At 43.1% G+C, this 52,961-nt stretch carries 42 protein-coding genes and 2 pseudogenes; 15 read left to right on the top strand and 29 right to left on the bottom strand.

Annotated elements, in window-relative coordinates; all coding sequences use genetic code 11:
• Positions 1 to 83 precede the first annotated feature (83 nt).
• From JMX91_RS10730 to urtA, 10 genes and pseudogenes are all read right to left on the bottom strand, one after another.
• The gene (locus JMX91_RS10730; RefSeq protein ID WP_201549065.1) at positions 84 to 1,640 is read right to left on the bottom strand and encodes a site-specific integrase; all 1,557 of its coding nucleotides are present in this window, start codon (positions 1,638 to 1,640) and stop codon (positions 84 to 86) included.
• A complete protein-coding gene (locus tag JMX91_RS10725) occupies positions 1,640 to 4,495 on the bottom strand; it encodes a tyrosine-type recombinase/integrase (RefSeq protein ID WP_201549064.1) in 2,856 nt (951 codons plus the stop codon). The genes JMX91_RS10730 and JMX91_RS10725 overlap by 1 nt, the downstream gene beginning before the upstream one ends.
• The gene (locus JMX91_RS10720; RefSeq protein ID WP_201549063.1) at positions 4,492 to 5,727 is read right to left on the bottom strand and encodes a tyrosine-type recombinase/integrase; all 1,236 of its coding nucleotides are present in this window, start codon (positions 5,725 to 5,727) and stop codon (positions 4,492 to 4,494) included. The genes JMX91_RS10725 and JMX91_RS10720 overlap by 4 nt, the downstream gene beginning before the upstream one ends.
• A gap of 100 nt (positions 5,728 to 5,827) precedes the next feature.
• A pseudogene (thyA, locus tag JMX91_RS10715) lies at positions 5,828 to 6,457 on the bottom strand (thymidylate synthase); the annotation flags it as partial.
• 148 nt (positions 6,458 to 6,605) lie between these two features.
• On the bottom strand, positions 6,606 to 7,490 hold the full coding sequence (gene lgt, locus JMX91_RS10710; RefSeq protein ID WP_201549062.1) for a prolipoprotein diacylglyceryl transferase: 885 nt from the start codon (positions 7,488 to 7,490) through the stop codon (positions 6,606 to 6,608).
• A gap of 305 nt (positions 7,491 to 7,795) precedes the next feature.
• Positions 7,796 to 8,494, bottom strand: a complete 699-nt coding sequence (gene urtE / locus JMX91_RS10705; protein ID WP_201549061.1) for an urea ABC transporter ATP-binding subunit UrtE — start codon at positions 8,492 to 8,494, stop codon at positions 7,796 to 7,798.
• A 78-nt stretch (positions 8,495 to 8,572) separates the two neighbouring features.
• Positions 8,573 to 9,328, bottom strand: a pseudogene (gene urtD, locus JMX91_RS10700) (urea ABC transporter ATP-binding protein UrtD); the annotation flags it as partial.
• Between the two features lie 98 nt (positions 9,329 to 9,426).
• Complete coding sequence (urtC, locus tag JMX91_RS10695; RefSeq protein ID WP_201549058.1) at positions 9,427 to 10,497, bottom strand: urea ABC transporter permease subunit UrtC; 1,071 nt, start codon at positions 10,495 to 10,497, stop codon at positions 9,427 to 9,429.
• Positions 10,498 to 10,507: 10 nt separating this feature from the next.
• Positions 10,508 to 12,337, bottom strand: a complete 1,830-nt coding sequence (urtB, locus tag JMX91_RS10690; RefSeq protein ID WP_413786794.1) for an urea ABC transporter permease subunit UrtB — start codon at positions 12,335 to 12,337, stop codon at positions 10,508 to 10,510.
• 228 nt (positions 12,338 to 12,565) lie between these two features.
• Complete coding sequence (gene urtA / locus JMX91_RS10685; RefSeq protein ID WP_201549056.1) at positions 12,566 to 13,918, bottom strand: urea ABC transporter substrate-binding protein; 1,353 nt, start codon at positions 13,916 to 13,918, stop codon at positions 12,566 to 12,568.
• A 411-nt stretch (positions 13,919 to 14,329) separates the two neighbouring features.
• On the opposite strand from urtA, the gene JMX91_RS10680 reads away from it, so the two are divergent.
• Together JMX91_RS10680 and JMX91_RS10675 are read left to right on the top strand one after the other, a co-directional pair.
• Positions 14,330 to 15,982, top strand: a complete 1,653-nt coding sequence (locus JMX91_RS10680) for a DUF4139 domain-containing protein (protein ID WP_201549054.1) — start codon at positions 14,330 to 14,332, stop codon at positions 15,980 to 15,982.
• Positions 15,983 to 16,090: 108 nt separating this feature from the next.
• Positions 16,091 to 16,912 (top strand): NRDE family protein, encoded by an 822-nt coding sequence (locus tag JMX91_RS10675; RefSeq protein WP_201549052.1) that lies wholly within the window; start codon positions 16,091 to 16,093, stop codon positions 16,910 to 16,912.
• Between the two features lie 110 nt (positions 16,913 to 17,022).
• Here the strand turns inward: JMX91_RS10675 and JMX91_RS10670 are convergent, their stop codons facing one another.
• Positions 17,023 to 17,541: an RNA pyrophosphohydrolase gene (locus JMX91_RS10670; protein ID WP_057761956.1), complete on the bottom strand. Its 519-nt coding sequence runs from the start codon at positions 17,539 to 17,541 to the stop codon at positions 17,023 to 17,025.
• A 475-nt stretch (positions 17,542 to 18,016) separates the two neighbouring features.
• On the opposite strand from JMX91_RS10670, the gene JMX91_RS10665 reads away from it, so the two are divergent.
• Entirely contained in the window at positions 18,017 to 18,430 is a 414-nt protein-coding gene (locus tag JMX91_RS10665; RefSeq protein ID WP_201549050.1) for an OsmC family protein, read from the top strand.
• 11 nt (positions 18,431 to 18,441) lie between these two features.
• Complete coding sequence (locus JMX91_RS10660) at positions 18,442 to 18,870, top strand: MAPEG family protein (protein ID WP_406947838.1); 429 nt, start codon at positions 18,442 to 18,444, stop codon at positions 18,868 to 18,870.
• Positions 18,871 to 18,915: 45 nt separating this feature from the next.
• Here the strand turns inward: JMX91_RS10660 and JMX91_RS10655 are convergent, their stop codons facing one another.
• From JMX91_RS10655 to JMX91_RS10625, 7 genes are all read right to left on the bottom strand, one after another.
• Positions 18,916 to 19,950, bottom strand: a complete 1,035-nt coding sequence (locus tag JMX91_RS10655) for a tRNA dihydrouridine synthase (protein WP_201549048.1) — start codon at positions 19,948 to 19,950, stop codon at positions 18,916 to 18,918.
• 75 nt (positions 19,951 to 20,025) lie between these two features.
• Complete coding sequence (locus tag JMX91_RS10650) at positions 20,026 to 21,525, bottom strand: UvrD-helicase domain-containing protein (RefSeq protein ID WP_057761950.1); 1,500 nt, start codon at positions 21,523 to 21,525, stop codon at positions 20,026 to 20,028.
• A gap of 217 nt (positions 21,526 to 21,742) precedes the next feature.
• Complete coding sequence (tatC, locus tag JMX91_RS10645; RefSeq protein WP_201549046.1) at positions 21,743 to 22,630, bottom strand: twin-arginine translocase subunit TatC; 888 nt, start codon at positions 22,628 to 22,630, stop codon at positions 21,743 to 21,745.
• The gene (tatB, locus tag JMX91_RS10640) at positions 22,630 to 23,340 is read right to left on the bottom strand and encodes a Sec-independent protein translocase protein TatB (RefSeq protein ID WP_201549044.1); all 711 of its coding nucleotides are present in this window, start codon (positions 23,338 to 23,340) and stop codon (positions 22,630 to 22,632) included. The genes tatC and tatB overlap by 1 nt, the downstream gene beginning before the upstream one ends.
• A 26-nt stretch (positions 23,341 to 23,366) precedes the next feature.
• Entirely contained in the window at positions 23,367 to 23,606 is a 240-nt protein-coding gene (gene tatA / locus JMX91_RS10635; RefSeq protein ID WP_057761945.1) for a Sec-independent protein translocase subunit TatA, read from the bottom strand.
• 205 nt (positions 23,607 to 23,811) lie between these two features.
• Positions 23,812 to 24,669, bottom strand: coding sequence for a bifunctional phosphoribosyl-AMP cyclohydrolase/phosphoribosyl-ATP diphosphatase HisIE (gene hisIE, locus JMX91_RS10630; RefSeq protein WP_201549043.1), 858 nt, complete (start codon positions 24,667 to 24,669; stop codon positions 23,812 to 23,814).
• Between the two features lie 170 nt (positions 24,670 to 24,839).
• Positions 24,840 to 25,283: an acyl-CoA thioesterase gene (locus JMX91_RS10625; RefSeq protein WP_201549042.1), complete on the bottom strand. Its 444-nt coding sequence runs from the start codon at positions 25,281 to 25,283 to the stop codon at positions 24,840 to 24,842.
• Between the two features lie 441 nt (positions 25,284 to 25,724).
• On the opposite strand from JMX91_RS10625, the gene rpmI reads away from it, so the two are divergent.
• From rpmI to JMX91_RS10600, 5 genes are all read left to right on the top strand, one after another.
• Positions 25,725 to 25,922 carry a 50S ribosomal protein L35 gene (gene rpmI, locus JMX91_RS10620; protein ID WP_057761939.1) on the top strand — a complete coding sequence of 66 codons (198 nt, stop codon included), beginning with the start codon at positions 25,725 to 25,727 and terminating at the stop codon, positions 25,920 to 25,922.
• Positions 25,923 to 26,041: 119 nt separating this feature from the next.
• On the top strand, positions 26,042 to 26,398 hold the full coding sequence (gene rplT / locus JMX91_RS10615) for a 50S ribosomal protein L20 (RefSeq protein WP_011281252.1): 357 nt from the start codon (positions 26,042 to 26,044) through the stop codon (positions 26,396 to 26,398).
• Positions 26,399 to 26,725: 327 nt separating this feature from the next.
• The gene (gene pheS / locus JMX91_RS10610) at positions 26,726 to 27,781 is read left to right on the top strand and encodes a phenylalanine--tRNA ligase subunit alpha (RefSeq protein WP_201549041.1); all 1,056 of its coding nucleotides are present in this window, start codon (positions 26,726 to 26,728) and stop codon (positions 27,779 to 27,781) included.
• A gap of 188 nt (positions 27,782 to 27,969) precedes the next feature.
• Entirely contained in the window at positions 27,970 to 30,369 is a 2,400-nt protein-coding gene (pheT, locus tag JMX91_RS10605) for a phenylalanine--tRNA ligase subunit beta (RefSeq protein WP_201549040.1), read from the top strand.
• Positions 30,370 to 30,584: 215 nt separating this feature from the next.
• Entirely contained in the window at positions 30,585 to 30,884 is a 300-nt protein-coding gene (locus JMX91_RS10600; protein WP_057761935.1) for an integration host factor subunit alpha, read from the top strand.
• 246 nt (positions 30,885 to 31,130) lie between these two features.
• On the opposite strand, the gene JMX91_RS10595 is transcribed toward JMX91_RS10600, so the two are convergent.
• Positions 31,131 to 31,487 carry a hypothetical protein gene (locus JMX91_RS10595; protein ID WP_201549039.1) on the bottom strand — a complete coding sequence of 119 codons (357 nt, stop codon included), beginning with the start codon at positions 31,485 to 31,487 and terminating at the stop codon, positions 31,131 to 31,133.
• 544 nt (positions 31,488 to 32,031) lie between these two features.
• Here JMX91_RS10595 and JMX91_RS10590 point away from each other — a divergent pair.
• A complete protein-coding gene (locus tag JMX91_RS10590) occupies positions 32,032 to 32,919 on the top strand; it encodes a neutral zinc metallopeptidase (RefSeq protein ID WP_101204903.1) in 888 nt (295 codons plus the stop codon).
• Between the two features lie 195 nt (positions 32,920 to 33,114).
• Here JMX91_RS10590 and JMX91_RS10585 read toward each other — a convergent pair whose 3' ends face one another.
• The 3 genes from JMX91_RS10585 to trxA form a co-directional block, all read right to left on the bottom strand.
• A complete protein-coding gene (locus tag JMX91_RS10585) occupies positions 33,115 to 33,342 on the bottom strand; it encodes a hypothetical protein (protein WP_101204904.1) in 228 nt (75 codons plus the stop codon).
• Positions 33,343 to 33,661: 319 nt separating this feature from the next.
• Positions 33,662 to 34,930 carry a transcription termination factor Rho gene (gene rho / locus JMX91_RS10580; RefSeq protein WP_055125334.1) on the bottom strand — a complete coding sequence of 423 codons (1,269 nt, stop codon included), beginning with the start codon at positions 34,928 to 34,930 and terminating at the stop codon, positions 33,662 to 33,664.
• 525 nt (positions 34,931 to 35,455) lie between these two features.
• Entirely contained in the window at positions 35,456 to 35,782 is a 327-nt protein-coding gene (trxA, locus tag JMX91_RS10575) for a thioredoxin (protein ID WP_057761928.1), read from the bottom strand.
• A 480-nt stretch (positions 35,783 to 36,262) separates the two neighbouring features.
• On the opposite strand from trxA, the gene JMX91_RS10570 reads away from it, so the two are divergent.
• A complete protein-coding gene (locus JMX91_RS10570; protein ID WP_201549038.1) occupies positions 36,263 to 36,976 on the top strand; it encodes an RluA family pseudouridine synthase in 714 nt (237 codons plus the stop codon).
• Between the two features lie 94 nt (positions 36,977 to 37,070).
• Positions 37,071 to 38,696 carry a flavin-containing monooxygenase gene (locus JMX91_RS10565; protein WP_201549037.1) on the top strand — a complete coding sequence of 542 codons (1,626 nt, stop codon included), beginning with the start codon at positions 37,071 to 37,073 and terminating at the stop codon, positions 38,694 to 38,696.
• Positions 38,697 to 38,707: 11 nt separating this feature from the next.
• On the opposite strand, the gene JMX91_RS10560 is transcribed toward JMX91_RS10565, so the two are convergent.
• The gene (locus JMX91_RS10560; RefSeq protein ID WP_201549036.1) at positions 38,708 to 39,655 is read right to left on the bottom strand and encodes an NAD(P)-dependent oxidoreductase; all 948 of its coding nucleotides are present in this window, start codon (positions 39,653 to 39,655) and stop codon (positions 38,708 to 38,710) included.
• A 435-nt stretch (positions 39,656 to 40,090) separates the two neighbouring features.
• Here JMX91_RS10560 and rapA point away from each other — a divergent pair, with 435 nt between their 5' ends.
• Entirely contained in the window at positions 40,091 to 42,979 is a 2,889-nt protein-coding gene (gene rapA / locus JMX91_RS10555; protein WP_201549034.1) for an RNA polymerase-associated protein RapA, read from the top strand.
• 360 nt (positions 42,980 to 43,339) lie between these two features.
• On the top strand, positions 43,340 to 44,242 hold the full coding sequence (locus JMX91_RS10550; RefSeq protein WP_057761915.1) for an acyl-CoA thioesterase: 903 nt from the start codon (positions 43,340 to 43,342) through the stop codon (positions 44,240 to 44,242).
• A gap of 86 nt (positions 44,243 to 44,328) precedes the next feature.
• Here JMX91_RS10550 and mutY read toward each other — a convergent pair whose 3' ends face one another.
• The 5 genes from mutY to JMX91_RS10525 all read right to left on the bottom strand — a co-directional run bounded on the left by mutY (position 44,329) and on the right by JMX91_RS10525 (position 51,805).
• Positions 44,329 to 45,600 (bottom strand): A/G-specific adenine glycosylase, encoded by a 1,272-nt coding sequence (mutY, locus tag JMX91_RS10545; RefSeq protein ID WP_201549032.1) that lies wholly within the window; start codon positions 45,598 to 45,600, stop codon positions 44,329 to 44,331.
• A gap of 130 nt (positions 45,601 to 45,730) precedes the next feature.
• Positions 45,731 to 46,489: a polymorphic toxin-type HINT domain-containing protein gene (locus JMX91_RS10540; protein ID WP_201549031.1), complete on the bottom strand. Its 759-nt coding sequence runs from the start codon at positions 46,487 to 46,489 to the stop codon at positions 45,731 to 45,733.
• A gap of 84 nt (positions 46,490 to 46,573) precedes the next feature.
• A complete protein-coding gene (ylqF, locus tag JMX91_RS10535; RefSeq protein ID WP_201549028.1) occupies positions 46,574 to 47,530 on the bottom strand; it encodes a ribosome biogenesis GTPase YlqF in 957 nt (318 codons plus the stop codon).
• Between the two features lie 125 nt (positions 47,531 to 47,655).
• Positions 47,656 to 50,895 (bottom strand): DUF2339 domain-containing protein, encoded by a 3,240-nt coding sequence (locus tag JMX91_RS10530; RefSeq protein WP_201549027.1) that lies wholly within the window; start codon positions 50,893 to 50,895, stop codon positions 47,656 to 47,658.
• 172 nt (positions 50,896 to 51,067) lie between these two features.
• Positions 51,068 to 51,805 carry a dienelactone hydrolase family protein gene (locus JMX91_RS10525; RefSeq protein ID WP_201549025.1) on the bottom strand — a complete coding sequence of 246 codons (738 nt, stop codon included), beginning with the start codon at positions 51,803 to 51,805 and terminating at the stop codon, positions 51,068 to 51,070.
• Between the two features lie 145 nt (positions 51,806 to 51,950).
• On the opposite strand from JMX91_RS10525, the gene JMX91_RS10520 reads away from it, so the two are divergent.
• Complete coding sequence (locus tag JMX91_RS10520) at positions 51,951 to 52,544, top strand: YcgN family cysteine cluster protein (RefSeq protein ID WP_201549024.1); 594 nt, start codon at positions 51,951 to 51,953, stop codon at positions 52,542 to 52,544.
• Between the two features lie 23 nt (positions 52,545 to 52,567).
• On the opposite strand, the gene JMX91_RS10515 is transcribed toward JMX91_RS10520, so the two are convergent.
• Positions 52,568 to 52,795: a hypothetical protein gene (locus tag JMX91_RS10515; RefSeq protein ID WP_227679383.1), complete on the bottom strand. Its 228-nt coding sequence runs from the start codon at positions 52,793 to 52,795 to the stop codon at positions 52,568 to 52,570.
• Between the last annotated feature and the right edge of the window lie 166 nt (positions 52,796 to 52,961).

Genomic DNA, 52,961 nt, shown 5'->3' with positions numbered 1-52,961 from the left:
GCTATCTTTTTAACAGCTTCAGCTTTGAATGCTGCACTATAGGTTCTGATTTTCTTAGTCATGATAAACTCCTCATTGAGTCGTTAGTTTACCAAGTTTGGTTCTACAGTTTTTTCAGCATAGCTCAGTAGACCTACTTCAGCCTTAAATAGTTGATATGTTAAGGTGTGTCTTAACATATATGGATTGAACTTTAGTTCTTTAGCAGTTTTTTCGCCTAATAGTTGGCTGATAAAAATATTCATTTGATGTGTAAGGCTGGTACTATACATAGACTTAGGGAAACTACTAGGTTTAACAGTATCTACATTAGAAAGTAGGTATGGTGAGGCCTTGATTTTTGAAATATACGAAGCTGCTAATATTGCGTCTTGAACAATAGGTATAGCTACCCATCTGTCGTCAAACAAACCCGTACTAATCTCATCCTTATGTTTTTTGACAGTACTTTCAATCAGCCAAACGCCATCACTTTGAACTAAGCATGAACAATCCTGAACTCTTACTTCTGATAATTCAGATGGTCTCATACCTGTATACTGACCTACTAAATACGTGCAGGCATACGCTACGAGGTTAACATATTTCCTAAGATTATCTGCTTTATAACCGCGTTCTCTCAATTTTTCACGTAAAGTTGCCCCAGCCATAACGTTAGAATCTTTATTTAGCATCCAGTCGTAGGGCTCGATTACATTCATAACAAAATTTGAAGAATAATTTTTGGTTCTTAATCGCATAGCAATATACCCATGTAGAGCTTCATGCGTAACACGTTCTTGACTAGCCCATGATAAATATTCGCTCGTATTGAAACGTTTTAAAGAGTTGACATCTGATATTTTTTCTCCGTCTCCTATAGCGTCTAAAAAATCTACTACAATAAAGGATGCAGTCTTTGATAAAGATTCAAAGACCAAGTCTGGTAACACTTGATCTTTCTTTTCTTTATCAACATTCGCCACTCTCTTCCATTTCAAGCTATCTAACTCTACATGAGCAATAGGCTTCTCGAATACATACTTAACAGAAGCTGGGCTACGTAAGTATTTAAAAAATCTATCTAAATCTGTACCTTTTACACGATCATAATTTTTAGCCGCTATGGGATACAGTTCGGGTGTTATATCGCATAATGTTCTAATCTTTTTCTGAACAAACTCATAACCTAGTTCATGAGATGCTTGTTTGAATAGTTCATTGATAAATGTTAAACCACTTTCAAAAGTTGCAATCAAGGAGTTGGCTTTTAATGTTTTTTTTGATCGGCTTTTACCCTCGTTTTTCTGCAGCTTGAAGATGGAACTATTGAGCAAAGCCAACTCGAATATAATTTTCATTTCTATCAAAACAAATACCGGAATCGCTGTATATTTCGAAAAATTGATTCGTAGCTTTGCACCTTGAACATTTCTTGCAGCATTAGGATAATCTTTATTAAAGTTCCAAACGCTATCAGAAAACTTTGATAGTGTTGATATGGGTTTGTCCATAAGAGACGTCATATACTCTATATCAAATGTGTGCTTATGCTGAAGGCACTCATTTCTCTGATCCGTAATAGGATTTAAGGCTTCTAAAACATAGAAACGATGTTTTGCAAAAGCTGTCAACACGTCTAATTTTTTTTCATAGTCCATCAAATTACTCCATCAACTAGTGTAGTGGTTTCAATGTACTCTGCTAAACGCTGTCCATTCTTTAGATCCTCTAAGGAAAAGTCAGACAATGCTGGATCTGTAATGCCTTTTATTAGTTCCATATTCTCCGAAATGACATGTCCGTAGGGGGTGTCCATAACCCGAGTGTGCTCTGTCAAAAGCGTATAGTCACGCTTCATTGCAAAGATTTCAGGGAGGTTTTTAGCCGTAATAATTACATTGTCACAACCTAAACACTTATTATATTGTGAGCATGGAGTACCAGGAATATAGGATGAAAGGTTTTTTACAAAATCTGGAGGATCAAAAATATTCCTGCATTCTGCTAAAGGGGTATGGAAGGTTATTGCTAATTCGTTGGTATCTCTAGTTTGTACTTTTTGAGTTTGTCTATTCAAAGTAGATTGATGTATTTCTTTTAGTTTATCGTTTATCTTTACTCTACTTATCGTATTGAAGTCATAAGAGTCTATATAACCAATAGTCGTTTGAATTGAGGAGTGCCCTAACATGAGCTGAATTTCGCGTAAAGCTACTCCATTGTCTAACATTTCACTAACAAAAGTTGGTCTAAACCTGCTTATTGTAAGAGTTAACGGCTCTCCTGCGTCGTCCTTCAAATTATACTTCTCAACAAATCTGGATAAGCTATTGCCTAAGGTACTTGCGTTTCCTTCTTTACTTCCTGATATAGGAGAAACTTTTCCATATTTTTTTGGACTATTCGATTGCCAAATGAATAATCTGTCTTTGAATGTATCATCTTCAATATGTGGTCGAAAGCTACAGGTTAATTGATTTAATTCTTCGAAAATCATTTTTATAGACTTCGCTTGACTCGATGTAAGCCAAGTTAATTGTGCATTGAAAAGATCCAGAGGGTATTCCTTGTAGCCATCAGAGCGCTCTTTCCAATATCTAAGACAAGGTCGTGATGTTGCTGGATGAGATTCTAGATAATCGTCTACGTTGAGAGAAAGTAAAGAATCTGCATTTAATCCTGTAATTTGGGCTAGCCTTAAAAGGTAGGGTATGAGTATATCTATATGTAACATCGGGGTAACACCCCATTCATCATATATCCCGCTCAAACCTTTGTCTGAACGGGCAATAATTCTCAAGAAAGATTTTTCGATAGGGGACTCTGCTGTATGATAATGGATTGGCTTACACCCCAAGGGGTTTTCAAACAGCCATCGCGCATTATCTAGTGTAGAAAGGCCTTTTACTACAAAACCTTTTTCATTCAAAGGATTTTTACCTATACCCGTTTTTTCGTATGGTATAAGAGCTGCTTTAGACTGACACAATCCTTTTTCGATAGCATCTAATACCTGAATCCGCTCGTTCGTTGTAAATGGCTTTTTCGCGTCTGTTTCTCTACTTACAGCAAAGCCATTTATATCGAAAAAGCTATACTCCAGATCCCGTACTTGGGTCAGCCTACACAGTGTTCTGCGTACTGAACTCAAAAGTGTATTTGCATGATAACTTGATATTTCTTTACTTATTATCTTTTTCTCTAAATATTTTCGATATCTAGATAGGAGATGCTCATCAAAAACTGTGACAATTTTTAAAGGTGAATTACCATATAGTTCAGATAAGAAATCTATAAAGGAATTACTCGCAATTCTATAGTTACTCTTGCCTGATTCTGAAGAGACAATTTTACTAGTACAGGCAAACAGTTGCTCAACCTGAATAAACGGTTCTAGTTTTGAAGGAAAGAAGAAATTATCAGCAGCATGTAACTCTCTTGTGGCCAGTCTATGAAAACGTTCTATCTGACTTTCACTATGATTTTTTCTATTTATGTTCGCTTCGCTTGTTCTTTTAGCAACGCTTTTATAATTTGGATCAATAATTCCAAGTTTTTCAAGATCTTTGTGAATGAAGTCCCAAGCATCTTTAACAGCATTAAAGTATAAGGAAGATATTTTTATAGGAAATTGTCCCAATGGCATTTTCCCAACTGAAATCTTATTACCAAAAATAGGTAATGTATGCTTTTCTTTTTCAGATAACTGTCTGTACCAATTCAGTAGCTTCCTTCTGCTTTCGATGCCAGCAGCTTCATAGCTCCCATCTGGTATTACTAGAATCCCTTCTTTGATCATCTTTTCGATCAAAGGGTTCGTAAGCTCTCTGTATTTATGTGCCATAGGGTATGAAATTCCTACTGCATTTTGTATATATTTTACGGAGACACTAAAACCTAAAAGGTTTTTAGCCTTGCTAATGGGTATTTCCCACAGTGTTTCTACATCTGTGACTGTTCTTGATACCCACTCTAAGATAGCAGATGCTTCGTCTCTAATAGGACGCTTTCTTGACTCGACTTTATTAAAACCGGCACTTATAATTCCCAGTCTACAGAGATCTTCATGAATCTCATCGATTGTTTTTGCTACCAATTCATATTGAGTTGCTAAAACATTCCAGTAGTCCTGCTCGTGTCCTATTGATTTGAAGCAAACGTTGTTTATAGATTTAGTCAAACGAGGAAGGTTTTTCTTATCACTAAAACTTAAATTGCTATACCAATATAATATTCTCTGTCGAGTTATATTTTCTCTACTAGAAGCTCCTTTTACGACAACCTTCATCTCAGCCATTTTCTCTATCAATGGAACGGTGAGGTGCTTTCGTCTATCAGCTTCATTGACCGTGATAGATGTCTCTTTCGCTAAAAATTTAGATGTGATATTGACGCCCCAAGGATTCTTGAAATGGCTGCTAAGTGGTAAGGATAAGAGTTGGTTTGGACTCTTTAATAAGCCCTCTACCCATGTACTTACCAATTGATCAGTGGCTATTCCGTCCTTTTTCATTTGATGTCCTTAATGCCAATTTTCAATTGTGTCTGTTCAGATAAGCGCCTCATCTTCTCAGCTCTAGTTAGTAAGTCCCCATTCTCATCACAAATAGTATTATAAATTTCCTGAGGAATGCTGGTATACATTTGGGTAGTACTGAGGTGGTTATGACCTAAGTTTTTTTGTACGATAACGAGCCGATCTAGGTAGTCGGATCCTAGGTCATTTGATTGCAATATTGCATAGGCATTACCATGCCGTAGCTTGTGAGGAGAGATTATTCTATCGAGGCGACCTTTCTTTATTGCACGTTTGCTGATACGTTCAAGTAACTCGTTTATCGCTTTACGTGTATAAGGAGTGCCTTTAGCATTAAAAAATGCTGGGGTTTCATCTGGATTTACATATTTGCGAGCATGTTTTTTGTAGAGCGGAGACGCATGATATTTCTGTATACGTTTAATGGTTGCCGAACTAACTAACGTCCATCGTGGTTTGATTTGATTTCCACGCCCCTTGCTACCTTTGATGGCTAAAGGTACGTAGTCTGCATGAATAGGTTGATCGGACTCTACTGAAATGAACTTTTCAGAGTTAAAGTTGACAGTGTCTCTAAAATCTTTAAGAGTAACCCTGATCAGCTCCGAACGCCTCACGCCAGAGTCATATAAAAACTGAAGTATTACTCGTTCTCGTTCTAATCGAGTAGATTGAATCAATATGAAAAGATCATCAAGAGTGCATGAAGTAATTGGTGTACGCTTTGGTAATTTTGAAAAGTATCCATTACTATATGGATTATCCTCTCTAAGCGGCTGACGGTCTTCTGTGCGACTGCAGAGGAAATGAAGGAAAGCGTATATTGCTCCATCACGATTTCTAATAGTAGCTGAACTTCTATGTTCTTCAACACTTAAGAAAGTACAGTATTCCTGAATTACATACCCTGGAACTGTGATGAAGACCTCATCAGTTTCATTATCGCTATAGTCTGGACGACTACGGATATACTTTAAGAAGTAAGTTAGGTTTTTGCCATATGTATTTGCTGTTTCATGAGCAATCTTTTCGTGCTTGAATTGATATGATAGATACTCAGAGATAAGAGGGAGGATTTTACCACTATCATCAAATACACCAACCCCGTTCACTTTGACTTTCTGATCCAGTAATAGGTCTGGTATTTCACTAATTAAATAAGATTTTGATAAGTCTAATTCTCTATTGGAACAAATCTTAATATCCATAATATAGGCCAAAGTAATACATAGATTAAATTGTATATCATATTATGCATTGACCTGATGTTCACTATAAGTATAGAGGAATGAGATGTTCCTAGGCTGCTAATAATTCATACTGTGAATTATCATTATAGGGGAATAATAGGAATAAGTCAGCCGAACGTTGATATAGCTGGCATGACAGCTTATTGTCTGCGACAAAGAACTGAAATAACGTATGACATGGTGGTAGGGCTACTTGCTCTGCCTCACCTGGATTCCAGCCTGACACAATCAAACGGCGCGAATTCGGATTGGTCTTTATCTGTTCAACGACCTGTGCGATTTGATCGACGCCATCAGCGTTATAACTGGCATCTTCATTTTTGGTCGCGCCATAGTTGCGCCATTGATGGCCATAGATAGGACCCAAATCACCAGCAGGTCTGTTGAAGCGTGCTGTCTGTTCTGCTGTCGCCCACTCATTCCAGATACGAACATTATTCTGTTGTAGATAATCGACATGAGTGCTGCCACTTAAAAACCATAATAGTTCATAAGCGATGGATTTAAAGTGAACCTTTTTGGTCGTTAGCAGTGGAAAGCCATCTGCTAAGTCAAAGCGTAGCTGCGCGCCAAAATGGCTAAGCGTACCAGTACCAGTACGATCGCCTTTTTCGCTGCCATTGTCGAGAACGTGGCGTAGTAAATCTAAATAGCCTTGCTCGTTATTACTTTGGGTGCCATTGATCATAAAATGCTCTTTAGTTACTGCTGACAGTACATACAGGCTAGATGGATAGTCGATATATACACTGTCATTATTGAAAGTATTGCTAGGATAAGCGTTTTGACAGCTTACCCTATTTTAAGTCATCAACCTTTATCACAAAAGGGTAGGCTTAATAAGCAGCTTGCTTACCCCAGTCGTAGATGCCGCGTTTGTAGGCGTAACCGATCAAGAACAGACCGATAATTATCATTGGGGCGCTTAGTATCTGACCTTTGGTCATCCAACCTAGCAAGATGAATCCTTGGTCGATGTCTGGCTGGCGGAAAAACTCAATGATAAAGCGGCTAAAGCCATAACCAAGCATAAAGACACCGGTTACTGCCATCCGAGGACGGGGCTTCGATGAGTACCACCACAAGAATAGAAACAACAGTAGACCTTCTGCAAGGGCTTCATACAATTGCGACGGGTGACGCGGCAACAGGTACTGGCCATTGACTTCAGTCATAAGGTCTTGCAGCGCAGGATTGGCTTGTAGCTGCTGCATATCAACAATAGCGGCCTGCGGAAAGTAGGTCAACCAGTTATAGCCACCGTCAGAGACGCGGCCCCATAGCTCGGCATTGATGTAGTTACCAATACGTCCGAACAATAAACCAGTTGGTACGCAGGGAACGACAAAATCGAGCACTTGGAAAGGTGTCTTTTTATATTTGCGAGCAAAATACAGCATACCCAACATGACACCAATCAGACCGCCATGGAATGACATACCGCCTTCCCAGACCTTGAACAGATAGGCAGGGTTTTGGAGTAGCTCGCTGAACTGATAAAACAATACATAGCCGACACGGCCACCTAATATCACACCAAGTGCGCCAAAAAACACTAGGTCAGAGACCATATCTGTCGTCCAGCCTTCACGCTTGGTACTGCGATACCATGCCAGTCCGTAGGCGGCGGCGAATGCCAACAAATACATCAGCCCATACCAATGGACTTCGACAGGTCCAACTGCTAATGCTACAGGATCGTACTGAGGATGAATCATCATAAGGGCATCATAATATTGATAATAAAATGCTGACTATAATAGCAAATTTCGTTCGCTGGGCATACATAATTGCTCTGGTGCCAATCAGAGTGTATGAGTAATTTGAGTTTTTGAGATGGTACAGAATGTATAGGCTAAGAGTTAAAAGAGATAAGAAGTGAGGTGAAAAAAATGACTTTAATTAAGGAGTGTTTTCGTGATGATATGTAATCTTGGTAGCTATTAGCTTGAGATAAAAATGCCATTTTTAGCATTATCGAGCGTTCACTACCAATTTGTATTATGACATTTATTATTAAAAGAGATCAGATGGCGACCAAATCTTGTACGTTATTTTCGACCATCGTGTCGCCTGCACCTTGTGAGACTACCTTGCCGCGTGATAGTACCGTGTAATTGTCAGCCAATTCTTCGGCGAACTCGTAAAACTGCTCAACCAGTACAATCGCTATGTCACCTTTGTCAGCCAAGTCACGTAGGACTCGGCCAATATCTTTGATGATAGAAGGCTGAATACCTTCAGTTGGCTCGTCTAAAATCAATACAGTCGGCTCGGAGGCTAAGGCGCGTGCAATGGCAAGCTGCTGCTGCTGACCACCAGACAAATCACCACCGCGTCGATGTTTCATCTCATCGAGTACGGGGAAAATATCATATAAATGTTTGGGTACATGCTTTGCCTTGCTGCGTGAAAATTTGGCCATACCAATTAATATGTTCTCTTCTACCGTCAGTGTCGAAAAAATATCGCGTCCTTGTGGTACATAAGCCAAACCTGCTCGGACACGTTGCTCTGGAGACATTTTACTAATGTCTTTATCATTAAGCAAAATCTCTCCTGATTTAATCGGTAGTATCCCCATCAAACATTTGAGTAGCGTGGTTTTGCCCACGCCATTGCGTCCAAGTACCACGCTGCACGCGCCTACAGGCGCTGTAAACGAGACGTCTCGTAAAATATGACTGCCGCCGTAATATTGGTTGATATCGTTCACTTGTAACATGGCTGTCTCCTAAACTCTAAAACTTTTCTAATATTTTAAAGGGAATATTCGTTTGGCTCGTCTAGATGATTCGTTCGGCTATCGACCTAAGTAGGACTCAATCACTGCCTCATTGGCTTGCACTTCAGCTAACGTACCTTCGGCCAAAATCGCCCCTTGTGCCAATACCGTGACTTTTTCACTGATAGCATCGATAAAGGTCATGTCATGCTCAACTACGACCAAGGTATGATTCTTTTTAAGGCGTAGACACAGCTCGGCGGTATGCTCAGTTTCTGCATCGGTCATACCTGCTACGGGCTCATCAAGCAAAATCAGCTTGGGGCTTTGCATCAGTAGCATGCCAATCTCTAACCATTGTTTTTGCCCGTGAGAGAGCAAACCAGCAGGTTTGTTGATTTTATCAGTCAGGCGAATTTGCTGTAGAGTCGCGTCGAGGGTATCGCGAGTATCGGCATCGAGTTTGTTAAACAAGCTTTTAACCACACGTTTGTCCTTTGGCGCAGCAAGTAACAGATTATCCATCACCGTAAAATTTTCAAAGACAGTAGGTTTTTGAAACTTACGGCCGATACCCGCTTCAGCGATTTGTTCGGTAGATAAGCTGGCAAGATTATGAGTCTGACCAAAAAACACGCTCCCTTCGGTAGGGCGGGTTTTACCCGTAATGACATCCATTAGCGTGGTTTTACCAGCGCCATTGGGACCAATAATACAGCGTAGCTCGCCTTCTTCGATATAGAGCGATAAATTATTAAGTGCGCGAAATGAATCAAACCAAACGCTCACGTTTTCTAAGTACAGAGCAATACCATGGCTAAAGTCGACGCCTGATTTTTTGGGGTGACTGAGACCGTCACGTCCATCAGTATGATCATATTCAGATAGCGCTTTGGTCGATTGTTCAGTCGTTGACGGTTTATCATTTAGCATTATTGTTTCTCCTTTTTGAATCGATCGAACAAGCCCATAATGCCATTGGGTAAAAACAACGTCACGACGACGAATAGTCCGCCTAAAATCAATAGCCAAAACTCAGGGTAGGCGACCGTAAAGTAGGTTTTTACAGCGTTTACCACACCAGTTCCTAAAATCGCGCCAATTAAGCTTCCTCGACCACCAGTCGCTACCCAGACGGCTATCTCAATTGAGTTCACTGGGTTCATCTCACTCGGGTTAATAATTCCGACTTGTGGTACGTATAGCGCACCAGCGACACCAGCGATGACGGCGGACAGCACCCAAGCGGATAGCTTGTACCACAACGTACGGTAACCTAAATACTGCAAGCGGTTTTCGCTGTCACGAATCGCACCAAGTACTCGCCCATAAGGCTGATTCATTAAATGACGCAAACCCATATAAGAGACTAACAATGCTAAGGCCGTGACAAAGCAAAGCATTGAACGAGTAGAGGCAGCGGTAATGTCATAGCCGAGTAAGGTGGTAAAACCAGTAAAGCCATTGTTACCGCCGAAGCCTGTCTCATTACGGAAGAACAGCAAGGCTGCTGCATAGACCATGGCTTGAGTGATGATGGAAAAATAAACGCCTTTGATTTTTGAGCGAAAGGCAAAAAAACCAAAGATAAAAGCAACCAAGCCAGGCACTAATACGACCAGTGCGACTGCCCACCAAAAATGCTGCGTGCCAGCCCAGTACCATGGCATCTCAGTCCAGCTCAAAAAGCGCATAAAGTCCGGTAAGCCATCACCTGCTGTCTCACGTGTTAGGTACATGCCAAATGCATAACCACCCAAGGCAAAGTACAGGCCATGTCCTAAGCTCAAAATACCGGCATAGCCCCAGACGAGATCTAGCGCCAGAGCGACCATCGCTAGTGCCATGATTTTGCCAATCAAGGTAATCCAGTAGGCTGAAAGGTGAAAGGCTGATGTCTCCGGCATAAGATGTAGCCAAGGCAGTATCAGTAGTACGGCAAAACATAAGCCAATTAAAACAGCACTACGCGGTGTATCAGACAGTAATTTGGTCAGTATCATAGGAATCTCCTTATTCGACAAAGCGGCCTTTAAGTGCAAATAAACCTTGTGGCCGTTTCTGAATAAACAGAATCACAAGAACCAACAACACAATCTTTGCCAATACTGCACCAATACCAATCTCAAGCACCGTACCACTCACACCAAGTCCCAAGGCGGCCAATACTGCGCCCCATACTTGTCCGACCCCGCCAACAACGACGACCAAAAACGTATCAATGATATAGGTTTGTCCCAAATCAGGACCAACGTTGCCGACTTGAGCAAGGGCACAGCCAGCCATACCAGCCAGCCCAGAGCCCAAACCAAACGCCATCATATCGATACGTGCAGAAGGAATACCAACAGCACGTGCCATTTGACGGTTTTGGGTAACGGCTCGTATAAACAAGCCAAAGCGCGTTTTGTTGAGTAAGTACACCAGTAGCGCCACGACGATGACGGTAAAAACAATAATGGCGATACGGTTATAAGGCAGTACCAAACTTGATGACACCTGATAGGCACCGCTGAGCCATGCCACGTTACTGACTTCAACATTCTGAGCACCAAAAATCATACGTACCAACTGCATCAATATTAAGCTCACGCCGAATGTCGCCAGCAAGGTCTCTAGCTCACGACCATATAATGGGCGAATCACGATACGTTCAATAATCATGCCGATGATGGCACTGACTAAGAAAGCAGCTGGAATAGCAGCAAGCAAATACCAACCAGCCATATCTGGCATGTAAGCTTGAAAGAAGTTTTGCACCATATAAGTGGTATAAGCCCCGATCATAATCAGCTCACCGTGCGCCATATTAATCACGCCGAGCAAACCAAAGGTAATGGCGAGACCAAGTGCGGCGAGCAGTAAAATACTGGCGGTACTCATACCAGTGAAAATATGACCTGTCCATGTGCTTATTTCAATACGCCGTGACACGCTAGATTCAGCATCGATAAGTGCAGCTTTAAGCGAGGCATCTAAGCCATCAGACGCGAGGGCAGACTCGATATCGACCAATACTTGTGGGCTATCACTATCTGCAAGTAGATTGACCGCTGCAATCTGAGTGGGCAGGTCACCGTTTTTGAAATCAATACGAGCTTGTAGTGCAGTTAGTGCCTTTTTGACTTTAGCGCTGTCCTCATTTGCTGTTGCGATGGTGATAATGGCTGGATCTACTTGGTCAATATTATCGGCCAAAATCTCTACAGCTTGCAGGCGTTGTGCGGGCTTGTCAGATGCTAGTTTTACCTTGGCTTGACCAAAGATGAGCGCTGAGCGAAGGGCATTAGTGAGGGTGATTTGTGATAAATCACTTGGCCAATCCGCCGTTTCTTTTTTATCAGGATAAGTAAACAGCTGGTCATCTTTATTCAGTAGATAAGTTTGCCCACCGTTGCCTTGATATAGCTCATCATTGGCAATGAATTCAACCAAACTATCTAAACTCTCAACGGATCCTGGCCAATCACTTAGCATGGCTTGGCGCTTACTAAAATCGCCCGCCACGAATTGTTGAATGGCATCACCTGAACTTGTAGAAGTTGCTGTTGAAATATTTGAGGTGCTGACTTGAGTAGAAGTGGCTACGTTGACAGGTGTGAGCAAAGATTGCTCACTATTAGCGGTATCCGTATCGTGGTCATGTACCTGACCATCATGATCCGCATATGCTGTGGTGATGAAGGTTGTTATGCATAATGCCATCAATGCAAGTAATCGCAGAGGCGCATAAATTGAAAAACGAGCCGCATGCTGCATGACTTCACTGACTGATGCTTGTGGGTTATTACCATTTTTGGACGATGTTGGCCCTACAAAAGGGCGTAAAGTATGGTGCTGCATGTGCGGCTCCCTGTTTTTCACAGACAACAAACCCTTAGCCACTACTGCTTAACGGATTAAGCGATAGAAGAGTTGATAAGGTTTGGTGTTATTTAAAGGTTAAGAATAAGTGTTGAAAATAAATGTGAAAAGTAGGCGTTAGGACTGTTATCAGTGTCGTTTATCCATCCGCCTACTATTCAGTTACTATCCATGTGACTTTCAGTATCATTTTATTTTTAGGGCAGGTTATTTAGGAATGTACTCGCTCCATGGCTGGGCTTGGATGACTTCTGGCGTTTTGAAAATCGTATCAAACTGTCCATCGGCACGAATTTGACCAATCATGACGGGCTTCCATAGATGATGGTTTTCTTCATCCATTTTTAGCGTGTAGCCAGAAGGTGCATCGAACGTTTGTCCCGCCATGCTAATACGTACTTTATCGACATCAGTCGTACCTGCTTTTTCGACAGCTTGCTTCCACATATTGATACCGACATAAGTAGCTTCCATTGGGTCATTGGTCACGACTTTTTCAGCATTCGGTAGTTTTTGGTCCAATGCATACTGCTTATAGCGTTTGGTGAAGGCACTGTTGGTTGGGTTTTTGATCGACATAAAGTAGTTCCACGCCGCCAAATGTCCTTGTAGCAGACTGGTATCGATACCGCGTAGCTCTTCTTCACCGACTGAGAATGCCATGACTGGAATATCTGACGCTTTGATACCTTGGTTGGCAAGCTCACGATAGAACGGGACGTTTGAATCGCCATTGATGGTCGAGATAACCGCGGTCTTTTTGCCCGTTGAGAATTTTTTGACATTAGATACGATGGTTTGATAATTGCTGAAACCAAATGGTGTGTACTCTTCCATGATGTCTGCATCAGCCACGCCTTTCGATTTTAGAAATGCCTTTAAAATCTGGTTGGTGGTGCGTGGATAGACGTAATCAGTACCTAACAACACAAAGCGCTCTGCACCGCCGCCTTCTTCGCTCATCAAGTACTCTACCGCTGGAATGGCTTGCTGGTTTGGTGCCGCACCCGTGTAAAAGATATTTTCTGACTGCTCTTGTCCTTCGTATTGCACTGGATAGAACATCAATCCGTTTAACTCTTCAACCACAGGTAATACCGATTTACGTGATACCGATGTCCAACCACCAAAGATGACATCTACTTTATCTTGAGTGAGTAGCTGGCGGGCTTTTTCAGCGAATAATGGCCAATCAGAAGCAGGGTCGACGACGACTGGTTCGAGTTGCTTACCGAGTACACCGCCATTGGCATTGATCTCATCAATGGTCATGAGTGCCGTGTCTTTTAGAGAAGTTTCAGAGATGGCCATGGTGCCAGATAGCGAATGTAAGATGCCCACTTTGATCGTGTCGCCATCAGCGGCAGGCTCGGTGGTCGTTTCTGTGCTAGTTTCAGCGGTTGTCTCTGTTGATGCTGCAGTTTCAGCAGGTTTTTGACAACCAATAAGGCTTAAGCTGCCAACGACGGCCACCGCTAGTAACGAAAAACGTGATTTTATTTTTCCGTGTGATTGAGGGTCTACTACTTGAGTGTTGGCTAAAATTGGTAACGAAAACATGGACATCTCCTAATAAATACAAAAGGTAAAATAATGTTCCTGAACACCTATTAAGAGTTCAAGTTCCGTGCCAAGTTAAAAAAGCCAATAATCGAGTAATAATTGAGCAATAATTAAGTTCTGATTAATATATTCATTAATTTAGTGCAGGATGGTTAATAAATTGCACCATAAAGGGGAGATGAACAAAAAAATGGTGCAATGTTAAAACCAAATTTTTAAAATTGAAGAGCTACCATATGAAGAGATTTATCGCTAAAGGCGTTTATTGCTAAAAGTGCAGTCTGCTAAAAGCATTTATTGCCAAAGACCTGCAAAACGGCTACGGTAATATCTCTAAGATAGTTACTATTTTGCGCGTTGAGCCAATGCGTGGCTGCCATGATGGATTTTACTGCTAAGGAATGATGTATGAATGCACAATTAACGGATTCGTCTGTCTCAACAGGCCATGGCAGTGTATTACCGCCGCTTAATCAGATAACTAGATTTGCTATCCTGCCATTTGTACTTGGTAGTAGTGCCGTCTTGGGATTGTCTTCGGCGCAAGCGGCCACCAGTAGTGTCGAGCAGGTGACTATTTATCAGGGGCTGGCGAGCGTGACGCGCGCATTGCCAATCACAGGTAGCGGTGAGCAAACGGTGGTGTTTTCGTGCTTGTCACCTTATATGGATAAAGAAAGTCTAAGCGTACAGGCGACAGGTAGTGTCAACGTTGGGGAAGTCAGTATCGAAGAGCTGACAGGTGAGCAGGCAGCCCAATGTCAGTATCAAGGTGACGCCAAGGTACAGACGCAGCAAAATACCCTAGCCAATATCAATGCTGAATTAGAAGCGGCACGGTTAGCAAAGGCTTACTTGCAGAATTTGACCAAAGCCACGCAAGTCAATACAGATAGCACGATTGCCAATAATGCCCGCGATATAGAAAATCAAGCGACCAGTATTAACCAAAGAATTTTAGAGATTCAACAGCGACAAGCGCGTGCCCAAGACGCGCTTAATCAACTGATGGCAGGCAGCGCGACATCGACCTTTAACAAGGTGACACAGGTGAGTGTACGTACGGCAAGTCGCTCGCCGAGTAGCGTTAAGTTGCATTATCAAGTGCAAGGTGCAGGTTGGGAGCCTGCGTATCAAGCTCGTCTAAACACAAATAGTGAGCAGTTAAGTATCACAGCCTCTGCGATTATTGCTCAGCAAACTGGCGAGAACTGGACAAATGTACCACTGATACTCAGCACCGTGAACCCCAATCAAAGTACGACAGGGCAACTGCCGTATGTGCAACGTCTATCGTTGTATGAAGAGAGCGAAGATGCTCGAGTAAGACGTGAGCTACCTATGATGGATGCGTCCCCTGTTATGATGGAAGAGCCTGCTTATAATAAAGGAGCAGGGGCAGCTATGGCACCGCTACCTAGTTTCACGGTCAGTAGCCAAAACAAAAATGGCATTATCGAATATCGTTTACCGCAGTTGGTCAGTATTCCGAGTGACGGGAGACGCGTACGCACAGTGATTGGCGAGCAGACAGGTAATAGTAAGCTCTGGATTCGCAGTACGCCAAGTGTTGAGACTGCTGCCTACTGGTATGCGTCAGCGCCGTTTTTGATGCCGGACTGGGTCGATGGTTCGCTACAGCTGTACCGTGATGACAATTATGTGGGTCAGTCGCGTTATAATTATCAAGTGCTAAAAGAGCAGGGGATTGGATTTGGTCGTGACTCAAATATGCTCGTAAAAGAGCTGACCAATGAAGATAAGCAAGGTGAAAAAGGTGTGCTAAACCGTACGCAAACACTGACGACCACCAAAGCATATCAGTTTACCAATCAGCACAATCGTAGCGTACGCTTACAAGTACTGGGCAGTGAACCTATCAGTCGTGACGATAGTTTAAAGGTTGCGGTGACGCATACGCCGCCTGTCACTGAGCGAGATTGGAATGACAATCAAGGCATGGTGGCGTGGGAGTTTGACTTACCAAGTAAGCAATCACAAGTAATACGTTCAACCTCCCAAATTAGTTATCCTGCCAATAAATTGCTAACTGGCAATTAATAAGTACTACCTGTAAGTGCTACCTTATCAATAGGTAAAGTCTGAAATAATATCTTTGCCTCTATTAAGAATTACTCGCATAACGAAAATTATTATAAAAGGAAAGCTATGTGTATTGTCGCTATTGCTTGGCAATTATTTGATGAGTTACCACTGGTATTACTGTCTAATCGTGATGAGTTTTTGCAGCGCCCAACTGAGCCGCTCCACCAGTGGTCTGATCAACCTATTTATGCTGGACGCGATAAGCAAAGCGGTGGCACGTGGTTAGGCATTCATCAGCAAGCGTCACCAGTGCAGAGTCCAGAGTATTATGAACAAAATGGTCGTTGGGCTGCGGTATTGAATTTTCGTGATGGAGTGCAAGCAAGCAGTGATGAGCGCTCACGTGGTGCACTGGTCACTGAATTCTTAACAGGGGCTTTAAGTCCGATGGATTTTGCACGGCAGATTGATTTGCAGGATTATGCGGGTTTTAATCTGATCATTGGTGACGCTGCGCAAGCTGTGATCGTCAATAATCGTGGTCATGCACCCACGCCATTATATGCAGGTCTGCATGTTATCTCTAATGGTCAACCAGAGGACAGTTGGTTTAAGACAGAGCAATTGCGCGGGCGACTACGTCAAGAAGTGCTGCCATTGATTGCAGAGGATAGCTCGCCTGCGTACTGGCAAGCGGCGGCTTTTAATGTCTTGTCAGATAGTACGAAAGCACCAGAAGATAAACTGCCTGTTACTGGCGTGGCATTTGAGGTGGAGCAGATGTTATCGTCTGTTTATATTGAACCCGTCGCTTTTGGCGATACTGAAACTAGCAAACCTACTTATGGTACCCGCACTCAAAGCATTTTAACGTTGCGCAAAGAAAAAAATACGGGAGCAAGCTATATGGCTGATATTGTTAGCCGAGAGTTTGACAATCCATAATCATAATCACTGACAATGACTGTTAGTAGATAATAAAAAAACACCCACGGTAATTGCTAACATTCTAGCTACTATCGTGGGTGTTTTGCATTGTACTATTGAGTGACTCATTACATAAGCAGGTGATTATTTTGCTCAGGAATGATCAGCTCTTGCTTTAGCGGGAGTTCGCGTACCAATTCTTGTAAGGCACGGCGATAAACGCCTCGTTTAAAGTGAATCACTTGTCCGAGTGGATACCAGTAGCTGACCCATTGCCAATGGTCAAATTCAGGTTTCCCTTCGTCAAAGCGGATATGTTGAGTATTTGGCTCATCTAAGCGTAGCAAAAACCATTTTTGTTTTTGCCCAATACATAAGGGATGCTGACCATGACGTACGTAACGTTTTGGCAAACGATAGCGCAACCAGTCTTGCGTGACTGCCAATAAGTCTACGTGACGCGGATGTAAGCCGACCTCTTCCCAGAGCTCGCGATACATTGCATCCATCGGCGTCTCCCCGCGGTCGATACCACCCTGCGGAAATTGCCAAGCGTTGTGACCAATACGTTTTGCCCACAGAACCTGCCCTTGTGTATTTGCCAAGATGATGCCGACGTTGGCGCGAAAGCCGTCTGCATCTATCATGACTAAACCTTTTAATTTGTTTAAAAATAGCTTGTTTTAACTTGAAACCGTGACAGCAATCGTAATTATTATAAGGTGATTGTTATCGATATTCGCTCAAAACAAGATTCATTACCGTTATTAAACCAAGAAACAAGCAAAATGTGTAACAGTATTTTGCTATAAAATGTTTCACGAGTTTTACCTTTTAAAATCAACTATTTACAAGCAAACTTTTGTAGGTTTTTATATAGCATTTTTAGACAAGTGTTGAAGAGTAGTAATAGGCATATGGATATAAGATTATTCGGTAAAATATCGAACTCCAATATTCTGATATGTATAAAGTGATAAAAGCATAGATTTCACTGGTGAGCTAACAGCAAAACAATGAGCCTATAAAATCTTGCTTTGGCTTATGCTACACTAGCTGGGCAATATATCATTCACACAATAATAATAGGCAATACGCCATTCAAAACAAGGAACATCTACAATGTCAGAATCAAAAGCAAGCGTCATATGGCAAGAGAACAAAGCTTTTATGGGCGTGTCACCATCAGGACATAATGTACAAATCGATGCTGATAAAGAAAAAGGCTCAAGCCCGATGGAGCTGATTTTGCTAGGACTAGGTGGTTGCGCCAGTTATGATGTCGTAGAAATTTTACAGAAATCACGCCAAGCAGTGACGGATGTACGTTGTGAGCTAACTGCCCAGCGCGCTGAAACCGTACCAGCGGTCTATACCGATATTCATATGCATTTCATTGTCACTGGTCAAGAGGTCAAAGAAAAACAAGTCGAAAAAGCCATCCAGTTATCAGCAGAAAAATACTGCTCTGCCAGCCGTATGTTAGTAGCAGGTGGGGTCAATATTACCCATGATTTCGAAGTGGTTGCAGGCTAGGGACTTATATAATGATAAGTGCATTCTTTGAGTTGGTAACTGACAAAGTGGCGTCTGCCATTTTAGCCATGGTGGTAGCAAGCCTACTGCCATGGGCGGTGTCAATCGTTGCAAAAGTATCTGGTGGCTTTAGAATCAGAAATAATGCACATCCTCGCGAATTTTTTCAAAATGCGACAGGCATGGCAGCACGTGCTAATGCAGCACAGCAAAACAGTTATGAAACCTTGCCAGTGTTTTTGGCGGCAGTATTGGTAGCTATGTTGTTCTTTGTACCGCAGTCGATTATCAACGTGTTGGCTTGGCTGTATGTGATGATACGAATTGGTTTTTGCGTGGCGTATATTACTAATTTGGCAATGTTCCGCTCTATCCTCTGGGTACTATCAATGGCCTGCTGTCTGATGCTATTTTATTTAGCGATACGAGTCAGCGTCTAGTAAAAATATCCGTAACCGCCAAAACGCTCAAACACAAGCAAGTGATTAATCTCGTACGCTTGCTTGTAGGGCGCTAATAATCACCGCTTTATTTTTTTCTCGTTTGATACCTTCCCACACTGTTTGCGCCTCAAAATAGCCTTTGGTGAGCATCCCTAACCATTGCTTATAGCGACCGACCAACACCACATCGTTCTTTGCCTCACCTTCCAAAAACTTAATCTGATGGGCAATCAAATCTTGCCATAATAATGTAGCCGTATTCTCTCCGCTGTCAGTATTTTTTTCAGTATCATTATCAACCTGTGCCACTAAATCAGGACGTGTTACTGCACCGCGACCTAACATCAAATGCGGTGTACTTGCTTGCGTCATACATTCATTTGCTTGCGCTGCTGTCCATATCTCGCCATTGGCAATGACTGGAATATCGAGCGCATTAAAACTTTGAATTTTATCCCAATAGGCGGGCGGCTTATAGCCTTGGGTCTTAGTGCGTGCATGAATGGTGAGCCAGTCGGCTCCACTGTCGTTAATTGCGCCGCGAATATCATCCATTCGGCTAGTGTCGGTATAGCCCAGACGAATCTTAGCTGATACTGGTATATGGGCGGGAATGGCTTGGCGTACGGCACTGATAATCTGATACATTGTTTCAGGTTCATCTAACAATACAGAACCACCGCGATGGCTATTTACTGTTTTTGCAGGACAGCCAAAGTTGATATCAATCGCAGGCGCACCGAGCTCACAAGCGTACGCGGCGTTTTCTGCCATCAGCTGCGCTTCGCTACCCAAAATCTGTACATGAATAGGCGTACCAGAGGCCGTTTTGGCATCATGATGTAGCTCAGGCACATATTTATAAAACACATGTGCAGGCAAGATGTGCTGAGTAATGCGGATAAACTCACTCACTGACCAATCATAAGGACGACCCAAGTCAGACGCAATTTGGGTTAAAATTTGGCGCATTAATGGATCGGTCAAGCCCTCCATAGGCGCGAGCAAACGCACGGGAGCTGCAAATAACTGATTAATAGTATTTTGACGCGTTTGAAGTTGCTGGCTATTATTCATGCTGGTGATTCACTGCTAAAGGGTCGTTATAAGAAAGATTGAATAAAACTTGAGGCTGACAGAAGTGTAGGATAATTAAGTATTACCAAAAATCACTTTTTTGCCCGTCTGTAATCCTGATATCAAGTCTTTAATATTATGAATATCCAAATTGCTTTGCGCGCGCGTGCAAGCAACGTAGAGCAAACGCAACTCTTCTGGGCTTATTTTGACCGCGTTGGTGGTCACATCGTAGTAAAAATCATCATCTAGTTGTACTTTGCCCCATTCGAGCCCTTTGGCTTTATGAGCGGTAGAGATGACATAATCTGCATTTTCGATACTGGTCAGACTATTGACCGCTTGGCTGAGGACATTAGTGCCATGGTCATCGACCAGTTTGACCAGTGTTTTTAGGTCACTACCTTCGTTAGTCTCAGCGTACTCTTGCACATCACCCCAATTATAAAAATACGCCAGCTCAGGTACACCGTAAGCCGATTTACCATTTTTTAAATTTTCGGCTGCTTGGCAGAATTTGAGCATACGATCGGTATCCGCTTGTAGTGCCACGCGATGCCCGTGCTTTAATCCTGTCAACAGTTGTGACATGGCAGCAGCATTGGTACGGCACAAAATAGCATCTTTTTTGCTATGTACCATGCCCTTATCGGTAGAGGACTGTTTATTCGGATTGCCTTTTAGCGGTACGTCCTCTTGTAGTGCTTTTAATAGAGTATTGGCCACTTCTGCAATCGGCTCACCAAAGCGAAAAGATTGCGTCAATAATGTCTGCGGCAATGGCAACTTTTTCATCGCATTGACCGCGCCGCGCCATTCATAAATCTGCTGATGCGCATCGCCCACATAGATGACTTGTCTCGACTGCTGGGTCAAGATACCCATCATCAAGGGATCGGCGTCTTGAGCTTCATCGAATAAGATAAAGTCCGCTGGGATACTAGGCTTAGATAGTGCCCAAAGCTTGAGATAAATATCGTGGCCAATACCAGCAGGGTGACGCGCATCAATCGACTGTAACCAGCGCTGCTCAACAGCAGGGTAGAGCATCTCGCGTAACTGTTCTGCATCTGAGTCATCGAGCCAGCTTGGGAACAGTATGTGCCTTGGCGCAGGGTAGCTGGCATGCGTGCTACAAAAATTACTTACTGCATCGCTGACGAACCGCGATAGTCGTGCTGGCGTGAGCGTAATATATTTATTGACCCCATCCATCTGCCGACGCACTTGTACAGGCTGTAGTCCCAAATCATCACCGAGGCGCTTAGGTGAAAAGCGCGGCAAAGATAGCTTGGCGGTAATATCACGAGCGACATGACGATACGCAAGTGAATGAAAAGTACGGCACTCTACATGTGGCGGAAACTTTGAACGAGCATCATTAGCAATCGCTTTGTTAAAGGCCAGATATAGTCCGCGGCCACGTAAGCGCTCACCGATTAGCTTGAGCGTCGTTGTCTTACCGGCGCCCGCATAAGCAACCACTTTAAACGACTTGTGATCCATCGCCATATTCAGCGCGCTCAGCTGCTCGTCAGTGGGATCGCTCATATAAGCTGGCATAGATGCGGACATAATAAAGCTACCTAAATACAAAAATTGATTAAAAACAAAAGGGGCAAAAAAAAGCCACTGGGTAAACAATGGCTTATAGATGATGGTGATGCTAAAACGTGATAATAAGCAATCAGCTTACTAATGAGGCAAGAATAAAACGGTGTAATGGTAGTTTAACGCATAGCTATATGTAATCAATAACTTTATTTCAGTCTGGATTAGACTGATAAGTGTTTTATTCTTTGTCTGTCGACACGAGAGTAGGACTGGGCTCTTCTTTGATTAAAATCTTCGCCAAAAACAAACCAAGCTCAAACAACAACCACATCGGAATCGCTAGCATGAGCATCGATACGCCATCTGGCGGCGTGACAACGGCAGCCACAGCAAAACAGCCCACAATGATATAACGACGTTTCTCTTCTAAGCTCTGAATGGAGACAATACCTGCCAATATCAATAGCAAAGTAACAACTGGAATCTCAAAGGTTAAGCCGAATACCATAAATAATTTCAAGGAAAAACTGAGGTAGCTATCGATATCCGTCATGGGTAGTACGTTTTGCGGGGCAAACATGATAAAGAATTTTAAGACCCCTTTGAGCACAATAAAGTAAGAAAAAGCCACACCAGCATAAAACAAAAATATAGAGGATAGCAGCACTGGAATAGCAATTTTCTTTTCTTTTTTATACAGACCAGGCGCTACAAATGACCAAATTTGATAAAGGATATAGGGCATCGCCAAAAATGCAGCTACAAATACGGTCAGACGTATCGGCGCCATAAAGTTTGACGTGATATCGGTGGCAATCATGGTTGAGTTGGCGGGTAACTGCGCAACCAATGGGTCAGACAACAAGTTGTATAGCTCGCGCGAATAGCCGACCAAACCTAAAAATATTATCAGTACCGCCACACATATTTTGATCAAATGCCGACGCAGCTCAATCAAATGCTCGGTAATAGGCATATCAGCCAAAGGGCTTAAAACATCATCTGATTTTTTATCTTGAGTGGTATTGGTTTTTGTTTCAGTATCTTGATCAATGACATTTGGGTCAGTAATGGCAGAAACAGCGATTTTCTCTTGACGACTTTTTTTGCGCTTGAATAATGACATCAATCAGTCTCCTGCTTATGGTCAGAAGTCTGCATGTTGGCAGGACTGTTGAGTAGGGCATCCGCTTTATAATTTGGGACATATGGTGGCATTGGGAGCCGACGTGCTTTGTCATAAGCGCCAAGTCGAAACCACATGTTTTCCCAAGGTCGGGTAATGATGGTCTGAACAACTGGCGCTGCCTTGGCGTTGTCACCTATATTTGCATCGCCCACATTTGCATTATCTACATCGTCACCGCTGTGACCACGCTTAGATAATTGTCCATTTTCTAATGTATCTGGCTGCTCGTCAGTGGCATAAGCATAGTCGAATGCTTTTGGCGTGGCCGATTGCTGCTTTTGTATGCGGCTATTTTTATGAGCTTCGTTGCCTTTGCTATTTTCAGCATTCATAGCGGTTTCAGAAGCTATCGAAGCAGGACTATGTGAGCTTTCAAAAGCTTTCATATTGCCGCGCATCTCAGCCATTTCACGCCTCATTTCGGCTTCAGTCTGGCGAATTTTGGCAAGTTCTTTTTGCATTTGCTGACGTGTCTCAGCCAAGTCAAGCTCAGCCTCTATTTCAGATTGCAATGTTGAGACTGTGCGGCGAATTTTGGCGTACCATTGCCCAGCCGTGCGCGCTGCCTGTGGCAGTTTTTCTGGGCCCAGTACGATTAGGGCGATAACGCCAAAGAGAAGTAGTTCAGAAAACCCGATATCAAACATAATGGTCCGATGTCACTGTTTAGATGCTATACGTTATGCTTATCATCAACCTTGGTGGTTGAGCGCTCTTCAGTGTGTGCCGTCGCATCGTGGTCAAGAACCGCATGTTTTTTGGCATGCTCTGTATTTTCATCTTTGACAGCTTCTTTAAAGCCTTTCACAGCACCGCCCAAATCTTTACCAGCATTTCTGAGTTTTGAGGTGCCAAACACGACAACGACAACGACCAATAGTATCAGCCAATGTGTAATAGAAAAACTACCCATAATGGTATCCTTGTGACCTGGTTTTGTGACTTGGTTTTCAGTCTTTATATGCCTGCTTTTAGTTTGCAAAAAGGTCTATCTAGCAAACAAAAAGCATCGGCATATAATGCGAGATAAAACAGAGCTATATTATAACCTGCACTTATTACAAATAGGTGAAAGCAACAATAATCCAATAAAATAGACGTTTATTTTTTATTTAGGCTTATCTAGCGGCTTTTTCATCGATACCGGATAACCCAAAACGTCTGCCTAGCTCGTTTAACACGGCATCCGACTCTATATCAAACCATGCTAGCCCAACCAAGGTATGGAACCAGACATCTGCGACTTCATAAATTAGCTCATGACGAGCTTCATCATAGCTTTCTTTGTCTGTACTCTCATCGCAGTTAGCAAAATCTTTGGCAGCGATAATGCTTTCTGTGCTCTCTTCACCGACTTTTTCTAATATTTTATTTAATCCTTTAGCATACAGACTGGCCACATAAGAGCTGTCGGCATCGGCTTGTTTGCGCTCTGCTAATACGCTATCAAGCTGCTGTAGTACAGAGGCTTTATCGACTTGTGCTTGAGCAATATCAGATTGTGCTTGGGTAGTATCAGAGTCAGTCTTCGCACCAGTGTTTTCAGTTTCATGAGTATCGCTAGTAGATTCATGAGAATGATAAATATCCGCAGGCTCTTTTAATACTTTATCGACGGTTTGCCATTCAGGCGTTTGGCCTGATAAATCCAAACGCTGATAAAAGCACGACTCACGTCCTGTATGGCAAGCAATGCCGCCAGCCTGAGTGACACTAAGCACAATCACATCTGCATCACAGTCTAGACGAATATCATGTACGGTTTGCGTATGACCTGATGACTCACCTTTATGCCACAGTTTGGCACGCGAGCGCGAAAAATAAACCGCTGTCTGTGTTTGTGCAGTGAGCTGTAATGCTTCTGCATTCATCCACGCCATCATCAAAATACGACCTGTTTGATGATCTTGAGCAATTGCAGGAATCAAACCATCATCATTAAAAGTTACGGCAGTCAGCCAAGCAGGTAAAGTCATAATGTATTTGTCGTCTTATAGGTAGAAAGTGAAAAAGAGTGATAAGCAATTATACTACTTATGATTAAAGCGGGGAGATTATCTGAAATGCTCTGCAATATGATGTCAACTAAATGCGCTATAGAGTGCAAGTATGCTAAATGACAGCATACTATTTATAATAAGCGATTCTACAGTCTAAACAAATGTGGATACAGCGCTTCTTTGATCGTATTATCAAGCTTAGTCACTTTATTGAGGTTAAAGTCGTAACCTCTAAAATGCTGGCGCGCTTTTGCTACTATCTCGCCCGTGTGCATCCGCGTTACTTTTAGGATTATATTACCGCCATTATCATATATTGGCTCAACACCCACTTCAAATAACAACTCTTCTCGTACGCGGATACGGCTCACAATATCTAGCTGCAATTTATCAATAATTAAGCCTTGATGGTCTGCATTGATTTCTTTGACACCTTTAGCATATAAAAATCTTAGCCGTGCTTCGGACAATAACGCTGTCAGAGATTCGACCGTCATGTGCTGTCCTGCGTCGGCTTCCGTATGACGCACACGCATCACTGTCTCAAAAACAAACAAGTCGTTGTCAAATACTAACTCTTGTTTTGACACACTATCTCCTAGAGTGATGGCCAAAGATTGTTCTATTTATCGTGCTGTAGGTTGGCAGCATTGTTATCGTTATAGCTATAGCTATACATTACAGCGTAAATATTCATAGTGAATAAGGTGGTTTTAATAGTGTTTATATGAAGATATAGCTCAGTCTCTACTTAAGCACAGCTTAGGCTGACATTCAATCTATTTGGATAAAAATCAGCCGTTTTATTAAGGCTTTTAAGAGAGCTGCTATCGCTTATTTGATGCTGATTACTTGTCTATATTGTCTACTAAAACCTCGCCAAAACTTTACTTGGCAAAACAAGGCACTATCTGCTAAAATAGCGCCTCCCACCTCGAGGCAAATAGAGGTTTAGTGGTTATCTATATAACGATTATTCAGTATGACTATTTGACGACCAGGTTCTAAAACAGAAAAAGAGGCAAATCATCATGAAAGTTAAGATGAAAACCAGAAGCGGCGCAGCTAAACGCTTCAAAAAAACAGCGAATGGCTTCAAGCGTAAGCAAGCATTCAAAAGCCATATTTTGACCAAGAAATCAGCTAAGCGTATTCGCCAATTGCGTGGTCTTAAGTTGGTGCACAAGTCTGACGAAGCAGCAGTTCGTCGTATGTGCCCATACATTTAATAGCCTACCGTCATCTATCTTTGATTGAAAATATTTGACTTTGCAATCTGACAATGATGTTTGTTATTTAACGGCATCATCACTCGCTTAACAGTGATTAAAAAATCTTGGAGTAAATTATGGCCCGTGTAAAACGTGGTGTACAGGCAAATCGCCGTCACAAAAAAATCTTAAAGCGCGCAAAAGGCTACTACGGTGCCCGTTCACGTGTTTACCGCGTAGCGGTACAGGCAGTGACCAAAGCTGGTCAATATGCTTATCGTGACCGTCGCAACAAGAAACGTACTTTCCGTCGTCTTTGGATCGCACGTATCAATGCTGGTGCACGCTTAAACGGCTTAAGCTATAGCCGCTTCATCAATGGCATGAAAAAAGCAAACATCGCAATCGATCGTCGCGTTCTAGCAGACATCGCTATGCATGATGCAGCGACTTTCACAGCATTGGTCGAAAAAGCAAAAGCGGAATTGGCCTAAATATTAACCGTCCTTTAGGTATGATGCTTTTAAATAATTATTTATAAGCAATTGTCTAAATGGATAGGACTAATATTGATTAATAGTATGATATTAATAAAAGCTACCGCTGGTCGGTGGCTTTTTTTATATTAAATTATTCTAAGCATGCTTTATATTGTACTTTATTGAGTAAAAATACGCTTATTATCGTCTAAATATTCAAGCCATTCTTCTAACCAGCCTTTATATTAATCTTTTATATAAACATAACTGGATAAATGGTTTGCAATATTTGGTCAAATCCCTACAATTAATAGTCCGTTCAAATCAGGAATAATGCGTCTTATGACTAACCCTGCTGCCACCAACGACTTGTCGGCGCTACCGACCTTGTCTCCAGAGCTCAATGAGCTTAACGAAGCTCAGCTTACCGAATTTGCGAGTGCTGCTGAAGCCCTAATCCTACAAGTAACTGATGCGCGTACACTGCAAGATTTGCGTGTGCAATTGACTGGTAAAAAGAGTCCGTTAACGGGCTGGTCAAAGCAGATGGGCAAGCTCAATGCTGATGATAAAAAAACTTATGGCGGCTGGTTGCATCAAGTACGTAGCCGCATTCAGCAAGCATTGACAGACCAACAGCAGCAACTAGAAGTCGCAGCGCTCAATGCCAAGTTGGAGGCCGAGAGTATTGATATTACTTTGCCTGCTCGCGGTGGTCAAAAAGGTCATCTACATCCAGTAACTATGATTACTCAGCGTATGCAGCAGTACTTTATTCAAGCGGGTTTCAATGTCGCAACTGGCCCTGAAGTCGAGAGCGACTACTATAATTTTGAAGCGTTGAATATCCCGTCGCACCATCCTGCACGCGCGATGCATGATACTTTTTATTTTGATGCGCATTATCTATTGCGTACGCATACTAGTCCTGTCCAGATTCGTACCATGGAAAAGAACGAACCGCCGATTCGCATCATTTGCCCAGGTCGTGTTTATCGTAACGACTCAGATCAAACTCATTCGCCGATGTTCCATCAGCTAGAAGGCCTTATGGTCACCGAGTCGAGCACTTTTGCTGAGCTAAAAGGTTTAATCAGTGAGTTTCTAGAAGCATTTTTTGCCAAAGAGCTGACCGTACGTTTCCGTCCGTCGTTTTTCCCATTCACTGAGCCGTCTGCAGAAGTGGATATCTTAGATGACAATGGCAAGTGGCTTGAAGTAATGGGTTGCGGCATGGTGCATCCACAAGTATTGACCAATTGCGGTATTGATAGCGATAAATACACTGGCTTTGCTTTTGGTATGGGTATCGAGCGCTTTGCGATGCTGTATTACGGTATTGATGACTTGCGCTTGTTTTTCCAAAATGACGTGCGCTTCTTAAAGCAATTTGGCTAGAGTTTTCTTTATACCTATATAGTCAGTTCAAGATAATTTAGATCTAAGGAAGGCGTGTGAAAGTGCTACCAATTGTAGACTGAGCGAGCCTGACGCTGTATCTAATTTATATAGGATTGACTATAGCAAGCGAATTCGCCAAGCTTTACTCCAACATCTTTATTATAAAATTCTGATCCGAGATATTTATGAAAATTAGCGAACAGTGGCTACGTCAGTGGGTAAACCCTACAAATACTAGCGAACAGTTAGCCGAACAGTTGACTATGGCAGGTCTTGAGATTGATGATCGCTATGCGGTTGCCCGTGCTTTTAGCGGTGTGGTTGTCGGTGAAGTCATCAGCGTTGAGCAGCATCCTGATGCAGATAAATTGCGTGTTACTCAGGTAAATATCGGTGACGCTGAGCCATTACAAATTGTCTGCGGTGCTCCTAACGTGACCGTTGGCATGAAAGCGCCTGTCGCTACCGTTGGTGCGGTATTGCCAAGCGATGATAAGAAAGGGTTTAAAATCAAAAAGAGTAAGCTACGCGGTGTGGCCTCAAATGGCATGCTATGCGGCGCTTCTGAAATTGATTTAGTCGATGATATAGATGGCTTGCTTGAGCTGCCTGAAGATGCACCAGTTGGTACAGATATTCGTGAATATCTAGGTTTAGATAATCAAATATTGGATATCTCAATCACCCCAAACCGTGGTGATTGCTTTAGCGTACGTGGTATCGCTCGTGAAATATCTGTCATCAACGACTTACCTGTACAAACGCCAGAAATCTCGGCCAATACCGCTGGCACTGCCGCAACACCAGCTGTGACAGTCGATGCAAAGGAAGCGTGCCCTCGTTATTTGTTGCAGTCGATTCGCGATATTGACCGTGGCATCGATACGCCGAAATGGATGCAAGATGCGCTAGTACAATCAGGACTACGTTCACATAACTTCCTGGTCGATGTGACCAACTATGTATTGATGGAATTGGGTCAACCGTTACATGCGTTTGACGCAGACACGATCGAAGGTGATATCGTTGTACGTTTGGCACAGCCTGATGAAACCATTACTTTGCTGAATGAGCAAACCGTTACCTTGACGGGTGATGAGCTTGTGATTGCTGATGACAAAGGTGCCTTGGCACTGGCTGGTATTATGGGTGGTCAGCGTAGCAGTGTCACTGATAGTACTACCAATATCGTTGTGGAAAGTGCTTTCTTTAATCAGCTAGCCATTGCTGCACGCGCACGTCGTTTCGGACTACATACGGACGCATCACAGCGTTTTGAGCGTGGTGTCGACTTTGAATTACCAGCATTAGCGTTGGCACGAGCTTGTGATTTAATCACCAGTATTACTGGCGGGGAAGCAGGTCAAATAGTCACGGTCGAAAACCTTGAGCATTTGCCAGCACGCGCACCGATTACATTGCCAATCGCGAAAGTTCGTGATGTCATTGGGATTGATATTGAGCCATCTGAGATGGTACGTATCTTGACCCAATTGGGTTTTGACGTAGAGCAGCAAAGCGATTCACTGATTTGCAAGCCGCCATCTTATCGTTTTGATATGAGTATCCGCGAGGATTTAATCGAAGAAATTGCTCGTATCTATGGCTATGACAATATTCCAAGCGTCCTGCCACATTTGCAAGTTAGTATGGATTATGATGATACTGCAGATTTGACGCATGAGATGAAGCTCGCATTGGTCGACAACGGCTATATGGAAGCGATCAGCTTTAGTTTTAGTGATGCAAAACTAGAAGCATTGCTTGACGACGAAGCGCTAGGGGAGGTATTGGCACTGGCAAACCCTATCTCTAGTGATTTGGCCGTTATGCGTCGTACCTTGCTATCGAGCCTACTGCCTTGCGTTCAATATAACTTAAATCGTCAGCAGCCACGTGTACGTTTCTTCGAGACAGGTCTTAGCTTTGTTGGACAAAGTATTAGTGACTTAGTACAAACGCCAAGTATTGCTTTAGTCGCAGTTGGTGATATATGGAGCGAGCAAGCTTATCAAAACCGCGCCTTAGATTTTTATGACCTAAAGCATGACATTGAGCAGCTATTACCAGCACAAATCGATAGCGCACGTATCCGCTACGAGCGTAGTACGCTGAGCTTCCTGCATCCAGGACAAAGCGCTGAGTTATATATCGATGATGTATATATTGGTTGGTTGGGTCAGTTGCATCCAAATACTGCTAAGCAATTAGATCTGACTACTACCTGGGTCGCTCAATTGTCACTGGCACCGCTATTGACGATTGCACGTGAGCAGCATGCTATCACGACACCAAGCAAGTTCCCGCAAGTACGCCGCGATATTGCTATCTTGGTAGACAGTGACATCAGTTTGCAGACGCTAGAGACAACGGTGCGAACTGCAGCAGGTGATTTGTTGACTGATCTTTGGTTATTTGATGTTTACCAAGGTGACAAAGTACCAGCAGGCCAGCGCTCACTAGCGTTTGCACTGATATGGCAAGATAGTACGCAAACGTTGTCTGATGAAGCCGTCAAGACTGCCACAGATAAAGTGGTACAAGCGCTAACTGACCAGCATTCTGTACAGCTGCGCGACAGCTAACATTTAGTAAGTATTATACCCAATGCTCTGTAGTCTTTTTACCATGAGGCTACGGAGCATTGCTATTCATAGAATAAGTTAAGTGGTTATTAATAAAGGATTTTAATGAAGACTTTGTTAAAAAACGGTCAAAAAACCTTTATAATAGCTAGCCTTAACCCTCATACCGCTAAACCATGATATTCGACATCACGACATAGCATAGGAGTCGTACTGTGAGCACCTTAACCAAATCTGACATGATTGAGCATTTAATGAGTCACCTAAACCTAACACGCCAAGAAGGCCGCTGTCTGGTGGAGAACTTTTTTGATGAGCTGTCAGAAAGTTTGATTGATGGCAAAGAGGTCAAGCTTTCAGGCTTTGGCAACTTTGAGCTTAAAGATAAAAACAGCCGTCCAGGCCGTAACCCGAAAACAGGGGAGCCTGTTGCAGTATCCGCGCGCCGTGTGGTTACTTTCAAGACAGGACAGAAATTTCGTCAGAAGGTTGACGAGCGTTTGTTTGATAGCTAATACTTAGTTTGGCACTGCGCTGAACGATAGTGTGTCTGTTTTATCGTGAGTTTATAAGAATGCTAGTGCGTATTTGCACTTAGTTATTTTTGCGTACATCTATATATTTCGATATTGCAGCATGCATCGTATATTAGGGTTATCTATAAAGTAGAGTCCTACTAAGATCATAAATCATAGACATAAAAAAAGAGAGCATAGGCTCTCTTTTTTTTACTACAGTTTATCTATTGTATGAACAATAAATTACTGAGCTTCTTCAACTACTACTTCGTCAGAAGCTTCAACAGCAGCAGTATCAGTTTCGCTAGCTACGTCCATGCTAGTGGTGTCGCCGTCTACAGGAACTTCAGCGTCCATTTCGTCAGTAGCAGTTGCAGCTTGTGCATCAGCGATGTCAGCTTCAGCGCCAGCAACAGCAGCGTCAGCATCAGCAGTCATTTCGCCTTCAGCAGCAGCTTCGTTTAGCTCTTCAGAAGCGTCTTGCACTTCTTCTTGCGCGTCAGATAAATCTTCAGCAGCATTTTCTTTGCTGCTATCACAGGCAGTAAGGCCCATAGTTGCAGTCATGATACCAGCTAGAGCAAGTAATTTAAGTTTCATATGGTTTTCTCCGGAAAAATGAAATGAGCAGTAGCAGCAACAAAGGTCGAAATCCGAGGTTTCTCAGAATTCAACTAGTCTTAGTCACAGCTACTCAGCTTCCACGCATTCTATAGGTTTTCTAAGTAAATAGAAATAGCCTGTACAATTAAGTAACAATAAAATTTAAAATAATATTTTACTTTCTCTATTCGATATACTTTTTAATACAAGAAGTCAGATTAATCGACGTATAATCAATGACATCAGAGGGATTGAGCGCTTTTTCGGTTCTTGTTTTTTAACTCAAATTGTCTATATTAATCCCGTTTGTATGAGTAAAAATGAAGTTAAATAGTCCGATTATCATCCTATATTACATAAACACTAGTGAAGTTAGCAGTTTTATAGGTTTCTCCTTGCTTTTAGGATAGTAGACTAGGTCATAGCGTAAATTAACTGGCCAAATAATATATAACATAAGTAATGAGTAATAGAAGTAGTGGCTAGTAGAGATAGTAGTTAATAGAAATAGTGAATCAATCTATATTTGAGGAATAGAATTATGAAATGGCAAGGTAGACGAGGTAGCTCAAATGTGCGCTCTAGCACAGGTGGCGGTAAGATGATCGGCGGTGGTATTGGGGGTATTATCATCGCAGGTATCTTATGGTTGGTATTTGGGGTAAACCCAATGACCGCATTACAGACAGGTCAGGCGGTCACAGGTGGTAGTAGTGAATCATCTACCGAGCTGGCAACCAGCACAGACCGAGACACGCAGTTTGTGAAAGTTGTACTAGCAGATACAGAAGAAGTCTGGCATCAAATCTTTAACGAAGCTGGTAGCACTTATCAAGAGCCGTCATTGATTTTGTTTAATGGTCAGGTTAGTTCGGCATGTGGTAGTGCTAGCTCTGCAACCGGTCCATTTTATTGTCCAGGGGATCAGACTGTTTATTTGGATACGTCATTCTTCGTAGAGATGCGACAGAATCTTGGTATTTCAGGCGATCAGCAAGGCTCGGGTGGTGAAGAGAACCAAGGCAAGGCTGGCGATTTCGCACAGGCCTACGTGATAGCACATGAAGTAGGTCATCATGTACAGACGCTACTGGGCATTAGCCAACAGGTTAATGAAGCTCGTCAGCAAGTGACGCAAGCACAGTCCAATAAGCTATCAGTATTGCAAGAGTTACAAGCGGATTGTTTCGCTGGTGTATGGGCACAGCGCAATCAAGAGCGTGTACAGTTTTTAGAAGCTGGTGATCTTGATGAAGCGGTGAATGCGGCTAGTCAAATCGGTGATGATCGTCTAGCGAAAGCGAGTGGTGGTGCAGTAGTGCCCGATAACTTTACTCACGGTACCAGTCAACAACGTGTCGAATGGTTCACCCGTGGTCTAGAAAGCGGTAATGTCCAATCTTGTGATACGTTCAGTGGTGCACTTTAATGGCCATATATATTAATAATCGTGTATTTGACTAACGATGTTTTTTAATACTAATGTTTTTTATTATAAGTCTGGTGCATGGACTTATAATCAAAATTAAGACATAAAAAAGCCTGCAACGAATTGCAGGCTTTTTTATTATCTTTTGTCTGATAGTATTCAATCAATTATTAAATAATATCAGTGTAGAAAGATTTAGTTGTTATCAAGAACATAACCACCAGCACCGCCAATCGCTGCACCAGCCAATGCGCCACGAGCGATATCTTTGCTGTCGCCTTTGCTTCTAATAAGAGCACCAGCTGCTGCGCCAGCGGTAGCACCTTTAGCTGTATTGCTCATACCGCTATAAGAGTTACAACCAGTCATGATTAGGGCTGAGCTAGTAATTGCAGTCATTGCGATCGTTTTAGCAAATTTCATATTATCACCTATTAAGTCATCAAGTTTAAAATACAATACCTTCAAAATACTGTGTCCATGATATTTTCAAGTATATTCCTACTGTCTGTCATAATAGTCGGTTACTAATAATATAGTCGTAGTAAAAGCGCTAAACTTTGCAAACGAGATGTAAGCGATGTTGCCGTACTGTATCATCAGCAACGCATGTGAGCGACAGTGCAGATTACGTCCTAATGGGTTTAACCATTAATATTTTGATGCTGTCATAAAAAAGACTACCTATAGGTAGTCTTAATATCAAATCGAAGCTGAATATGTCTAGCAAACTAACTAAGAATTAGTTTTGTGATTTACGCTTCATTTGCTCAAAGAATTCATCATTGGTTTTCGCTTCTTTTAGGCGGTCCAACAAGAACTCAGTGGCTTGTACGCCATCCATCGGTTGAAGCAGTTTGCGTAAAATCCATACTTTACGCAGCTTGTCTTCGTCCAATAGACGCTCTTCGCGGCGTGTACCAGATTTTTTGATATTAATCGCAGGGAATACACGTTTCTCAGCCAAGTCACGCTCAAGCGTGATCTCTTGGTTACCCGTTCCCTTAAACTCTTCAAAAATGACGCTATCCATCTTACTACCAGTATCAATCAATGCACTGGCAATAATAGTCAAACTACCACCTTCTTCCACGTTACGCGCAGCACCAAAGAAGCGTTTTGGACGTTCTAGAGCATTGGCATCTAGACCACCCGTCAATACTTTGCCTGATGATGGGATAACCGTGTTATAAGCACGGGCTAGACGAGTGATTGAATCAAGCAAAATAACCACGTCTTGCTTATGTTCAACCAAACGCTTGGCCTTTTCGATGACCATTTCAGCCACTTGTACGTGACGCTGTGGCGGCTCATCAAAGGTAGAAGCGACCACTTCACCGCGTACTGTACGTACCATCTCAGTGACTTCTTCTGGACGCTCATCAATCAATAGTACGATTAAATAACATTCAGGGTTATTACGAGTGATTGATTGCGCGATGGTTTGTAGCAACATCGTTTTACCCGCTTTTGGCGGTGCGACGATGATAGAACGCTGACCTTTACCAATCGGAGCGATTAGGTCGATGATACGACCAGTCAAATCTTCAGTGGTTCCGTTACCAAGCTCAAGTTTTAAATGCTCAGTTGGGAATAGGGGCGTCAGGTTCTCAAAGATAAGCTTATGACGTGAGCGATCTGGCGTATCAAAGTTGATTTCGCCAACTTTTAATAATGCAAAATAACGCTCAGAATCTTTTGGTGGACGAATCGTACCAGCGATACTGTCACCAGTTTTTAGACTGAAACGGCGAATCTGGCTTGGGCTGACATAAATATCATCAGGACCGGCTAAATATGAGCCTTCTGATGAGCGCAAAAATCCAAAACCATCAGGAAGAACCTCAAGTACGCCGTCACCATAGATGGCTTCACCGTTACGCGCATGGGTTTTTAGAATAGCAAAGATAATGTCCTGTTTACGGCTACGCGCCATATTATCAAGACCCATTTCTTTGGCGATAGCCAATAGCTCAGCGATTGATTTTTTCTTTAATTCAGTAAGATTCATAGATAGGTCATTAGCAATTGATCAGATGAGAGATGCCATTAGCAGCACAAGTCACGACAGTGATTAAAACAACGGTAATATGATGATATGGGTGTGTGCACAGCGCTGTAGTTTATGTAGTTCTGGTTTTATATGTCTGCTTATGTACGCACTGCCATCATTGGATGCAAGGTAATAAGAAATAGGGATAATAAAGGCTACATAAGAGTCTGCGTCAAAAACTCAATATCAGTAATTGCGTTTAGTCATTTTGTTCAGCAATGGTGTTTATAATGACGATTGTGTTTTTGTTGATAAACACGAGGAGAATAGCGACAAGATACTTAGGAAAACAGTTGGTTTTCTCTTGTCAGCAGACTATACGGTCTTCACAATAGCGTTGTCAATAAATTTTGCCAAAAAAGTCACATTATCGAGTTTTTTGCACAAAAAACAAGCAAAAAAGCCACTATCTTAGTCAGATAATGGCTTTCTCGGTTATTCTATTTTACCCGCTCAAGGTAACCTAGAGCGAGCAAATTTAACTTATAAATGCTTGTCTAGTACTTTAGCCAATTCAGCTTTTGGTTGTAGGCCCATTACTGAATCAACTTTTTCGCCATCTTTGAATACAAATAGTGTTGGGATGTTACGAATGCCGAAACGGCTAGCCGCTTGTGGGTTGTTGTCTACGTCTACTTTCACGATTTTAACTTTACCTTGGTACTCAGTCGCTAGATCTTCTAAAATAGGAGCGATGGCTTTACAAGGACCACACCATGGCGCCCAGAAGTCTACTAATACAGGTACGTCTGATTGTAGTACGTCTTGATCAAAGTCTGTGTCGGTAGTATGTACAATAAGGTCTGACATAATTTTATCTCTCTTGTTTTATTACTTCTATCACCACTCATCAACCTATATATTGGTTTAATAATAAATCAGTTGGTGGTCAAAGAATTGTTTAGAAGGGGTGAAAATGTGCCATTATATTAACATGTTTGCCCTAATTTGACAGATACAGGCTGGTTAAATTGTTTAACAACTAGTATTAGCACAATAAATCGAAACGGTGCAGCACAAGAGTGTCTAATCTGTTATTTAATACGATTATCCTTATCAAAGTATATATCCCAGCAAGGTAGAAGTCTTATGTTTACCTCGTTTACATAGTAGCTAGTGATTAGTAGCTAGCGATATTAATAACGTTAAAAATCAGTCAAAGTTTTGCCCTTTTGTCCATATAACCGTTGCTCATAAAGTGGCTATCGTGCCAAATATAGCTATCATGTCCAAAAGATTAACCACCAAAAATCCTTATCTTAAAACCAATTTACATAAGTAGTTAAATTTATGCCTTTTACCGATGAAGAAGTTAATGCCCTCAATGCCCAAGAAGGCGCTTATCCGCTTGAGTTTTTCAAAAAATTTGCGCAAGAAATTACGGTTTACGAAGACGATGACATTTGGGTGGTTGATAAACCTGCAGGCCTATTAAGCGTCGATGGTAAAACACTCAAAGTCAGTCTGCTTGCTCGTCTTGAGCGTGCCAATCCAGCTGTCAAACTGATTCATCGTTTAGATATGGACACGTCGGGACTGCTTATTTTTGCAAAAAATGCAGCAGCGCAAACCAATATCAGTAAGCAATTCATCGAGCGTTTACCACAAAAGAAGTACCAAGCGCGTGTCTTTGGTGAGTGGGAGCAAGTCGGCGCAACTGGTGAGATATCGGTGCCAGTGCGCTATGAGCCAAGTACCAAACCGCGTCATATCGTCGATCACGACTGGTCAAAGCATGCACTGACGTTGTATGAAGTTGTGGCTCATGAAACCTGTAATGGCGAGGCAGTCACTCGGGTCATGCTAAAGCCAGTCACGGGTCGTAGCCATCAGCTACGCGTACATATGGTGCATGTCGATCATGTGATGATTGGCGATCCGATTTATGCTGAAGGTACGGCATTAGAGATAGCCCCGAGGCTCAACTTACATGCACAGCAATTGCGTTTAAAGCATCCAGTACTGGGTGCTTGGATGGACTGGGAGAGTCCCTGCCCATTTTAAAACGTTAGATTTTACCGCTTACTGTTAATAGATGCGATAAACGGCTCTAAAGCCAGCTATAAAATGCCAGTCATGCAAATACAAGGATGAAAGTATGCTTGATATCACCACTACCAAACAGGCTATCAAAAATCGCTTTAAAGGTAAAAAGTCAAAGACGGACAAAGTAGCCGACTATGAAGTATTGATTATCGGTGCGGGTATCGCAGGTATTGGTATGGCTTGCCGTTTACAGCAACAGCAGCATAAAGGCCTATTCGGTCATAAAGCTCCAAAAAAGCAAAAGCAGGCAAAATCGACTAATAAGCAAAAACCTCCACAGCGCTTTGCTATCTTAGAAAAGCGTGCTGATTTGGGTGGTACATGGGATTTATTTACCTATCCCGGGATTCGCTCTGACTCTGACGCCTTGACCTTTGGCTATAATTTTAGGCCGTGGCTTGATTATAGAATGCTTGCAGCAGGCGATGATATCAAACGCTATATCGCCGATACGGCACGCGAGTTTGGGGTGACCAAACATATCCATTATCAGCATGAAGTTCAGCAGATATCATGGTCTAGTGAGGAACAACAGTGGTCAGCAACTATTAAAAACCATGCAAGCGGTGAGATTTTTGTTAAGACTGCTAAGTTTATCGTAGGTGCCACTGGTTATTATGATTATGAGCAAGGCTATCGCCCTCGTTTTGAAGGAGAAGAGAATTTCCACGGTCAAATCGTCCATCCACAGCACTGGAATAATCTAGATTATAATGATAAAAAAGTCGTCGTTATTGGTAGCGGTGCCACAGCGATGACATTGCTACCTGCGCTAGTAGACAAAGACAGTAATCAGTGTGCGCGTCATGTCACGATGCTGCAGCGTACGCCGACCTATGTGGCAAGCGTGCCGGGTGATGACCATGCTATTGACTGGTTATCAGGCAAGTTTTCACCATTATCAAAAGAGCAGGCATATACGCTACTGCGTGCGCGTAATGTGCTGAGGCAGCAAGGCCTGTACAAAGTTGCGACTCATGCACCCAAGGTGATGAAGGCAGTCTTAAGAAGTGGGGTGAAAAAAGAGTTAAAAGGTAGCGACGTCGACAGCAAGCATTTTATGCCTGACTATAATCCATGGGATCAACGAGTATGTGCGGTACCTGACGGTGATTTATTCAAAGCCCTGCAGGACAAACGCGCAACAGTAGTGACCGATCAAATCAGCCACTTTACGGCAACGGGAATTATGCTGCAATCTGGCCAGCATCTCGACGCTGATATCATCGTTACTGCGACTGGCTTAAAGCTACAGATGTTGGGTGGGGCCGCGGTATATATCGACGGTCAGGCCGTCGATATCGGCACGCGTATGACTTATAAGGCAGTCATGATAGAAGGCATACCTAATATGGCTGCACTGTTTGGCTATACCAATGCCTCATGGACACTAAAAATCGATTTGGCTTGTCAATATGTAGTGAGGCTGTTGGGGTATATGCATAAAAACCATTATCAAGTCGCCATGCCACAAGCACAGACTGCGGATATGACAGCCTGCGCTCAAGCAGATACCGTGATGGGTTCGCTATCGTCTGGTTATGTTAGACGCGGCAAAGACGAGCTACCTAAGCAAGGCGATCGCTATCCTTGGTTTGTGACCAATAACTATCTAAGCGATCGAATTATGCTTAAGTATCGCAAGATAAAAGATGACTGGTTACGATTTAGTCGTTAGCGTCTTGGTAATTATTGATGATGGTTGTCGATGAAATCAGCCACTTGCTTGCTTAACATCTGCCACAAGGTCTCCTGGGCGCTTTTGCTGCCCCATGCATTGTGCGGACTAAAGATAACACGCGGATGGTCGCTGATACTGAGCAGTGGGTCATTATCAGCGATCGGTTCTTGTTCAAACACATCGCTAGCATAGCCGATGATTTGCTCATTATTAACCGCGTCAGTTAATGCTTGGCTATCAACAATGCCGCCACGGGCGACGTTGACGATGAGCGGTTGTTTGTCCATTTTAGCCAGAGTGTCTTTATTAATAAGATGCTCAGTTTGTTCATTCAATGGACAGTGCAGACTGATCACATCCGCACGCGCCAGCACTTCATCAAACGCGGTATAGTCGTCGCTGCGTGGTTCACGTCCTTGGTGCTCTGCCCACAGTACAGTCATGCCAAAGGCACGAGCGATTTCGGTTACGCGCTTACCGATGGTGCCAATACCGATAATACCTAACGTCTTATCTTCCAAATCAATCAGCGGAATATCCAGCAGGCAAAAATTACCGTTTGCCAGCCACGTGCCATCATTAACTTTTTGATGGTAGTGGATGCCTGCGCGCATTGCATTTAACATGAGCATAAATGTGTGTTCGGGAACGCTTTTGACCGCATAACCAGCGACATTGAACAGCGCAACATCGTGCTTATCGCAAGCGGCTTGATCGACGTTGTTCATGCCAGTGGCAGTCAGTTGGATCAGCTTAAGTTTCGGTAATTGCTTTATCACCTCAGCACCGATTTGCACTTTATTAGTGATAATAATGTCAGCATCTTTGCAACGCTCAATGATGACAGCCGTGTCTTTTGGCGTGTCGTTATAAGTGATGTAATCGCTCACACCCATTGGTGCTGGCAGGTCAATACCTTCAGAAAACGTACCTTTATCTAAAAAAACGGCTTGCATGGCTAGTCCTTACTTATTGTTGTCTTATAGATAATTAGCGAATAAATGGCTATCGCATGAATCCTTATCGGCTTAATGTAGCACGTTGGTATTTTTAGTCAAAAACGAATCGGCCAAATATCGATCGAATAGATATAAGCTGCTGATAAAGCAGGACAATCTGTATTATTTAACAATCGCGTATTTGTCTAACATAGTATCGATTAAATAGCTTATAAAGTCATAGCTATCGCAAGCTGCCTCTTGAAAAGTCAACTTAACGCACTCATCTACCCGCTAACGTTATATAATGGTGTGACTGAGCTGCTGGCTATACTAAGATTACGACATTTATTTTGCGTCTATTGACGATTTATGTTCTTTGTAATCTTACCGCTATGACAATCTACCATTGCTATCTAAATTTCATTATCTGAGTACAAAAGACATCGCCTTATGACTATCTCTATTGCTTCATTGCACAGTACTGAATTCGCCGTTGGTCAACGTTATTTATCTGATACGGAGTCTGAGCTTGGCTTAGGTGTGGTCATCGATGTTGACGACCGATGTGTGCATATTTTATTTCCGCAAAGTGAAGAGACACGCGTCTACGCCAAAAACTCTGCGCCATTATCGCGCGTGGTGTTTAAAGTAGGCGATAGCATCTACGATCAAGATGGCAAAAGCTATACGGTCAATGCTGTTGATGAAGTGATGGGTGTACTGAAATATGGCGTCGATGAGCACGAGCGCGGCATCATGGAAACCCGCCTTGCTGCCAATATCACGTTGGCCAAGCCGCTTGAGCGTTTGCTTGCTGGCCGTATTGAGCGCGGTGACTGGTATGAGCTGCGTCAAGATATCTTGCGCATGCAGTCAGCGTTGGCAGGCCATCCACTAAAAGGTCTAATGGGTGCGCGTGTTGATATCATCGAGCATCAGCTATATATCGCACATGAAGTCGGTAAGCGTATCGCGCCGCGTGTACTACTGGCTGATGAAGTTGGTCTTGGTAAGACTATCGAAGCAGGCATGATTATTCATCAGCAGTTGCTGACGGGCAAAGCTGAGCGTGTGTTGATTTTGGTGCCAGACAGCTTGCAGTACCAATGGATGATTGAGCTGCGTCGTCGCTTTAATCTAAATTTCGCATTGTTTGATCTAGTGCGTACTGCGGCTATTAAAGAACACGATCCTGAACAAAACGTCTTTGCCACTGAGCAATGTATAATTGGTGGTATGGATCTGTTGCTCGACCACCCAGACTTATACGACCAAGCGATGGATGCAGGGTTTGATTTATTAGTTGTTGATGAGGCGCATCATCTGCATTGGGATGAAGCACAGGGCGGCAATGATAAGTATGACCTGATTGCGGATTTCGCAGAAGAAACGCCAGGCGTGATGTTATTGACGGCAACGCCAGAGCAGCTTGGTGCGCAAAGCCACTTTGCCCGTCTGCGTTTGCTGGATCCAGATCGCTTTGATGATTTAGATGAGTTTATCGATGGTCAAGAAGCTTTTGCAGAGACAGCAGCAGTTGCTGGTGTCTTAATAGAAGAAAAGCCATTGAATAAAGGCCAAATCGCTGCTTTAAGTAGTTTATTAGATATTAGTATTGAAGAGTTATCTTCAATCAATGAAGATGAAAAACTGCGTACACATGCGCTAAACGAGCTGTTAGATCGTCATGGTACAGGTCGTATTTTGTTCCGTAACACTCGTGAGAGTGTCAAAGGTTTCTACGGCCGTAGTAGCCAGCCATATCCACTGCCACTACCTGAGGCATGGAAAGACAGCTATCAAACCAATGGTAAGTTGCGTGAGCAGCTATGGGGCGAAGAAAACCAACCAGACGGTGGTTGGCTAGAAGATGATCCGCGTGTTTCTTGGTTGATTGATATTTTGCGCGGTGAGCTTAAGCATCAAAAAGTCCTATTAATCGCTCGTAGTGGTGCGACGGTAGAGAGTTTAGAGGCGGTATTGCGTCTGCATGCAGGCATTAAGACAGCTATCTTTACTGAGCAGATGACTTTGCTTGAGCGTGACCAAGCAGCTGCATTCTTTGCAGATAGTGAAGGCGCACAGATACTACTGTGTTCGGAGATTGGTTCAGAAGGTCGTAACTTCCAGTTTGCAAGCCAATTAATACTATGGGATCTACCTGCTAACCCAGATACGTTAGAGCAGCGTATCGGCCGTCTAGATCGTATCGGTCAGACGCAGCAAATCATGCTACATGTGCCTTATGTGCAAGGTACAGCGCAAGAGCGTCTGTATCAGTGGTATAACGATGCGCTGAACATGTTCAATCAGATATCGCCAACCGCACAAAGCGTACAAGAGCAATATATCCAAGAGCTTAAGCCAATGCTTGAGGGTGCTGATACCGCTGAAAATAATGTCATCTTGCAAGACATCATTGACGAGGCGCTACAGACACGTTTGGGACTAGAAGCACAGCTACAAGCTGGTCGTGACCGTCTGCTAGAGTACAACTCATGCCGTCCGCGTGTCGCTGGTCGTATCGCTGATGCTATGCGTGACTTTGATGGTAATAATTTGCTGCCGCACTTCATTGAGCGTTTCTTTGCATCTGCCAATATCGATCACAACATCCAACGTGATGGCTCGTGGGTGATCGCGCCTATCGATAGTACCGAGATCAGTGACTATATTGATGGTTTGCCACTTGGTGATGAAGACGGTATGACCCTGACCTTTGAGCGTGAGCAAGCGCTTCAGCGTGAAGATATCGAATTCATCACTCACGAGCATCCATTGATGCGGGCAATTTATGAGCTAGCGAGTACCAGCACTTTTGGTAATACGACAGTTGCTATGCTAAAAAGTGCCGCGGTTCCGCAAGGTATGGTACTGCTAGAGGTAAACTTCCGTGTTGAAGCAATCGCGCCAAAAGTGCTTAATCTGCCAGCGACTTTGTCCACGCAAAATATCCGTGTCTTTATCAGTGAGCAGGGCAGCGACTTATCGGCTCGTATCAGTGCTGAGATGATTATGCCGCACGTTGAGCGATTGGATAAAAACCGTGCTCGCCAAGTCATTAAAGTACGCGGCGATGTGATTGAGCAGCGTTATTACGAAGCTGAAGACATCGCTCGTCAGCAGATCGCTGAAATTGGTGAGCAAGCAAGTACACGCTTTAGCCAGCAGTGGTCACGCGAAATCAAGCGTCTAAAACATCTACAAACGATCAATCCAAACGTACGTCCTGAAGAGATTGAGCGTCTAGAGCAGCTTAAAGCTCAAGGTGAGCAAGCGCTTGGTAACTTGTCATTAGTACCGGACTCTATTCGCGTACTCGTAGCAGTTAAGCCATAAACATCAGCGTATTTTTCAAAAACGAGGTGTTATTATACATCTCGTTTTTTTATGGTTGAGATTGCTTGCTTCGCTCTTTAGTTGCGATTTGTCTAGCAAAAACAGCTAAGCAATACTTATGAGTAAGCTGACAGCAACTAGTCAAAGCCACCAATATTGGGTAAGATGTTTACCTTTTCTATAGAAAATAAATATTCGGTGATAACATCGCTAACGATGTCTGTATGTTTATTTTAAGATCTCCTTCGACAGATCTTAACCAGTGATCTCGCATTATTTTACATTCAAATATGATGGCTATATGGCATCAATATCATCAGATGCTGAGCGTTTTTGATAAAAATAAGGAAACATATCGTCATGTCCGATAATCTACAACTGATTGATGAGCTGCTGGCTACTATCGCGCTTATTGAAGTTACCCCTGATGTGTTTGAGGGTAAAAGCCATGACTATGTGGGCAGTCGTATATTTGGTGGGCAGGTGCTCGCTCAAGCAATTATGGCAGCGGCGCATACATTAGACAAAGACAAACCTTGTCACTCACTGCATGGGTATTTTTTGCGTGGTGGCGATATCAACCAACCGGTGATATACCAAGTCCGTCGATTGCGTGATGGTCGTAGCTTGTCTGCACGTGAAGTCACGGCTATCCAGTACAAAGAAGTACGTGGTAAGCCGCCTGTTGAGCAAGTGATATTTTCAATGATTGCCTCGTTCTCACCGATGGAAGATGGGCTTGAGTATCAAGAAGACATGCCTGTCTATCCACCGCCAGAAGACTTGCTGACAGAGCAAGATTTAAAAGAAGAGAATGTCGGAAAAGTGCCAGAAGCGCTAAAAGCAAGATTTATGCGCCGCCGTCATGTCGAGATTAAGCCAGTAAAGCCGCGTAATCCGATTAGCCCAGAGCCAATGAAACCTAAGCAAGCAAACTGGCTACGCATTCGTGAATTGGGCAATCAGCCAGTGGCTATTCAGCAAGCACTATTGGCATTTTCGTCAGACTTTTATTTGGTTGGCACAGGGCTGATGTCACATGGTGTTAGCTTTATGACCAGTGGTCTGCAAGCTGCCAGTATCGATCACTCGATGCATTTCCATCGTGATTTTGATTTGAATAAATGGATGCTGTATGACATGTGGAGTGATACCACGTCTAATGCGAAAGGCTTGAATCATGGTCAGTTTTGGCAAGATGGCAAACTGGTTGCTACCGTGCAACAAGAAGGCCTCATGCGTTTACGTGTGCCAAAGTCCTAGGGTTATTTAGACTCAGCTATCTTTATATTATCATCATAAAAAAGCGGCTCGTTATTAATAGTGAGTCGCTTTTTTATTGCAACTTTTTACTCTAAGATCTTAACCATCGCGCGAGGTAGCCCTAGGCTGTCTTGCGCTTTTTGTTCGGTTAACCATTTAAAGTCGATTTCAGCCGCTGCTAATGTCTGATTTAGCTCAGTTATCTGCGTCGCATTAATTGTTAATTTACGCGGGGTCAAATACCAGTGAAAATGCGTCAGCGAATGCTTGATAGGGGCGTCATCGAGTAAAGTAGTGCTGACTGACTTTGCCACCAGTTCATTTTTTATCAGCCATTCATTTATGATTTGCTCGGCAGTGGTAAATTCTGCTTCGTATACTTTTTCATTACTACGTACGTCATTTGGCATATTCGATAGTTTGTCATCGTTAGCTTCTACTTTCTTCGCAGTGTTACCACTCGTTTTACCATCAACTTTTTCCACGAACTGTAATGGTAAGCTCCATAATCCGCCCCAGATACCGTTGTCAGGGCGCTGTAGCCATAGTATGTCACCATCTGCACTTTCGATCAGCAGGGCATCACTGAACTTACTAGGTTTAGGCTGCTTTTTTGCTTTGACGGGGTAATCAGTCTCGCGCCCTTGCGCATGGGATAGGCAGTCGGCTTGCAATGGACATAATAGACACGCAGGCTTGCTACGGGTACATAATGTCGCACCCATATCCATCATGGCTTGCGCAAATAGTCCGGAGTTCTCTGTCGGTGTTAGTCGCTCTGCTAATGCCCATAAATCTTTGGTGGTAGCAGATTTGGTGATATCGCCGTCGATAGCGGCCCAACGTGTCAGCACTCGTTTGACATTACCATCGCAGATGACGCCATAATGATGTAATCCCATCGCCATAATCGCGCCAGCAGTTGATGGCCCAACGCCCGAAATCGCTTCCCATCCTGCTAGCGTCTGCGGAAACTCGCCCGTTTCATCGATTACCTCAACCAACTGTTTAGCACCTTTATGCAAATTACGTGCGCGTGCATAATAGCCAAGTCCTGCCCAATGCTCTGCTACGGTATCCCATTCTGCTGCTGCCAAATCATGCACGGTCGGAAACGATGCCATAAATCGCGCAAAGTAGGGCAGCACTGTCGTCACTTGTGTTTGCTGAAGCATTACTTCGGATAACCAAACGATATAAGGATTTGGCGTATCGGTCTTGTGTTGTTGCCAGGGTAAGTCATGGCGACCGTTTTCGGCAAACCAATCGAGTAGGCGTGGGGCGAAGGAGTTGAGAGATTTGGGGGAGTGATTGAAGGTAGTGTCAGAAGCTTTAGAGTTAGCAGTTGGCTGGGTCATAGGCTCTTATATTTAGTCTTTTAAAGGTGACCAATTATACCTGATATACGTATTTGCTACGACCTAACTTGGACCTGATATTATTGAACAACATAATAGAAATAACTACTTAACGATTTTTTTACTAACTCTATTTATAAATACGACAGTTAGCGTCACGAATCCAAACGCCATGCTCACCTATAAAATAAGTATGAGTATTCTCAACTGTTATGTTATAAACCGTTGAGATAAAGTACCTGTCTTCATAATTGTCAGCCCAAGTAATTCCATTGGGAGCATAATCCCAATAATTTATTTGTTCATTTAGCCAATTATCTAAACTTAAAAATGGTGTTGAGATTTTGTTGTTTGAGAAGTTTATCAAATACCCATTTTCAGCACCTGTCTCTCCTAGTCCTTCTAAATCACTAGCAACCCAGCCAATATTAGTATCTGCGGTTCTTAATACAGGTGACCATTCAAAAATAATTGCTTTATTACCATTAGACAATATTACTTCATCGCCATGTCTAAGCAAATCAGCTCGAGTCCAACCAATATCCACCTTCCAACACGGATGATTCGGCGTTGCAAAAACTTCTATTGTTGTGGAAATATCATCTTTAGTAGATTCTACTAAGCGTAAAAGGTGAATTGATTTATTTTGAAATTTATGAGCTTCAGTTATCTTTTGATAGTTTGATTCACCGTTTGGATTGTTCTCTGATTTAGATAATACCTTATCACCAACCTTTATGTCTTGAATGGATACCAGACCTTTGTCCGTATTTACTAATGTACCTGCTACAAAGCCAACTGACTGAAAGGTCGAGTCAGGCAGCAGTTCATGAACGTTTTTGTGTTCTAAGCTAATTGTTAGCCTCGCTTTTATTAATGGTGAGAGCATCTGCTAATTATGAGCATGGTACTGATTACTTTGCGTAATAAACTCTGTTTCACCGCGATTTCTATCCATACAGACACCGCAGTGTTACTTCCGATTCTGTCGCGTACGCTTCTTGCGTAAGCGCTTTTCTTCCTCTTTCGCCTTTTTCTTCTCTTCAGCAGCGAGTCGTTGTTCAGCGACGACGATTTCTTCCGCTTCAGTCATCGCTGGTGTTTCTAGCGTGATGCGACCAATCTTTGCGCTACGCAGCTCGTTAATCAGAATCTCAGACATACGGTACGTATCGACTTGATTGCCAGCGCGTACACAGCCGCGATTACGTCCAGCGACTTCAAAGAACTCCCAATCAGTCTTTGGCAGCTCTTCAATTTTATAGCGAGTTTTTAGCAGCTCAGGATAGGCTTGCATCAAGTACTCAGCGGTATAGCTGGCTACATCAGCGAAGTCAAAAGCAGTATCACGAATACCGCCTGTCGCTGCTAAACGATAACCAGAGTTTTCGTTTTCAACTTTTGGCCATAGCATACCAGGTGTGTCATAGAGCATGATGTCATCGTCGAGCTTAATTAGCTGCTGCGATTTGGTCACGGCTGGCTCATCGCCTGTCTTCGCCACAGCGCGTCCTGCTAGCGTATTGATCAGCGTTGATTTACCAACGTTTGGAATACCCATAATCATCGCTTTGATTTGGCGACCAGTCCCGACTTTATTGGGTACGAGATGCTTACAGATAGCGATAATACGTTTTACATCATTGGCTTTTTCAGTATCGCACGCAATGGCTTTGACCCCATCTTGCTGCTCGAGATAATCCATCCATGCTTGAGTCAACTCAGGATCGGCAAGGTCAGCTTTGTTCAGGATTTTGATAACAGGTTTTTCACCGCGTAGTGCTGCGACCATTGGGTTTTCACTACTATAAGGAATACGCGCATCGATGACCTCGATGACCAAATCCATCTGCGGCATGACTTCTTTGATTTCGTTACGGGCTTTGTTCATATGCCCAGGGAACCACTGAATACTTGCTCTCTTATCCATCTGCTTTCATAACCTTTTATAAAAAATGCTAAAAGTAAAACAATCAACGTTTACTTTCTAATGGTGTCCAGTTTACTACAGAACCACCTTGCTCACGGCACAATTTCACCCAACCAGCTTTGTCATTACGCTTGATTTTGGTTTTCTGTTTCCTCATGCGCGGGTGGTAATGGGGCGAGATAGCCAATTAATAGTATTAAACTGCCTGCGCCAATGAAGGATATCACTCGCCAAATCGCTTCGGTCTGTGACAAATCTACCAAGACCAGCTTGAGAACGACGATACCTAACAATCCAATACCCATAAACCAAAGCGCACGCTGCCAGTAGCGACTCGCCATGATGGTGGCGACCAATGCCAAGAGCGTCCATAAGATCGTCAGTCCAGTTTGTACCTGCTCGCTCTGCCATGCGCCGCCTTGATAGTCATTCCAAAGCGGTGTGCCAATAAAGGCGTGTAGCGTTCTGACCAATATGCTGGAGATTAACCAAAAGCTTATCAGACCCAATATAATTAGCAGACTCTCAGCGGTGAATACGCGCTTAGATTTGGCAGTTGCACTCGGCTCGGTAATGGTTTCATTGTGGCGACGTTGGCTAATGTAGTACAGACTAAAACCAACCAATAATGTCAGCCATGATGTGATGTCATATAGGTTGAACAATGGAAAATAAGACAGTTCCCAAATCACACCGTCATAAGACCAATTGGTAAGCACAACCCACAGTAAAGCAATAGGAGCAAAAATGGCTGCGCATCCTAATAGTGCCTGTTGCCAATCAAACCAGTACAGCAGACCGTGTTCTGAAACTTTATTGGTCGATGTATTTTCTGCATTTTTTCTCTTATAACTACGATTGAACCATAACCCAAATAATATGAGTGTCGCTGAAAACAAGAAAGCCATCACGCCATCAGAGTCTGGTAGGCCATAATGCGCCGCGGCAGCAATGAGTAAGATGCCCGTACCTAGCCAGCTTGCAGCAGTATAGCGTGAGGTATTGCTGTTATCGGACCATGTATCAGTCCATGTATCAGACCATGTTTTTAGCCATAGCTGCCCCATGACTAACCAACCGATTATTAAGCCTACGAATACCAACCATTCCGCTGTTGTCCATGTTAAATTTTGCTCAAATTTTTGTGGCAGTTGCAGTATTAGCATGAAGTAGAACAAGGCTAGTAACCCATGACTAAGCTGTCTGATTTCCGCCCACGGACGATAGCGATTGATGACCCAATAAGCGATCAAGCTGATGAGTGTTGCCAGTGCAATTACGGTCGTGCTTGATTGCCAGATAACAAACCAATGATGCAAATCAAGCATTAGTACTTGTAGCATCCAAGCCATCGCGGTCAGTGTCAAAAACTTGATGAATCTAGGGCTATGCCAAACGAATTTGAATACGCGGCTCTGACTATTGATAGAGGTCAGCCATTGCTGCGCCGCTTGCGTACTGACACCCAGCGCATGGGCATAGCTGGCTGATGCATCTGATGTACTGTCCAGTGATTGTGATTGTATGACCGAGGATGTTGTAGGGCCTTTATTGTTAAGGTTATTGAGGTTGTTACTGCTATCTAAGCTATTAATTAGCGCAGCAGGGGAGTTGCTAGCGCGTAATATAAAGACGGTCGCTAGATAACTGAGCGCTGAAATACTAAAGGCTAAAACGGGATAGTCTTGGATAGAGAATATCGCTGTCGTCACTAGCATACCAATGCTTACGAGCTGTAATAGCAAGCCGAATAATACAGACCACGACCGCAGCGAGCGTCGTCCAAACCATACTAGCGCCAACCCTTGTACTGACCAACCAAAAGCAATCCATTCAGCATCTAGTGCTAGCGGAATAACGAGCGCAAAGAACCCTAACCCTAACGCCAGCATGCCTTCGGTGATTAAGGCATAGCGTCTACTGCGCTGGATGAACAACCAGCCCATCCCAAGATAAACCATAGCCAAAATGGCACTGGTAATCGTGAGGGCGTTAGAGATGTCGTTTAGTAAGGCAGAAAATAAGCCAAAGGCCAGTAGAGGTACTGAAAACAGTAAACCCGTGTCAATAGGGAATACATAGGAGCTGCCTACATGGGCTCTGTCCAAGTGTTTTGTGTCATCTACATTATCAGCATGACTGAGGTCTTTTTCATTTAGCGCATTATAGGTAATGATTTGCTGCGCATAACGAATGACGACAAATAAGTAAAGCAGCCAGTGTAAGGTTACTAACGCTACCAATGACCAGCGCTGTGTCTCAATGATGGCACTCAGGTTTTCGCTGATACCCCAATAGTATGCCAAGCCAAATGTCACAGTCACACCGAATAGGTTTAATATTTTCCACGGTCGATAGTGAGCAATGACGGCAATGGTGACGTTTAGCAGTAGATAATAGCTGAATAAGGTAACCAAGCTGCCAGTATCTTCACTGGTCAAAATCGGTGCAAAAAATCCACCCGATAATGCCAGTAATGCTAATGGAAAAGCGTTTTGACGTACGGCGAGAGCAATGGTAATCGCAGACAATAACCCAAGTCCGATAAAGCTCGGTACACTTGGAATAATTTCATAAACACTGTAAGCAAAAAAGGTACTTAGATACGCAATTGCTAAGCCTGCGCCCTGTAGCGTGATTCCATACGAGAAGCGTTTTGCGGTCAGCTTTAATCCAAGTGCTGCCAATGCTAATCCTGTAACGCCAACTGCTATCAACTTCGTGGCAATCGAAATCTCGATATATTCGCTGAGTAAGCGAAGCAGGAGCACCACACCTACCAACAGCACCAGTACACCGACTCGCACGACCAAGTTGCCACCGAAAAACCAGTTTTTGATTGAGTGAATGAGCGAGGTAACGATAGGCAATGAGCGTTCATCAGGCTCAATCGGTGCGGTAGACGCTGTGTTTTGCGTATTTATCGAGGCATTATTGTCTATAGATTTATCGTCATAGATGTTTGATGCTGCATGTATGGTTGAGTTTGAAGCAACGGTAGGAAGCGGTGGTGGTGATACAGGCAGCCGATTATCTAGAGAAGAGTGTTGTGAGTCAAAAGCTATTTCTTTAGCATCATGGTCTTTAGTGTTACTGTCTTTAGGAACATGGTCTTTAGGAATATTGTCTTTAAGATCATTATCGTTAGTAGTAGTGTTGCGTGCGTAATTGCTTTTATCGATCAAAGGTGCAGATGGAGGCGACATAATACGATGTCTTTGCTGCTCAAGCTCAGCTTGCAGCGTCGTTACATCACGGCGTAGATGCTCGATTTTTCGAGCTATCCTAGTATATAATGCGACCACTACGATCAATAAAATCGTAAAAGCCAGCCAGCCCAACTGGGTCACCATTAGATACAACATCTTCGTCACTCAATCCAGTTTATAGTAAAGTGATAATGACGTGATTTGATAAGAAGCACAAGACTACTCTGATTACTGGGCTAAAAGACAAATGCTAGAATGACACTCAAAATAAAAGGGTAGCTTAATAATTAAGCTACCCTTTTTAATGGTCTTTATACCAAATCGTTTTTTATGCTAAATTGGCTTTCATAAACTCAAGCATGTTTTCCCAGCTTTGTTTAGCAGCAGCTTCATTGTAGCCAAGATCTACTTCATTTTTGGCGGCGCGCTCATCAGCATGCGGATTGGTAAAGCCATGTTTGGCATTGTCATAGACGTCGATAGTGTAGTCAACATCGGCTGCGTCTAGCTCTGATTTCAGACCTTCGATAGCATCCATTGATACCATTGAGTCATCACGGCCATGAGCAACCAACACTTTTGCTGCAAAGTTTTTGTCTGCTGGATGTTTTGGGGTTGGGTTACCATGGAACGTGGCGACCGCTTTTAGCGGCATGCCTTCGCGAGCCATATCTAGTACAACTTTACCACCGAAGCAGTAACCGATTGCGCCTAGGTTGTCACCATCGACAGATAACTGATCGCTGAAGTCATTAAGAATTAAGCGGCAGCGTGCCATCAGCATGTCTTGATCAGCAAGTACTTGCTCCATCCACATGTTTGCCTGCGCTGCATCAGTAGTTAGTTTGCCTTCACCGTAAACGTCCATAGCGACTGCTGCATAACCTGCCTCTGCCAAACGCTCAACCACTGATTTTGGATGATCAACCACGCCCCACCATTCTGGTGCAACCAAGATACCTGCTGCTGGATTTTCATCTGAAGCGTTCTCTGGTAGTGCTACATAACTGATAAGTTCTACACCATTCTCGGTAGTACTGATTAATTCAAACGTCTTAATTGACATATTATTGTCCTTTTTTATGTTGTGAGTTTTAATTATTCGTCATTGTGATGGTTCGTTTTTCTAACTCGTACTACCTTAACGCCCATGTCTAGCAAAAACAGCTATAATACTGTAACGCTCTTTATCAAAATGCTACTGCGACCCTATGACTATAAATTTCTTAAACAAAAATGATGAACAATCAGGCTTGCATTCAGGCGTCAATCCAGATGGTAAGCTTGCGCAATCGGTAAGTTTATTTCCTGATAGTGCTGATACTGATTCTAGGTCTGAGCCACTACGCCCGCAGTTTTGGTCAAGATTTGCCTTAAACGAGCTAAACCATAGCGAATGGGAAGCGTTGTGTGATGGCTGCGGCAGCTGCTGCTTAATCAAATACATCGATAATGATGATGACGAAGAGCTGGTCGAGTATACCGATGTGACGTGTCAGCTCATGGACTGTGCGACAGGTTATTGTCAACACTATGCCACACGTCAAGAGCACGTACCAGACTGTATTCAGCTGACCATGGACAACTTGCCTAATATGATGTGGCTACCATCGCATTGCGCCTACAAGCGCTTGTATAAAGGGCAGAATTTACCAAGCTGGCATCTATTATTGACTGAGGATGCTGTAGTCACCCAGCACGAGATGCGTGCGGCTAATGTGGGTGTCGCTGGCCGCTGTATATCGGAGATTGGTATGTCTGATGAAGAGATGGAAACACGTGTGGTTAATTGGGTGAATCCATAACTGCTATAGGGAAGATTATCACGCTAATAAGATACCTGAGCAGTCGATTTGGCTTTTGCTTCAGCACTAGATTGAGAGTCGGCCAATGGTGGTATTGGAATATCTTGACGAATTTGCCGAGAGAACTCACGGCTATTGGCAATAGAGTGCAGGTTATTGAAGCCACTCGATTTTGGATTAATATGGGTGCGCTCATACCACGTATCCATCGACCAAGGCTGGTTGTCCTTTTCTGGCGCCGCATCCAACATACCTACATCATATAGATAGTTCGGTAACCAACCAGAGACCTGTAGTGGTCAACTAATTTAGGACAGCTGATAAGAGGTTTTGATTAAAGTAACGTCTCTCTTTTTCTGCTGGCGGCAAATAATCGTTGAAAGCATGCGGTCTCACGGTCTGATAATAGCCCCAGAT

It is taken from the genome of Psychrobacter sp. Pi2-1 (assembly GCF_904846645.1).
In the GTDB taxonomy this organism is placed as follows: domain Bacteria; phylum Pseudomonadota; class Gammaproteobacteria; order Pseudomonadales; family Moraxellaceae; genus Psychrobacter.
The sequence above is the reverse complement of the archived record's forward strand: the minus strand, read 5'-3'. Positions and strand labels throughout refer to the sequence as shown.

Coding starts and splice junctions, on each gene's coding strand:
- JMX91_RS10665 (WP_201549050.1), top strand. CDS start 18,017: ATGTCAGAATCAAAAGCAAGCGTCATATGGCAAGAGAACAAAGCTTTT.
- JMX91_RS10520 (WP_201549024.1), top strand. CDS start 51,951: ATGACTATAAATTTCTTAAACAAAAATGATGAACAATCAGGCTTGCAT.
- lgt (WP_201549062.1), bottom strand. CDS start 7,490: ATGATGATTCATCCTCAGTACGATCCTGTAGCATTAGCAGTTGGACCT.
- rho (WP_055125334.1), bottom strand. CDS start 34,930: ATGAATCTTACTGAATTAAAGAAAAAATCAATCGCTGAGCTATTGGCT.
- JMX91_RS10560 (WP_201549036.1), bottom strand. CDS start 39,655: ATGCAAGCCGTTTTTTTAGATAAAGGTACGTTTTCTGAAGGTATTGAC.
- JMX91_RS10720 (WP_201549063.1), bottom strand. CDS start 5,727: ATGGATATTAAGATTTGTTCCAATAGAGAATTAGACTTATCAAAATCT.
- tatC (WP_201549046.1), bottom strand. CDS start 22,630: ATGTCATTATTCAAGCGCAAAAAAAGTCGTCAAGAGAAAATCGCTGTT.
- JMX91_RS10530 (WP_201549027.1), bottom strand. CDS start 50,895: ATGTTGTATCTAATGGTGACCCAGTTGGGCTGGCTGGCTTTTACGATT.
- hisIE (WP_201549043.1), bottom strand. CDS start 24,669: ATGACTTTACCTGCTTGGCTGACTGCCGTAACTTTTAATGATGATGGT.
- JMX91_RS10680 (WP_201549054.1), top strand. CDS start 14,330: ATGAATGCACAATTAACGGATTCGTCTGTCTCAACAGGCCATGGCAGT.
- JMX91_RS10655 (WP_201549048.1), bottom strand. CDS start 19,950: ATGAATAATAGCCAGCAACTTCAAACGCGTCAAAATACTATTAATCAG.
- rapA (WP_201549034.1), top strand. CDS start 40,091: ATGACTATCTCTATTGCTTCATTGCACAGTACTGAATTCGCCGTTGGT.
- JMX91_RS10550 (WP_057761915.1), top strand. CDS start 43,340: ATGTCCGATAATCTACAACTGATTGATGAGCTGCTGGCTACTATCGCG.
- trxA (WP_057761928.1), bottom strand. CDS start 35,782: ATGTCAGACCTTATTGTACATACTACCGACACAGACTTTGATCAAGAC.
- rplT (WP_011281252.1), top strand. CDS start 26,042: ATGGCCCGTGTAAAACGTGGTGTACAGGCAAATCGCCGTCACAAAAAA.
- JMX91_RS10565 (WP_201549037.1), top strand. CDS start 37,071: ATGCTTGATATCACCACTACCAAACAGGCTATCAAAAATCGCTTTAAA.
- JMX91_RS10650 (WP_057761950.1), bottom strand. CDS start 21,525: ATGTCCGCATCTATGCCAGCTTATATGAGCGATCCCACTGACGAGCAG.
- JMX91_RS10540 (WP_201549031.1), bottom strand. CDS start 46,489: ATGCTCTCACCATTAATAAAAGCGAGGCTAACAATTAGCTTAGAACAC.
- tatA (WP_057761945.1), bottom strand. CDS start 23,606: ATGGGTAGTTTTTCTATTACACATTGGCTGATACTATTGGTCGTTGTC.
- JMX91_RS10660 (WP_406947838.1), top strand. CDS start 18,442: ATGATAAGTGCATTCTTTGAGTTGGTAACTGACAAAGTGGCGTCTGCC.
- mutY (WP_201549032.1), bottom strand. CDS start 45,600: ATGACCCAGCCAACTGCTAACTCTAAAGCTTCTGACACTACCTTCAAT.
- urtA (WP_201549056.1), bottom strand. CDS start 13,918: ATGTTTTCGTTACCAATTTTAGCCAACACTCAAGTAGTAGACCCTCAA.
- JMX91_RS10730 (WP_201549065.1), bottom strand. CDS start 1,640: ATGGACTATGAAAAAAAATTAGACGTGTTGACAGCTTTTGCAAAACAT.
- pheT (WP_201549040.1), top strand. CDS start 27,970: ATGAAAATTAGCGAACAGTGGCTACGTCAGTGGGTAAACCCTACAAAT.
- JMX91_RS10570 (WP_201549038.1), top strand. CDS start 36,263: ATGCCTTTTACCGATGAAGAAGTTAATGCCCTCAATGCCCAAGAAGGC.
- JMX91_RS10590 (WP_101204903.1), top strand. CDS start 32,032: ATGAAATGGCAAGGTAGACGAGGTAGCTCAAATGTGCGCTCTAGCACA.
- JMX91_RS10675 (WP_201549052.1), top strand. CDS start 16,091: ATGTGTATTGTCGCTATTGCTTGGCAATTATTTGATGAGTTACCACTG.
- JMX91_RS10585 (WP_101204904.1), bottom strand. CDS start 33,342: ATGAAATTTGCTAAAACGATCGCAATGACTGCAATTACTAGCTCAGCC.
- JMX91_RS10515 (WP_227679383.1), bottom strand. CDS start 52,795: ATGTTGGATGCGGCGCCAGAAAAGGACAACCAGCCTTGGTCGATGGAT.
- urtC (WP_201549058.1), bottom strand. CDS start 10,497: ATGATACTGACCAAATTACTGTCTGATACACCGCGTAGTGCTGTTTTA.
- tatB (WP_201549044.1), bottom strand. CDS start 23,340: ATGTTTGATATCGGGTTTTCTGAACTACTTCTCTTTGGCGTTATCGCC.
- ylqF (WP_201549028.1), bottom strand. CDS start 47,530: ATGGATAAGAGAGCAAGTATTCAGTGGTTCCCTGGGCATATGAACAAA.
- rpmI (WP_057761939.1), top strand. CDS start 25,725: ATGAAAGTTAAGATGAAAACCAGAAGCGGCGCAGCTAAACGCTTCAAA.
- JMX91_RS10725 (WP_201549064.1), bottom strand. CDS start 4,495: ATGAAAAAGGACGGAATAGCCACTGATCAATTGGTAAGTACATGGGTA.
- pheS (WP_201549041.1), top strand. CDS start 26,726: ATGACTAACCCTGCTGCCACCAACGACTTGTCGGCGCTACCGACCTTG.
- JMX91_RS10525 (WP_201549025.1), bottom strand. CDS start 51,805: ATGTCAATTAAGACGTTTGAATTAATCAGTACTACCGAGAATGGTGTA.
- JMX91_RS10595 (WP_201549039.1), bottom strand. CDS start 31,487: ATGAAACTTAAATTACTTGCTCTAGCTGGTATCATGACTGCAACTATG.
- JMX91_RS10670 (WP_057761956.1), bottom strand. CDS start 17,541: ATGATAGATGCAGACGGCTTTCGCGCCAACGTCGGCATCATCTTGGCA.
- urtB (WP_413786794.1), bottom strand. CDS start 12,337: ATGCAGCACCATACTTTACGCCCTTTTGTAGGGCCAACATCGTCCAAA.
- urtE (WP_201549061.1), bottom strand. CDS start 8,494: ATGTTACAAGTGAACGATATCAACCAATATTACGGCGGCAGTCATATT.